A 57,238-nucleotide genomic window follows, 5' to 3' on the forward strand; every position below is an offset into this window, starting at 1 on the left:
CCCGCCAGCGCCCACATGAAGTCGACAATTTTGACATCCTCGAGCGGCAACATCAGATTATACCTCTTCGCGCCAGGTCCTCGATTCTCGCAGCCGACAATCCCAACTCGTTGGAATAGACTTCGTGATTGTGTTCTCCAACCAGCGGCGGGCGTCGGCGGTAAACGATCGGCGCCTCACTGAACTTTGCGAACGGCCCCGGATACGGGAATGAGCGTCCCAGCTCCGGATGTTCGAGCATCTGCCAGTATTGACGGGACTTGAGTTGAGGACTCGCAAGAACTTCACTGACCGTTGCGATCGGAGCGATCAGGAATCCCCGTTCGAGTGCAACGCTGAACAGCTCTGCCTTGGTTCGACTCGCGAGGAAATCCGCAATCAAGGCGAGAACCCGCTCGTACTCCTCCATCGGCTCTTCGCCGCTCGCGAGTAACGCGCCGTAACCGATCCAATCCTTGTCGCGGGTGGCAGCGTCACAGACTCCCAGTTCGTGGAGATAGTTCATCAGTCTTTGGCTGAATACGCCGAGCTGGCGTCCGAACAGGAAGCCGAGCGTGACATGCCCGTCTTTCGCCCGCCACACCAGCGGAACCCGTAGAGATCCCACTTTCACGCCGCCCGCCATTCGGCGCGCTTCGTCTGCGCCCAGGCGGTACGCGAGGTTGTTGGCTTGAGTCGCCAAGGTGACTGACTGCTGCGCCGCCACATCGACGTGCTGTCCCATCCCGGAGCGGTGGCACTCATGATTAGCCACCATCGCACCGGCGGCCGCGTCACCGCATGCATGAAGATAAGCCTGAGGCACGCTCAGCCGAACCGGCGGCCGATCCTCGTCGCCATAAAGCATTAGCGGCCCTCCCGCTGCGAGGATCACCAGGTCGCTGTCAGCGTAAGAAGCCTTGGGACCATGCTGGCCGAATGGCGTTATTGAAACACAAATCAGTTCGCGGTTGCGGCTCGCGAGATCCTTGTACCCAAGCCGGCGCTCGCTGAGATAACCGGGGTTGTGCGACTCAATCAGGAACCGCGCTCCCGCCGCGAGTCGATAGAACATTTCCCTGCCTTCGTCAGTCTCGAGGTTGAGGGTGACGCTTCGTTTATTGCGGTTGTAAGCCCACCAGTAAATCGAGCGATCAGGATCCGGCCTGTCTTCGAAAAAGGGGGCCAGCCGCCGTGCCGGCGAGCCACCAGGTGGCTCGATCTTGATAACGTCAGCGCCCAGATCGCCCAGAATCTGGCCACAGAGCAGTCCTCGCTCCGTGGTCAGATCGAGCACTCGGTATGGACTCAGCATTGAACCATCCTCCTGCCCTGATGCATCGCTCTGTTACACCATCAGTGCATTCAGAGTTAGGATTTCGACAAGCAGCGCGGCTTGCCGTTTGATCATCGTCCGAGTTAAGTTTCACACAATCGTTGCATGGTCAAACAATCGCCCGCTGCTGCGTGAGTGATTCTCTCAACCGTAGCTCCGGATGTGTTATGAAAAGCTGCTCGACATGCGGAAGGGAAACGCCCGCTAGCTGAATTGGGAGACGACAATGCACTCTTGACGGAAAGGTCGCGATCGTTACTGGAGCCGCCCGCGGCCAGGGAGAGGCTGAGGCTCGGCTCTTTGTTGCAGAAGGCGCCAAGGTCATGTTGACCGACGTCTCGCCGGAAGGAGGAGCCGTTGCCGAAGCGCTGGGCGACCTGGCGGCTTTTTCACAGCAAGATGTAGGCAGCACGGCGGACTGGGAACGGGTGGTCAAAGCCACCACGCAGCGGTTCGGCCGCCTGGACATACTGGTGAACAACGCCGCCATCTATAAAATGCGATCGCTGCTCGACACTACTGACGAGGAGTTCGACGAGATCACGCGGATCAACCAGCGCGGCCCCTTCTTAGGCATGCGGGCGGTAGCGCCCGCGATGCGTGCAGCGGGCGGCGGCTCCATCATTAATATCTCGTCGGGCGCGGGACTGAGGGGCGTCCGGAATGTGCTCGCCTATGCCACGACCAAATGGGCGGTGCGTGGGATGAGCAAGTGTGCGGCGCTGGAACTTGCGGGCGATCGCATCCGCGTCAACTCGATACATCCGGGAGTAATCGAGACGCCGATGCTGAATCACAATCCGGCGGCGTTTAACGAGGCGATGGTGCGAGCAACTCCGATCGGGCGCATCGGCCAGCCCGAAGATATCGCACGGATGGTGCTCTATCTTGCCTCCGATGCCGCAGGGCAATTTCATGCCGAGGCTAAAATCGGCGACGCGCATGTGCTGTTTGGCAACGGCTATTTTTGCGACCCATCGATGTCAGCCGCGATCTATATCTACGTTCCTGATGTCGATGCGACCTTCAAACGCGCGGTGAGTCTTGGTGCCAAGGCGATCAGAGAGCCAGCGGATTCCACTGTGCGTTCTGATGCCTCAATTTTTTCGCATCGGATTTTGCTCTACGGCTGCGCGTAAACGAGTGCGCGATTGTTGTTGCGGTCGGTGACGTACAGATTGCCCACCCCGTCGAGCGCGACGCCCGCGGGATAGCACAATATGGTCTCGCTAACGCCACCCTTATTGCATCGTGCCGAGGTGAAGATGCCGGCCTGACCGAACACCCGATCAGCTATGGTGTCGGTGCTAAGCGGCGCGTCGTATTCGAGTACACGGCTGTTCGTAAAATCGGCAACGAAGACCGTTCCGGCGTCGTCCACGCTGACTCCGAGCGGATAGCACAGCGAACTAGCGCTGACCCCGCCTTTGTTGCAGATGCCGGTGACGAAGCTACCGCTCTGGCCGAAGACCCGGGCTGCCACTTGGTTGGTACTGAGTGGATGGTTGAATTCGAGCACGCGGTTGGTATCGGCGTCGGCCACGTAGAGGTTGCCGTTGCTGTCGACCGCGATTCCCGCCGCCCCGCACACGCTCGCCGCGCTCGGCGTCGCCGGACAGGTGCTGGTGGTAAGCATCGGCTGCCCGATCACCCGATCCGCGACGGTATCGGTGGTAAGCGGGGTATCGTACTCCAGCACCCGATGGTTATGGTTGTCAGAAACGTAGAGGTTCCCGAACGTGTCCAGCGCGACGCCCAATGGCACGCATAGACTCGAGGCGCTCACGCCGCCCTTGTTGCAGAAGCGCGACGTGAAGCTTCCGCCCTGTCCGAAGACCAGGTTGGCGGACGCACCGATGCTGAACGGAGCGTTGTACTCCACGACCCGATTGTTGCCGTAGTCAGCGACGTACAGCCGGCCCTGCGCGTCCACCGCGACCCCCAACGGCCAGCACAGCGTCCGGGCGCTCGCGAGTGTACCGCCGGCGTTGCACTGCGCGGTGCCGAAACTGGTCTGGCCGACCACCACGTCGGCAGGCGCCCCGTTGACAAAGCTCGCCGCGTTGCCCCATCCCAACACCCGGCTGTTCAGATAGTCCGCCACGTAGATGCGGTTCGGCGTCACGCTAGTGTCCACCGCCACCGCGCGCGGATTGTAGAGCCCACGCGCATCGGCGAAATTCGGCTTCCCCTCGATAAAAGTGCTCTGACCCAGCACCCGATCCGCCGTGTTGATGACCAGCGGCGTAGCATAAGCGAGAACGCGATGGTTGGATTGGTCGGCGACGTAGAGCTTGCCCGCCGGGTCCAGCGCGACACCGCCCGGTGAGCACAAGGTCCCAGCCGCCGGCGTGTGTCCCATGTTGCAGGCGGTCGCCGTGAAGCTGCCGCCCTGGCCAAACACGCGGTCGGGCGTGGTGTCTGTATTGAGCGGGGCGTCGTACTCCAGCACCCGGCTGTTGGCCTCGTCCGCCACGTACAGATCGCCGGCCGAATCCACCCCCAGACCGCTGCCACTCTGCGCAATCATCAGGTCCGCCACCGTGCCGCTGACCAGCGGGGTATCGTATTCCAGTATTCGGCTGTTGCCGGAATCGGATGTATACAGGTTGTCGGAGGCGTCGAGCGCCAGCCCCAGCGGATTGCACAAGCTCGAAAGGTTGCCGCCCGCCCCGGCCTTGTTGCAGACTCTGCTGGTAAAGCTCCCGAGCTGACCGAATACCCGGTTAGCCGTAGTATCGGTTGTCAGCGGCACGTCGTATTCCAACAGCCGGTTATTGCCGGAATCGGCCACGTACAGATTGTTCGCGGAATCCAGCGCGATGCCCCATGGCGTGCAAAGACTGGCCGCGCTGATACCGCTCTTGTTGCAAAGATGAGTGGTGAAGGATCCGCCTTGCCCGAACACCCGATCCGCTTTCTTATCGCTGCTAAACGGAGTGTCGTATTCCAGCATCCGATTGTTGCTGGTATCTGCCACGTAGAGATTGCCAAACGAATCGACCCCGACACTGGCTGGCAGACACAGAGCGCCTTGAGCGCTTTGTGCCGGATTGTTGCAGCGGCTGGAGTTGAAGTTGGGCTGGCCAATCACCAGGTTTGCCGGGGCTCCGTTGGCGAATGCCGACGCGTTGTTCCATCCCAGTACCCGGTTGTTATAGGTGTCCGCCGCGTAAATCCGGTTGGGCGAGACGCTGCGATCGATCGCCAGTCCGCGCGGCCGAAATAGTCCGCGCGAGTCCACAAAATTTGGCCCGTTGTTGGTAAAAGTGATCTGCCCGAGCACTCGAAGCGCGGGCGCCACCGGCGTCGGCGTGGCCGATGGCGTCGCGGTACGCGTCACGGTTGGGGTCGGCGTAAGAGTGGCCGTGACGGTCGGAACCGGCGTCGGCGTCGCAGTTGTGGTCGGCGTCCGGGTCGCGCTCCGCGTCGGCGTCCGCGTCGGCGTTGCGGTCCGCGTCGGTGTCGGAGTCCTCGTGGCCGGCACGTTGTAGTGGATGGTGCCCGTCGCGGGACTGCCGGAGGTGGAAACCTGGTACAGGGTGTTGAGCAGCACCGAGACCGTGTTACCACGGTAATTCGCGACGATCAGGTCGGTCTTGCCGTCGCCGTTGAGGTCCGCCGCCGCCACCGAGTCAGAGTTGGCGCCGGTGGCGAAGGTCTGCTGGGCGGCGAAGCCGGGCGTAGCCGCCCCCGGCGCCGTGGTGTTGAGCAGCACCGAGACCGTGTTGTCACCGGAATTCGCCACGATCAGGTCGGGCTTGCCGTCGCCGTTGAGGTCCGCCGCCGTCACCGAATTACAGCTGGCGCCAGCATCGAAGGTATGCTGGGCGGCGAAGCTGGGCGTGGCCGCCCCGGGCGCTGTGGTGTTGAGCAGCACTGAAACCGTGCCAGCATTGAAATTAGGGACGACTAGATCGGGCCTGCCGTCGCCGTTGACGTCTGCCGCTGTCAGAACCTGCGGAAGGTCGCCGACCGCGAAGGCCTGCGGAGCGGTAAAGCTGGCAGTAATTGCGCCCGGTGCGGTGGTATTGAGCAGCGCGGAGATCGTACCGGCGGGTGTGTTCGTCACGATCAAGTCAGGCTTGCCGTCACCGTTGAGGTCGGCCGTGGTCACCGAGAACGCGCCGAGGCCGGTGGCAAAGGTCTGTTGGGTGGTGAAGCTGGGCATGGCTGCGCCCGGCGCGGTGGTGTTGAGCAGCACCGAGACCGTGTTGTCACCGGAATTCGCCACTATCAGGTCGGGCTTGCCGTCCCCGTTGACGTCCGCCGCCGTCACCGAATCACTTTGGCGGCCGATGGCGAAGGTCTGCTGGGCGGCGAAGCCGGGCGTAACCGCACCAGGCACCGTGGTGTTGAGCAGCACTGAGACCGAGTTGGCATGGTAATTCGCGACGATGATATCGGGCTTGCCATCGCCGTTGACTTCCGCCGTGGTCACGGAGTACGCGCCGGCGCCGGCGTCGAAGGTCTGCTGCGCGGCGAAGCTGGGGATCCGGGCACCCGGTAGGGTGCTGTTGAGCATTACCGAGACCGTCGCGTCATCGTCGTTCGCGACAATCAGGTCGGGCTTGCCGTCGCCGTTGAGGTCCGCCGCCGTCGCCGATCTCGGATTGACGCCGGTGGCGAAGACCTTCTGGGTGGCAAAGCTGTTGGCGTCAAACGTCGCCGTGGCAGGAATCGGCGCCGTAGTGTTGAGCATCACCGAGACCGTGGCAGCAAAGCGATTGGCGACGATCAGGTCGGGCTTGCCGTCGCCGTTGACGTCCGCCGCCGCCACCGACTGCGGGCCGACGCCGGAGGCGAAGGTCTTCTGAGTGGCGAAGCTGGGTGTGCTCGCGCCTGGCGCGGTGGTGTTGAGCAGCATCGACACCGTGTCATCGAGCAAATTCGCCACGATTAGGTCGGGCCTGCCGTCGTCGTTGAAGTCCGCCGTCATCACCCAAACCGGGGCATGGGTGCCGAAGTACTGCAGGCCGAAGGTGGGCGTGGCCGCGCCCGGCACCGTGGTGTTGAGCAGCACCGCGACCGAGTCACTTCCATAATTCGCGACGATCAGGTCGGGCTTGCCGTCGCCGTTGACATCCGCCGCCGCCACCGAGAATGGGTCGTTAAAGATGCTCGGGGCGAAGGCCACTTGGGCGGCAAAGCTGGGCGTGGCTGCGCCCGGCGCCGTGGTGTTGAGCAGCACCGAGACGTTGCCAGCAAAGCGATTCGCGACGATCAGGTCGGGCTTGCCGTCGCCGTTGATATCCGCCGCCGTCACCGAGTACGGCCCGGTGTCGGCGGCGAAGGCCACCTGGCTGGCGAAGCGGGGCGTGGTCGCGCCCGGCGCCGTGGTGTTGAGCAGCACCGAGACTGTGTCAGCGCCCGTGTTCGCGACGATCAGGTCGGGCTTGCCGTCGCCGTTTACATCCGCTGCCGTCACCGAATACGACGGGCTGCCGGTGGCGAAAGCCATCTGGGGGGCGAAGCTGGGCGTGGCGGCGCCCGGCGCCGTGGTGTTGAGCAGCACCGAGACCGTAGCATCACCGGAACTCGCGACAATCAGGTCGAGCTTGCCGTCGCCGTTGACGTCCGCCGTTGTCACCGAGTGCGGGTTGGCGCCGGTGGCGAATGTCTGCTGAGCGGCGAAACCGGCAGTGGCGGCGCCTGGCAAGGTGGTGTTGAGCATCACCGAGACCGTGTTGTCACCGGAATTCGCGACGATGAGGTCGGGCTTGCCGTCGCCGTTGACGTCCGCCGCCGACACCGGAAGCGGGCTAACACCGGTGGCGAAGGTTTGCTGGGCGGCGAAGCTGGGGGTAAAGGTTCCTCCTCCGCCGCCCAGCAACAGCATCTTAAAGGTTTTATTGGGCGGGTTGGTCGTACTGCCCCCGACTTGTACCGGAATTGTCGCGCTGGTTTGGCCGGCGGGGATTATGAGTGACCCCGTCGCGGCGGCGTAGTCGGTTCCAGCGACTGCGGTGCCGTCCTGGGTCTGGAATTGAAGAAAAGCGTCGTAGTCAAGATCGGCGCTGCGTGCGATCGGAAAGTTGAGCGTCTTCGACGCCGAACTCGTTACTGTCACGCTGCCACTCGAGATAGTCAGCGTCGATGAGTCACTCAACGCCAGGAGCGGCATCAGTAGAAGCAAACCGCCTAGACCAAGAGTTATCGCCAATGGCGGCAGACCGTGTTTGAACATTTGCCCCCCCCCGAGGTTGATTCCCTCCAGAGCCGCTCAAGCGCCCCGGATTTGGCGTTCACCGTTGAATCAAGTGGTGTTCGAATATTTCAAATCCGTCAGATGAGCCTCATTCTGCGCGCTGGCTCTGGCTTCTCCGAGCATATCGCAGACCATGAGTCGGCAGCCAGCGTTCGATTCGCGCGTCCGGCAGATTCGCCACTTTCATCTGAACCAGCACGAGAAGGTCGCCGCGATCTTACGCACGCCGCTCTCGGCCAAAATGCATCAGCTATCTGACGGATCGTGAGAATTCCCGATAAAACCTGTTGTTAGCACTCGATACAGTACGGGACTGGGTGGCGGATGACGCAGTCTGCTGCGAACCCCTCTCCGCGTCAAATTCCCTGATCATCAGGGAAAATACAGGGATATCTTCAATTTCGGACTTCGTTTGAGCCCTGCGACAGCCGAAAACACAGTGTGCATAGGCGCTTTTTCCCCTAATTCCCTAAAAATCAGAACAGGGAATTAATTCTAAGGAACAGGGAAGTTCCCAAAGGTAACAGGGAATCAAATCAAACTATCAGGGTATCGCCGGCAACTGGCTAGAACAAAGCAGGCGACTTTCAGATGTACGGAAGCAGCGGAGTATCGGCTTCGAGCAGCATCGCCCCCGCCATCGCAAGCGTTTTGCGTTGCACCACGATATGTTGGCAAACCGTCTCCGCGTCGCGCAGCGCGCGATCGAGCGGGCTCCGCTCGGAATAGATCGAAGCTGATCCCATCGCGTCGTAAAGCATTCTTACGATCTCGCGCGCAGCCTGCGCCGCATTCACCCGCGACAGCCACGCGTCTGCGCGCTCGCGAATCGTGGGCCGCTCATTGTTCTCGAGCCGTGCCCATTCCCGCTCCATGGCATGGAAGACGTAGGAGCGAGCGGCGCCTAACATCATCTCCGCTTCCGCGATCACGCTTTGAATGCGTCCGCTGTTCTTCAAAGGCCGGCCAGAAGGTAGCTCCACCCGGTTTTTTACTGAGTCGACCGCATAATCGATCGCGGCGCGGGCCGCACCGAGGGGTACCCCGGAAACCTTGGGCAGGAAGTTCGTGGAACGTCGCCACAGCACGCCGGGGCGGCGCGCGGGAGGACGGATATTGCAGAGGAATCTATCGGGAACGAACAAATCCTTCACGCTGTAGTCGCAACTGCCGGTCCCGCGCATCCCGGTGGTACGCCAGTTGTCCACCACCTCCACGTTTGAAGCCGCTGTCAGGAATCCGCAGGTCACGGGCGTACCCTGGCCCTTGGTGACCGCCGCGCCATTTTCATAGAGTGTGCAGGCAAGCTCGACAACCTCCGCATGCGTCACCCCGGAACCGAATGACCATTGGCCGGTGACTCGATATCCGCCTGCAACGCGCTCCGCGCGCCCAGATGGTGTAGCACTGCCGGCGGTCGCCATGTCGAGGCGAGGGTAAATCTCTCTGGCGGCCTCGTCTTCGAGGAAACCCGCGAAAAATCCGGAATCGCATCCGATCATCACGCACCACGCGGCGGAAGCATTGGCTTTCGCGACTTCCTCGATGACTTCGACCTGCTCGGCCGGACGCATTTCCGGACCGCCCCATTCTTTCGGCATCATCAGGCGAAACATTCCCGCTTCCCGCAGGCGCCTAACCACTTCGTCAGGAAGCTTGCGTGCTTCTTCGATCTCGGCGGATTTCTCGCGCAGGTAACCGCTCAAGGCGCGCGCGTTTGCATGGATGTCGGCCGCGCTCATCGGAGTGCTGAGCGGTTCGCTTCTCTCGTCAGTTGCTGGTGATGACATCGCGAAGTCCTCGAGCGCTGGAATTTGTCATTCCCGGATCAGGTACCAAAACCTGCGGCAATCGGCCATCGCGATTTGCTGTAGAACGGAGGAAAAGCCCAGATCAGACGATTTCCTTCTACGCGCGCTAATCTTTCGCGGGCACCCAATTTCAGTGGAAGCCCAAATTCGTACACAATGCGCAGCGTTTCTGAAACGCTCGGTCGTCGGCACGCGAAAGAGCAAAGGCGTCAACCTGCTGCCTTACCTGGTCTATATATTTTCGTGCTAAATCGCAGCTATGAGCAAATCGAACTTTGGCGGTGCTTTTCGCGCTGGCGGAATCTTGCAAGGTCTCAGGGTGGTGGAATGCGGCGAAGGAATTTCCGCCGCGTTCGCCTCCAAGCTGATGGCTGATCTCGGCGCCGATGTAATCAAAGTAGAAGAACCATCGGGCGACATCATTCGTCGGCGCGGTCCGTTTGCTCCTGGCGACGAGCCGGACCCGGAAAAAAGCGGTCTCTTTCTGTACCTCAATGCCAACAAGCGCGGAGTCAGCATTGATCTAACGGATCCAAACTCGAGAGCCGAATTCGATCGGCTGCTGTCGAGCGCTGAGATCCTGATCCATAACTTCCATCCAAGCGCTCGCCCGCTTCGAGGACTGGAAAGCGATGCTCTATCGAAGAAGTTCCCGTCGCTTATCACGGTCGGCATTGCGCCATTCGGCGACAGCGGCCCATACAAGGGCTGGAAGGGCTATGCGTTGAATATTGAAAATGCAGGGGGAATGGCTTTCCTTGCGCCCGGCGCGTCGGAATATCCGGAGCAGTCGCCGTTAAGGGCGTTCGGCGATCAGGCCGACTACCAGGGCGGACTCCACGCGTGCTTCGCCGCTCTGGCAATGTATCTATGCCGTCTCGGCGGGGGAGCGCCATCGAGCATCGAAATATCCGAACAGGAATGCATAGCAGCGATGCTCGAAATGAACCTGATGCATTACACTTACGCTGGTCGTGAGACTTCACGCCTTGGCAAGCGCGTCATCGGCCCCTGGCTGCTGAGCGAATGCCGCGACGGCCACGCTTTTGTGGCATGCGCCGAAGAGCCGCAATGGCAGCGGCTGGTCGAATTGATGGGCGATCCCGAATGGGCGCACGAAGAACTGTTCAAGGATCGTCTCGCGCGCGGCATCAACTCCGATGCGCTCAACTTGTTCATGCGAGAATGGTTCTCGTCAAAGAACAAGGACGAAGTCTTCCATGCCGGCCAGGCGAAGCGAATTCCGTTCGCCAAGGTCAACACGATGAAAGACATCCGCGACGATGCTCAGCTGAATTACCGCAACTATTTCGTTGAGCTCGATTATCCGGGGCGTGGAAGAATCCGTATGCCGGGCGCCCCTTCCCGTTACGGTGTCGACAACTCTTCAGCTCGTACGGCCGCACCCAAAATTGGTCAGCACAATGACGAAGTACTGGGGAAAGGGACGAAGGTCGCAACAGCGGTCCCAAGTTCTACAAAGCTGAGCTCCAAAAGCTTACCACTCGAGGGGGTTCGAATTCTCGATTTCACCTGGGCGTGGGCGGGGCCGTTCGCGACATTGCAGATGGCTCACATGGGTGCCGAAGTGCTTCGCATCGAGAGCGAAAAGCGCGTGTGCATCACGCGGGCAATACCTCCGTTCGCCGATGATGTGCCGGGGCCGAATCGTGCGGGTTATTTCAACCAATATAATCAGGGCAAGCGCAGCATCACACTCAATCTCGCGGATCCAGCGGGGCTGCAGGTCGCATACGATCTCGTGGCGCACTGCGATGTGGTGATCGAGAACTTTGCCGGCGGCATCGCGAGCAAGATGGGTCTCGGATACGAGAAACTACTTAAGCTTCGTCCTGACCTTATCATGCTGTCGATGTCGGGCTATGGCCAGGACGGACCGTATCGCGGGTATCTCGGCTACGGGCCCCCCGCCGCGGCACTCTCAGGGTTCTTCTTCACGACCGGTTACGAAGGAATGCCGCCGATGGAACTCGGCACATCATACATGGACCCCAACGCTGGGATCTTTGGCGCGATCGCAGTGATGAACGCGCTGATCTATCGGAAAAAGACCGGCCACGGTCAATACATCGATCAGTCACAGCTTGAAACCGCCGTTCAGCTGATCGCGGAAGGTTTGCTTCAGTATCAGATCACCGGAAAAGAGCCCGAACGCGTCGGTAATCACCATTCTACGATGTCGCCACATAACACCTACAAAACCGCCGGCGATGCCGACAAATGGGTGAGTATCGCGGTGGGAACCGAAGCTGAGTGGCTTGCCTTGTGTACGGTAATGGGTAGTCCGGGGTTGGCTCAGGATCCGCGATTCTCGACGCTGCTGGCGCGCAAGCAAAACGAGGATGAACTCGATCGTGTTATCAGCGAATGGTCCAGGATTCGCGATCGATGGGAGGTCACCGAAGCCTTGCAGCGCGCCGGTGTTGCCGCCTTTCCTTCGATGAGTAACAAGGATCTCGCGACCAACGAGCATCTGCGCGAACGCGGATACCTTGTGCGGCTCGAGCATCCCGAGGTCGGACTGCGAACGCATGTAGGAATCCCGTGGACGCTTGGCGGTAAGCCGTGCACGGTTGCGTCGCCAGCACCCGTCAGAGGCGCTGACACGGATGCCGTATTGTCGAAGCTGCTAGGTTATTCAGCTGAGAAGATCGATCAGCTGCGTAAAGCCGGCGCGCTCAGCTGAATATATGCGTGACGCTCCAACTCATTTCCGCGAAACGAGTCGTCGCTGAGAGATTGAGGGTGCGGATTACGTTTTTGAGAAGGCCCTCCGTTGCCTCGAACGTGCGCCCAAGCGTTTCGTTCATCAGTCTGCAAGTGTTCGGTGCTTGCGGAGCTGTTAGTAGGCTCAGCCAGACCGCGTCCGCCCGCGTGCCCACGGAAACGTTTAGAATTCATAGTCGCGTTCGCCTAGACTTGGTGCCGAGCAATGACATCGAACTACCTCAACGACGCTGACAGCCACATCATGGAGCTGCCGGATTTTCTCACCGCTTGCGCGGATCCCGATGTGCGCGATCGTCTGCCCGCGATTTTGCCGGGCGGCGACAACGCAACGATCGATGGATTGCCGCCCTTGGGAGTCACAGCGCATTCGCTCGAGCGCGTCGCGCAACTTAAAGCGCTCGGCAGTCGCATTCTCACCGGACCCAAATGGTACGCGGCGCTCGGCGCGTTCAACTGCGCTGAACGCGGAATCGTGCTCGACCTGCTCGGTATCCGACGCCAGATCGTGTTCTCGTCGTTCGCCGCGGCTTCGCTCACGCAGTGGAGAGATCGGGATCTGCGCTATGGCGGCGTGCGCGCGTTCAATCGTGCGATCAAGAATTTTGTCGTCGGCGACTCGCGGCTGGTCGGCGTAGGCCTGCTGGTCCTCGACGATCCTGCACGTACCGCACGCGAACTCGACCTCGCGCTGCGTGACGGCCTGCGCGTTTTCATGCTGCCTTCGGATTCGCCGGGGCGCTCGCCGGGTCATGTCGATCACGATCCCATTTGGGCGCGCTTGGAAGAAGCGCGCGGTGCTTTCGTCCTTCACGTCGGCAGCAGTAAGCTGTCAATCGATCCCGATTGGATGAACGACGGACATCCGGAGCGGAGCAGTGCGCGCGGCGGCGCCGAGGTGGTCGGCTCGAAGGACATGACCTCGATCTTTCACAGCGCCGAGCGCTTCCTCTCCGTGCTGATTCTCGACGGCGTGCTCGAGCGCTTTGCGAACCTGCGCGGTGGATGCATCGAGCTGGGGGCGGGATGGGTTCCTGCGATGCGCCGCCGGCTCGATCACATCGTAAAAATCTGGTCCAGGTCCGAGCCGCATCTGCGCGCGATGCACCGCCTGCCATCCGAGCAAATGGACGCGCAACTGCGCTTCACCCCGTATCCGTTCGAAGACGTGGGCGAGTTGATCAACTTCTCAAGTGACCGGCTCTACATGTTCTCGACGGACTATCCGCACGCCGAAGGCGGGCGCGATCCAATCGGGCGATTTGAAACCAGCCTTGCCAATCACTCGCAGCAAACCCGCGATCGTTTCTTCCGCACCAACTTCTGCGATCTGATTCTCGACTAGCTCCGCCTCGGAAGTTCCGTGCTCAACCGCCGCGATCGTTTCAGGTTGAGCACGACGGGAGGTGAGCACGACGGCAGGCGTGCAACTAACGTTTGGTCACAGGAGGCCTATGCTGTGCAGCTTAAAACCTTGCAGAGGATAGCCGTTTAATCTATGCAAGGAGTTGAAATGGGGAAGTTAAAAAGAAAATCCCGGTCGATCAAGAAACCGTCGGCTTCGGAGGCGAGCAAGATAATGGCTAGCAAAGACTTCGAGGTACAACAAATATTCAAGGCCTATCGCAACGGACTCATCTCGCAGGAGACGCTTACACAGCAGATGGACGCGCTGTGCGGAGCAGCTGGCAATGGCGACGGCCCACAGGCTGCGTCATCACCGCGACCCGCCCGAGTTCGCAAGCTGTTAGGGGACGCCGGCCTTGACGCGCCAGGCGCCATCGCCAGGTTGATGGAGACCGGCAAAACCTATGATCGCGCAGCTGAAGACCTCGGCAATATCGTTGCCCTCGAGCATGTTAACGTCACGGTTCCCGATCAAGAGAAGGCGGCGCTGTTTTATATCAATGGACTTGGTTTGACGCGTGACCCCTACATGATGACCGGTCCGGCCAATATGTGGGTTAATGCGGGCCGTCAGCAATTTCATCTACCTACCAGCAAACCCCAGGTGTTGCGCGGTCATATCGGGGTGGTTGTCTCGGACTATGACGCCCTGCCGCAGCGCCTGAGCCGCGTACGTGAGTCGCTCGCCGACACGCGATTCAAATGCCATGAACGGGAAGGATACATAGAAGCGCTTTGTCCGTGGGGCAACCGGATCCGTTGCTTTGCTCCAAATCAGCGCTTCGGCCCCATGGCGGTTGGTATCCCCTACGTCGAGTTTGACGTGCCGGTTGGAACAGCTGACGGAATCGCGCGTTTTTACTCGCAGATTCTAGGCGCGCAAGCAGCACCGCTGGAGGACGCGCAGGGCCGCTTTGCCTGCGTCACCGCCGGGACTGGGCAAAATCTTTTTTTCCGGGAAACTGACCGGCAAATTCAGCCCTACGATCAACATCATATTCAAATCTACATTAACGATTTCTCAGGTCCCCATCGCCGGCTGGCTGCGAAGGGTCTGATCAGCCAGGAGAGCGATCACCATCAGTATCGATTCCAGGATATTGTCGATCCTGACGACGGCAAATTGTTGTTCACGATCGAACACGAGGTTCGCAGCATGAAGCATCCGCTGTATTTGCGGCCGCTCGTGAATCGCAATCCTTCTCAAAGCATCATCGATTATTCACCGGGAGACGACGCCCGCAACTGGGCGAGGTCGTCGAACTAGTTGGCCTAAGGGCGACTGTCGACGCGATCGCGAGGGAGGGAGGCAACGCGATCACTTTGGAAGAGCGTGTCTACCTTGCTCGTCGAATTCTCTATGGTAGTCGACATCCTTGCCGCAGAGTCCATGAGATTGCGCGTAATCGACGCGTGCTCGGTAGGCATCGACACCTTTTGCAAATTCGCATTCGCCTCACTTGTCGTATTTTGACTCGCCGAATATCAGCATTCGATCGATAGGCCGAGACTCTCGCCAGTAGTGCGAACTCAGGTTGCGCAAGACGGGTTAGCTACCACAGGTTGCGCTCGCCGGGGTGCGGCGTCGATTTGGTCCAGATCAGTTCTTCTCGATCCAGTTTTCCGGGGACGTCACAACCCCGTGGCGGGCGAAAATCGCGTCTATTTCCTGCATATCCGCGTCGGCAATCGACCAGCCGATCGCGCCGACGTTGTCGTTCACTTCGCTTTCATTGCGGCACCCGACCGGCGCCGTGCTGATCACCGGATTGGACAGCGTCCAGCGCAATGCGAACTGCGGCAGCGATTTGCCGTACCGCATTGCCATCGGCTTCAAATCGACGTCGCCTTTCAACAGCCGCTGCACCACGGTCCGATTCAGAATCTCATTGGTGCCATCGGCCACATTCACGATTCGCAGCGAATGCCATGCATGGTAGAGCCCGAGCAAGTTGGTGAACCCGATCGCGCCCTGCGTCTGAATCGAGCGATCGACCGCGCGAAATCCGGCCTGCACCGAATAGGCCTTGGTCATCGAGAGTTCTTTCACCGCCTGCTGACCCTTGTCGAGCAAGGCGGCGGCATTGAGTCCCATCAGATGGGCCGCGTGCATCTCGGCCACCGATTCGGCCAGCGGAAAGGTCACGCCCTGGTAATCCGAAATCGGCCGGCCGAAGGTCTCGCGCACCTTCGAGTATTCGAGTGCGCGCTCCAGCGCCCATCTGCCGTAACCCACCGCGCGAGCGGAATTGTAGATACGCCCCAGAGATACACCGTACAGGGCCGCATCGAATCCGTGATCGAGCTCGCCGACCAGCTGCCACGGTTCGACCAAGACCTCGTCGAGCCGCAGTTCTGCTTCGTCGCCGCCGATATGGCCAAACAGCCGAACCACTCGTTGGACTTCAAAGCCGTGCGAGTTGGTCGGAACCAGGAACGCGGAGATTCCGCCCTTGCGCGCCGATGCGAGTGAGGGATTCGTGACTGCGAACACGATGCAGTAGTCGGCAATCGGAGCGTTGGTCGTCCAGATCTTCCGCCTGGAGATTTTCCATCCATCTCCGTCCGGAACGGCGCGCGTGGCGAGCGCCGCCGCGTCCGATCCAGCACCCGGTTCCGATAAGCCGAAGCACATGGACGTTTCGCCGGCATTCATGGGCTCGAGGATCCTTTTGCGTGCTTCGTCCGTGATTCGTTCGAGGAGTCGGCTGGGGCCGAATGCCCAATGGCTGATAACGTACAGCATCAGCCAATTTTGCGGACCGCACAGCCGGAACAAATGTTCCCATCCTGCGTAGTACGCCAGATGACCAAGGCCGCCGCCTCCCAATGCTTCGGGCACACACATCGTATAAAAGCCGGCGCGCGAGGCGGCGCACCGCACCTCGCGGATCAGGGCGACGGCTTCATCGGAGAAACGTCCGTCGTCGCGATAGAGCTTGCGTTGATCCTCGAGCAACGCGCGATGTTTCTCGTGACGCGGAAATATCTCGGCGCGCACAAAGGCGGTCAGTCCGTCGCAGGCCTGGCGAATCTCGGGCGGGAGCTCAAAAGCAATTGCACTCATGTGAAGCTCAGCGGGTCCCGTTTACAACGTGGTGATAGGCCAATTTGCGCCTCATTAGCGCCGGTCGATGACGACGCGCTCTTTCGCAATCCACATCGAGGAGTTTTTGAAATCGATGAAATTTGCTTCATCCTCGACCGCGAGCTGTCCAGCGCGTTTAGCCTCCGGCGTTCCTGCAGCCGCCCCTGATTCGGCGCGATCGATCCAGGCTTCCGCATGACCGGTGTACGGCGGAACCTTCGTTCCGCGGGCAGCGCGAAGTTGTTGCTCGATGGGATCCTCGAATCTGTGGACCTGGAAGTATTTCTTCAGATGGGAGCCTCCCGCAAGCCCGCGAATAATCGGCCCGTGATTGGTTCGCCAGTAGAGCTGCGCCTGCTCCAGCGTCTGGTTGAGCGGATGACGTAGCGGAAAGAAAACCTTCACCAGTCCGCTGCTCGGCCGCGCAACGATGTCCTCGGAGGGATTGATTTGCGGATACTCGTAAGCGAGCCAGAGCGGTGAATTCGGCAGGTCGATGAACTTCGCTTCGTCTTCGACCAGCTCTGTCTGACGCGAGGAATAGCGCCATGTCAGCAATGTCAAATGGGCTTCCCGCCCGTTTGATCGGCTGCAGATTGGCAAGCACCTGCTCCATGATTTTTTCACCGCCGGGCGTAGTGCCGTATAGAATCGGCGTGTTAATAGCGCCAGGACAAATGCAGTTTACGCGGATCTTGTCCCGACCCAGCTGGATTGCAGCCGAGCGGGTTATGTTGACTACGGCGGCTTTGGCACCCGAATATGCGTGAATACCGTCATAGCCTTGCAGACCGGCCAGCGATGCGGTCGAAATGATCGATCCGCCGCCGTGTTTGCGCATGATCGGAACCGAGTGTTTGATGCCGAGGAAAACGCCACGGACCAAAACCGCAAAGGTCTTATCCTCAACCGTAATGTTTTCTATAGGTCCAATCGCGCCGCCAAGACCCGCGTTGTTATAGGTGATGTCCAGGCGGCCGAACTCCTTGACCGCGCAATCGATCATCGCCTTGAACCTGCTCCTCAGCGCTGACGTCGGCCTTTTGAAAAACCGCGTTGCCTCCATTTTCCTTGCATTCGCGGAATGCGGCCGGCCGCGCCGGTTCGGGTCGTGAAGAATCGGGCATCTTCATAGCGACGATCGGAAGTGAATACTAGTGAACACGAGAATTGAAGGCCATCCTTGAGATGTTTTGCGTTCCCTACAAATGGTCACGAAGTGGCGCACGCGCGCCCGATACATCAGGGATCGGGTTGCCGGATGGACGGCAGTCTGATGCGAAACTGCGTCTGATCAAGGAAAATACAGGGAATATCTTCCATATCGGCTTTAATTCGAGTTCTGCGCGGGTAGAAACCACCGTCGCTAAAATTCGGAACAGGGAATTAATTCTAGCGAACAGGGAAGTTCCTGACGATATCAGGGAATTAAACGAAGCCATCAGGGTATTGGTCCAAAAGGTACCCCGTTTAGGTCTTCATCCGTGAGATGCACAGCTCTAATTCTCCAGACGGCATTGGCTGGAGGTGGCCTTGATAGTATGCCAGCTCTGCTCACGGCGGCGCGTGGATCACGAACTTCGTCTTCACGTTGCATTGACCCAGTTAGACGCGGGCGCAGTATCTGGTAACCGTGTAGGTCTTGGCCCAAAAACCGCCGAGGCCCGGCTGCTCGGAGTCGATCGGTAGAAGACCATTTCCAAGATTGTTCTCTCGATTAGGCAAAGTTGTGGTAAGGGGAATATACGCGCGCAGCGCATGATGGCTACTGTCTTTCTCTCATGACCATTAACGGTGAAAGGACTTTCAATGAGCAGCAACCGACCAAGTGTGCGCGCGATTCTCGACCGGACTAAGCAAGCCGGCCGGACTTCTCTCCACGCCGCCGAGTGCGCCGAACTCTGCCGCGCCTATGACATATCGATACCGTCCCAGGCGCTGGCATCGTCGGCGAGCCAGGCGGTGAAATTTGCCGGCGAAATTGGATACCCGCTGGCAATGAAGATCGCCTCGCCCGACATTTTGCACAAGACTGAAGCCAACGGAATCATCCTGAACGTGATCGACTCGGCCGAAGTCGAGACTGCATTTCGTCATCTGCTGGCGCGCGCGAAAGCTTACAATGCGGACGCCCGAATCGACGGCGTTCTAATTCAGAAGATGGCTGTTCCGGGTGTCGAATTGATCGTCGGCGCATCGACCGATCCGAGCTTCGGCAAGGTCGTGGCAGTCGGGGTCGGCGGAGTCATGGTCGAGGTGCTGAACGACATCACGTTTCATCTCGCGCCTGTCAGTGTGGACGAGGCGCGCGCGATGGTCGCTGCGATTCGCAGCCAGCAATTTCTGAATGGCGTGCGAGGCGGCCAGGCGGTCAATCGCGAGGCGCTCGCCTCGCTTATTTGCGCCGTGTCGCGGCTGGTCGATGACTTTCCGGAGATAGCAGAAATCGATCTGAATCCCGTATTCGCATCCCCCGATGGAGCAGTGGCCGCTGACGTGCGGATCGTGCTGGACTTCGAGCCTCCACCAGAACGCTTTCGTCCGTCGCGCGACCAAATTCTAATAGCGATGAATCGCATAATGCGGCCCGAGTCGGTAGCGATCATCGGCGCGTCAGCCGAGGACGGCAAAATCGGAAATTCGGTCCTGAAGAACCTGATCAACGGCGGCTACCGGGGTCGTATCGTGCCGATTCACCCGAGCCTCGACTCGGTGCTAGGCCTCAAAGCGTATCGCAGCCTGCTCGACGTTCCGGACCCGGTGGACGTCGCGGTATTCGCGATTCCGGCGCGGCTGGTCGCGCAGGTACTGCACGATTGTGGCGCCCGGAAGGTCGCAGGCGCGGTGTTGATTCCCTCAGGCTTCGCGGAGACCGGCAACGTTGACCTGCAGAACGAAGTGCTCGCGGTCGCGCGCCAGCATGACATTCGACTGATGGGGCCGAACATCTACGGCTTCTACTATACGCCGCAAAATCTGTGCGCCACCTTCTGCACTCCCTACGACGTCAAAGGAAAGGTTGCGCTATCGTCGCAGAGCGGAGGAGTCGGCATGGCAATCCTCGGCTTCAGCCGTTCGACGAAGATGGGTGTTTCCGCAATCGTCGGTCTCGGCAACAAGGCTGACATCGATGAAGACGATTTGCTGACTTTCTTTGAAGAAGACCCCGACACCCAAGTGATCGCCATGCACGTCGAAGACCTGAAGGATGGACGATCTTTTGCCGAAGTGGCGAAAAGAGTGTCGGCGCGCAAGCCGGTTATCATGCTCAAAGCTGGGCGAACTGCCGCCGGTGCGCGCGCGGCCCGCTCTCATACCGCGGCGCTGGCCGGCAATGATCGAATCTACGATGACGTGTTGCGCCATTGCGGAGTGGTGCGCGCATACAGTCTGAACGACATGCTCGAATTCGCACGATGCCTGCCGATGATACCCACGCCGCGCGGCGAGAACGTGCTCATTATTACGGGTGCCGGAGGTTCCGGCGTGCTGCTCGCGGATGCTTGTGTCGAATTTGGATTGAAGCTGATGACGATGCCGCCGGATCTCGATCAGGCGTTTCGCAAATTCATTCCGCCCTTCGGCGCGGCGGGCAATCCAGTCGACATCACCGGTGGAGAACCACCTACGACCTATCAAAATACGATCCAACTGGGCCTGCAGGATTCCCGCGTTCATTCGCTCGTGCTCGGCTACTGGCACACGATCATCACGCCGCCGTTGGTTTTTGCGAAGCTGACGGCTGAAGTCGTGGAGGCGGAGCGGCGCAAGGGCAATCACAAGCCGATCGTTGCTTCGCTGGTCGGCGACGTCGAGGTCGAAGAAGCGTGCGCGTATCTATTCGATCGGCAAATTCCGGCCTATCCCTACACGACCGAGAAACCGGTCGCCGTCCTAGGCGCCAAGTACCGATGGGCGCGTAACAATGGGCTGCTTGCCAACTGACCATCCGCACCACTTGTGGCGGCAGTGACGCGAAGTATCAGATCGATAGGTTGTAGACCCGCCGCACGTTGTCGCCGAGCACGTCGCGCCGCCGCTGCGGATCGCTAATCTTGTTCCCAAACTCCTCGAGCTCCTTGATATAATTTCCGGTGTGATCGGGATGTGGAAAATCGGTCGCCCAGAAGAAGCGATCGCTGCCGCAGAGATCGACCATCGCGGGCAATGATTTTTCGTCGGGATCGGCGGAGACCCAGACGTTGCGGCGAAAGTAGAAACTGGGCTTCTCCTTGAGCGGCACCCCGCGTCCCATCACGCTGTCGTAAACCGCATCCATCCGATCGAGCCAGTACTGCACCCAGCCGGCGCCGACTTCGAGAATCACGATCTTGAGCTTGGGGAACTTGTCGAAGGTACCATACGCCATGAAACTCGCGAGCGCATGGCGAATCGCGTCGGACGCGGTCACGTTGAGGAACCAGGTCTGCTTCCGTACGTATTCTTTGTCGTAGCGGCCCGGCCAGCACCACTGTGGTTCGAGCGAAACGTGGATGCCGAGCGGCACGTCCAGCTCTTGCGCCTTGGCGAAGAGGACATCGTGATCGTTGTGGCCGTGGGGCTTCCGGCTCGTGGTGAACTGCACCACCCATCCGCCTTTGTGGCCGGCCTTAACCGCGCGTTCGAGTTCGGCGGCAGCGGCAACAGGATCGCTCAGCGACAGATGCGCCACGGGAATCAGTCGGCCGCCGCTATCTGCGGACCAGTCGGTGACCCAGCGGTTATACGCCCGGCACATCGCCTGCGAGTATTCGACATCGTCGGTGTCGGTTTCCCAGGTTAGATCGAGGCTGGGATAGATGATTGCGGCGTCCAGTCCCTCTTTGTCGAGTCGGGTGATACGGTCCTTGGCGTCGCACGCCCCCAGCGGGACCTTCTCGCCGTATTTGATCCGGCGATCGAAATTTCCGGAATTGCGAGTGACCTGGCCCATCTGCGCGACGCCGCCGAAGTTTCCGCCCCGATTTACCCGCGACGGCACACCATTGACTTCCAGGTACTCGAGTCCTTCGTCGTCTTCTTTCATCCGGATCGCGTTGGCTCGGTATTTGGCCTCGCAGTATTGCTCCCAGCATTTGGCCGATTCCAGGATGTGGCCGTCGGCGTCCACTGCGCCCGGATATTTCAGCTTGTGGATCTTCTCTTCGGTCTGCGCCATTTTATGTTGCCTCGATTCAATTTGTGAATTTAGGTAATCGGGCCAGCACACGTCCTCTCTTATCAAAGAATTCTCGCGAAGTCGCACTTGACATTGAACCCGAGCAAAGGGATCAAGTAAATTCCGCAGAGGAGGGCAATCAATGGAATTCGGAATTTCGTATCCAGCTCGACCAGACGCGTGGAAAGATCTCGTGGTCGCCGAGGAAAACGGCTTCACGCACGCCTGGTTCTATGACTCGCAGATGCTCTATAGCGACGTCTACGTCTGTATGGCGATGGCGGCGGAACGTACCAAGCGGATCAAGCTCGCGACCGGCGTCGCGATTCCGTCAAATCGCATCGAGCCGGTGACGGCGCATTCAATCGCTACCATCAACCTGCTCGCGCCCGGGCGGACAATTCTTGGCGTCGGCACGGGCTTCACCGGGCGCAACACGATGGGATTGCCGCCGGTGCCGCTAGAACGGCTGCGGTCCTATGTCGAGACGGTGCGTAAACTCCTGCGCGGCGAGGAGGTGCTCTATCGCGAAGGCAAACGTGAGCGCTGGATTCGCTTCCTGCATCAGGACCACGGCTACATCAATTTGAAGGACCCGATTCCCATTCACATCGCTGCTGACGGCGAGAAGGCCTTGGAGCTGGCAGGAGAGATCGGCGACGGATGGATGACCGTGATGGCGGACGCAGCGCGTTTTCGGCACAAGTTCGACGCCGTGAAAAAGGGCGCCGCACGTGCTGGACGATCGGTCGCGAAGTTGCCGACGACGATGCTCACCACCGGATGTGTCTTGCGCGATGGCGAATCGATCACCTCGCCCCGCGTGATCGGACGCGTTGGCCCGGTCGCTATCGTGATGATGCACTCGCTGTGGGAGCAATCCGCGGTCAGTGCCGGTTTGCAGGGGCCGCTGCTCAAGTTGTGGGAACGCTATCGCGACGACTACGTGGCCAACATGAAGACGCCCGCCGATCGACGCTATCTCGAGATACACGAAGGGCACCTCATCTATATGCGGCCGGGCGAAGAAAAGTTCATCGACGAGAATCTCGTGGGGATGACCCTGACCGGGCGCGGCGAGGACATCATAGCGCGACTGAAATCGCTGGAAGCCGAAGGGCTAAAACAGATCGCAATTCAGGTGGTGAACGATGGGCGCGAGATGATCGAGGAATTCGGCCGCGAGGTAATCGCGAAGTACTAGCCATCGCCATGCGTGACTATTTCAGAAAGTCTGCCGTCTTTCCTCCCAATACCCTGGTCCTCAGTGCCGCAACTTCTCAAAAGCCCGATTAAGAAAGTCCGACGAACACACCGATTCGCAGCGAGTCGATTGATCTACGCAGACCTCTCTGTGGATTAAAGTCTGTCGTCTCAGCAGCGCTACAGCTTCGTATAGGAATTTGAGACGATTTCGTAACCGGAAGAGGGATGAACGACGATGAGCAACGATATCCAACCCTTTCGCATCGCGGCGACGGACGCCCAACTCGATGATCTGAAGCTCCGATTGCGTCACACGCGCTGGCCTGAGCGTGAGTGCGTCGATGACTGGTCGCAAGGAATGCCGCTCGCCTACGCGCAAGAGGTCGTCGCGTATTGGCTCGAGAGATACGACTGGCGGGCGCGAGAGGCAGGTCTCAACCGCTTCGCACAGTTCAAGACCACCATTGACGAGCTTGGAATACACTTTATCCACGTTCGTTCGCCACACGCTGACGCGCTCCCGCTGGTGATCACGCACGGATGGCCGGGATCGATAGTCGAGTTCCACAAGGTAATCGAGCCGCTCACCAATCCGACCGCTCATGGTGGCGATGCCGCCGACGCTTTTCACGTCGTCTGCCCTTCGCTTCCTGGTTTCGGATTCTCGGACAAGCCCACGCGCAACGGCTGGAGTGTGCAGCGTATAGCGCGAGCCTGGGCGGAACTGATGCCGCGGCTTGGCTACAAACGCTACGCGGCTCAGGGCGGCGATTGGGGCTCGATGGTTACGACCGCTATCGGAATCCAGGACCCTGGCAACTGCGTCGGCATTCACCTGAATATGCCGATCGCATTGCCCGATCCGGCGACCATGAATGATCTCACCGAAAATGAGAAGTCGGCCATCGCCGGGATGCAGCATTACAACGACTGGGATTCGGGCTACTCGAAACAGCAGAGTACACGGCCGCAAACGGTCGGATACGGGCTCACCGATTCGCCGGCCGGGCAACTTACCTGGATACTGGAAAAGTTCTGGTCGTGGACCGACTGCGACGGCCATCCGGAGAACGTGCTGACGCGCGACGAATTGCTCGACAACGCGATGCTGTACTGGCTGCCTGCAACGGCCGCGTCTTCCGCTCGCCTTTATTGGGAGAGTTTTCGCGTTCCGATGACGGATCCGGTGACAGTGCCGGTGGGATGCTCAATTTTTCCCAAAGAGATATTCCGCACGTCCAGGCGATGGGCCGAGAAGAGATTCGCTAACCTCGTATTCTTCAAGGAGCTCACCAAGGGTGGCCACTTCGCGGCATTCGAGCAGCCCGAGACATTCATCCAAGAGGTGCGCGATTGCTTCAGGCTGATGCGATGATAATCAGCCCGGATGCGCTCACTTCATGGTGGTGACGTCGAGGTTGCTGTTCCGTCCTTCGGTCAGGTACGGGAAGCGCGCGACCGTTGTGCGGACGTTCTTGATCTTGCCGCCGTGGTCGCCCCACTGAACGATTACTTCGGTTCCGATCTTCGAAGCGTCCACGTCGACGCAGCCCATCGATAGCACTTCACGGAAGTAGTAGCTGTAGTTCGTACCGGACGCTATGCCGACTGGCCGGCCCTCTTTCAGGATGTAATCGGCGTGCGCCTGCGGCCACACGTTCGGCGCGTAAGGAAGATCGAGAGTCTTGTATTCCTCGCCGGGACGGAGCAACGAGGCGTAAATGTCGATCACGTCTTCAGGATTCCAGCGCAGCGTGACCACGGTTCGCTTCGGATGGGCAACTTCGGCCTCGAGCGCGGCACGACCGACGAAGTCGTGATCGAACCGGCACATGCGGTGCCAGCCGACCTCGACGGGAGTGCGATAGCGCGCGCGCAAGTTGGCGGGATCGACGCTGCCCGAGATCTTGAAGAACTGGCCGATGAACGCCCTCGCCATTTCATCGGGCATGCCTGGGACGGGAATGAAGGTCCAGGTGATCTGGGGAAAACCGCCTTCGACGTGATTCACCAGATATGTTCCCCAGCCCAACCGCTCGATGCCGAACTCGCTGCCTGCGCGGTATACCGCGTCGTAGATCTTCGGGCCGTCTTCGATGGGACCGTGCAGCTCGTATGCGAGGTTGCCGCTCATGCCGATACGCGCGACCTCGACCTTCGTGCCGTCGATGCGGCTTTGCCGGAAGCGTAGAAAGCCGATGTCCCTGAGGCTCTCGCCCGTCACCTTCTCGAGCGTCTTCAGCGACGTTGGTCCGGCGATCTGGAACAGATAGTCGTTGCGCCTCTGCGCTTCGACCCTATAGGAGGTTCCGGCGAGTCTCTGGAGCGGCCAAGGCGGCGCTGCGAAGAGCTCGAACTCGTCTTCGGCTTTGCGTTCAGTGATGCCGTGGCAACCGATCAGGCCGTCCTCGTTGCACATAACGGCGTGCTTCATGCTGCCGACGGGGAACTTGGCGAAGCTGTTGATGCAGAGGCTCTCGAGAAATCTCTCAGCATCGGGTCCCTTCAGAGAGAGTGGTCCGGTGCCGGACAGACCTGCGTGGATATAGCATCCCGTCTTCCAGGACATGCTCTCGGCCTTCTAGCCGCTGAACTGCCATGCCCGAACCGATGGGACGCCGGCGGATTCGATCGCTTGATAGAGCACGGTCCTTGTAGAAGGGCATTGCCACGGGTGCGGTGAACGTCGAGTCCGTCATGGTTATTCCCCTGCTGAGCGGACCGCCTAGCCAGTGGTTCGCCTTCGCTTCAATGTCGTCGCCGTCGCGCCTCATGATGCCGATTATGCGCGTGGATTCGACGATCGTGCTTCTGGATTCAGCTGACCGATCGTCTAATACAGAGGTCCAACCAATTGCGTCAACAGACGGCGGCAACGTTAGAACGCGGCCTGTGAGTCAATTGGGTGGATTGCCGACGTATTATTCCTCGAGGATGTCGGCGCTACCTAGCGCGAGGAGAAGAGGCTTCTTCTGGAAATGTTACGCGACACCGCTCCGGTCACAAGGGCCGGTCTGCGTGTCCATTTGCTAAAACCGGCTGACATCCGGGCGCAATGACGACTATCTCGGGAAGCGCGACGGGCGTGAACTGCTCCACGTATACCCTCTCCGGTGCGGGAATCGAGTCGCGGTCTGTTATGGTCAATGACTACGGCAAACGCACAAGGAGCAAGGAAATGGCAGGTCGAGTTTCAGGCAAAGTGGCGCTAATCACGGGCGGCGGTTCCGGCATTGGCCGGGCTACCGCGATCGTGTTCGGACGTGAAGGGGCGAAAGTCGCGATCGCCGACTACAATCGCGATGGCGGCGAGCAGACGGTCAAAATGATCAAGGATGCGGGCGGCGAGGCGCTATTCATCGAAGCCAATGTCGCGGTCGCCAGGCAGGTCGAAGCGATGGTCGCCAAGACCGTCGAGACTTACGGGCGGCTCGACTGCGCCTTCAACAACGCCGGCATCGAGGGCGAGATGGGACGCGGCGGATCGAACAACATCGCTGATTGCAGCGAGGAAAATTGGGCGCGGATCATGGCGGTAAACCTGACCGGGGTATTTCTGTGCATGAAGTATGAGATACCGCAGATGCTCAAACACGGCGCCGGCAGTATCGTCAATACTGCATCCGCGGCGGGCCTGATCGGCCTGCCTGGCGGGACAGCATATGTAGCCAGCAAGCATGGCGTGGCAGGGCTCACGAAATCGGCGGCGCTCGAATACGCCAAGTCCGGCATCCGAATCAACGCCGTATGCCCAGGGTTCATCCGCACCGCGATGGTGGAGCGCACGATCGACGGCGGCGCGATTAGCGAAGAGGCGATGATCGCCGCCGAACCCATCGGGCGAATCGGGAAGCCAGAAGAGATCGCCAGCGTCGTGTTGTTTCTGTGCTCCGATGACGCCTCGTTCGTGACAGGACTACCGATGCCGGTGGACGGCGGCTACGTCGCTCAATAGGGACACAGGAAGTCGAGCGAATCTGATTTCCGCCAATCGGATCTGTTGATTGAACGATGCTCGAGATTTTGGTCATTTCGGGAAGCTTGAGCCGGAGTTCATCCAACACCGCATTGCTACGCGCAGCATCCCGCATCGGACGCGAGCTGACCGCAATCGAAGTGTACGAAAGCATGGCCGAGCTTCCTCTGTTCAACGTCGATCTGGACATTGACCCGGCACCTGATGCAGTGACGTATTTCCGCGCTCGCCTATCCAGCAGCGATGGCGTTTTGATTTCGAGTCCCGAGTATGCGCACGGAATTTCGGGCGTGCTGAAGAACGCCCTGGATTGGACGGTTTCGAGCGGAGATTTCTACGAAAAGCCTGTGGCCGTATTCTACGCTTCGCCGCGGGCATCGCTTGCGCAAGCGTCTCTGATCGAAATCCTGAAGACCATGGGGGCAAGGATTGTGGAAGGTCGGGCTCGGGTATGGAGTTGCTCGAAGGGGTTTTAGGCCCGCCGCGAGAGCCTTCGGGCAATTAAAGTTTTTGAAATTTGACGTCTTCCGTGGACAACGGTTGACGGTGAGAAGCCGGTCGAGGATGCAATACGGCGCTATCCCGGACGCGTCCACGGCGTGATCTTCACTCCGCAGTCGAAGCTGACGGTCGCGAGTCTCGGCAAAGCGCGGTTCGAGGATCGCCGAGTTCGCATTCCGGCCGGCGACTTGGCTCTCCGCGGAGATCTGCACAAGCCCAAGAAGGTGGTTGGACCGACCGGAATCCCGCGACTCATCGCGGAGAGCGACGGCGCCGGCCACGCAGACCGCTTCTGGGCGGCGATGCTCGGTATCGCCGCCGCCGATCCGGGCAAGTATCCCGAACCCGAAATTTTCATACCCAACGACGATAACGACTACGGGTAGTAGACGACGCCCCAAGGCAAACGCGTCGATGCGGATCCTGCCGTTAATGGCCGTTCCGGTCGAACGAATGGATTGGATCGGAGATGAGGAGGGAGGAGACGATGAGGAACAGCCGATCACGGATACATCGAAACCAGAGTGTCGCCGACATTGAGCGCGACCAAATCAAGGTAAGTTACCTGCCGATTGCTCAACTCGAACTCAACCCTCGAAACCCACGCTTTCATAGTCCGCGTCAGATTCGTCAGATCGCGCGCAGTATCGAAGCTTTCGGCTTCAACGTGCCTGTGCTCATCGATTCGAAGCGCGAGGTAATCGCGGGCCATGGTCGCGTCCTGGCTTGCAAGCTCCTGGGCCGGACTGAAGTACCGACTATCAGTCTGCAGCACCTGAGCGAGGCTCAGGCCAAAGCCTTCATGATCGCCGACAATCGGCTGACAGAGAATTCCGTTTGGGATGATCGATTGCTCGCCGAACAGCTAAAGGAGTTGTCGGTTCTCGATTTGGACTTCAGCCTGGAAGCGACCGGCTTTGAGATGGGCGAGATCGATCTGCGGATCGAAGGACTCGATTCCCCGAATGAAGCTGACGAAGCCGATGACTTGTCGGAGCTACCCGCCGGGCCGCCGGTAACCCGCGTCGGGGACCTGTGGTTGCTCGGCGAGCACCGGGTCTTTTGCGGGAGTGCGCTCGATGCCCAAGCCTATGCTGCGCTCATGGGTGCCGAACGCGCCGACCTCGTATTCACCGACCCGCCATATAACGTCCTGATCGCTGGAAACGTGAGCGGACTCGGTGCCGTCCGCCACCGCGAGTTTGAGATGGCGTCGGGCGAGATGAGCGAGGCCGAGTTCACCAATTTCCTGACGCATGCGCTTTCGCTTCTCGCCAGGTATTCGGCGCGCGGTTCGCTGCACTTCGTCTGCATGGACTGGCGGCACATTACTCCACTATATCCGATCGAGTTGAAAACTCCGCATTTTCCCGCAACCTGCTAGGAGTCGATTGACAGCTGCGATCGGGGCGATTGGAAGGCGAAGAGTAACGGCTAAATCACGGCAAGAGAAGGCGAGACCTAGACGGTCCGGCAAGTGGCAATCGCCCACGAACCCGGCAATCACGCGGACATAGCTAGTTCCGTGGAGAACCCACTGATCTACTGCTCATGGCCAAGAGCACAGTCAATTCGAATTCTTCGGCGACTTTGGCACTGCGCCGCGAATTTAGCCGAATCTGGGTGGGTACCGTCGTTCGAAATCCGCCGCGCAAGGACTGGCTGCGCGCCGCGAAACGAGCGATGTGTGTCTCTATCCGCTAAGGAGGGGACAGATATGAACCAGGGAATTTTCGGCGGCGAAACCGCACAGGTCTCAAACCAAATCGCGGCCCTGTTCGATCTGAGGGTAAGCGAACTAAAAGACCGATGGCGATCCGTTTACGGCACGGAACCTCCTCCGCGCAGCAGTCGGAAATTGCTCATTTCTGCAATTGCATACCGTATGCAGGAGCGAGCGTTTGGTGGTCTCAAGCCGTCCGTCCGCCGCCTGCTCGAACGTGTGTCTAACGAGGCGAGCGACCACCGAATTTCGCGCACCCCGACAGTTACAAGAGCCTCTACCGGCACGGTTCTGATCCGCGATTGGCAGGGCAAGAGTCACCACGTCACGGTGCTCGACCGAGGAGTTCTGTATCGCAAAAAGAACTACCGTTCGCTTTCACAAGTTGCCCGCGTCATCACCGGCTGCAGGTGGTCGGGACCTCTCTTTTTCGGTTTGAGAGGTCGCTCGAAGGAGGGGACTCATGGAACGCGCTAAATCTCCTGTTCAACAATGCGCGGTGTATACCCGGAAATCTTCCGAGGAGGGTCTCGAGCAGGATTTCAATTCGCTGCAGGCTCAGCGCGAAGCCTGTGAAGCTTTCATCAAGAGTCAGGCGGGCGAGGGATGGCGTCTGGTCAAGACCGCATACGATGACGGCGGAATTTCTGGCGGCACTATGGAGCGCCCGGCTTTGCAGCACCTGTTGTCCGATATCGACGAAGGCAGAATCGACGTAGTAGTTGTGTACAAGGTAGATCGGCTAACCCGCTCGCTGACGGACTTCGCCAAAATGGTCGAGATCTTCGATGCTCACCACGTTTCGTTCGTCTCGATCACCCAGCAGTTCAATACGACCACGTCGATGGGGCGTCTCACACTGAATGTCCTGCTCTCGTTTGCGCAATTTGAGCGAGAGGTAACTGGCGAGCGGATCCGCGACAAGATTGCGGCCTCGAAGAAGAAGGGGATGTGGATGGGAGGCTTCTGCTCTCTCGGCTACGACGTCCGCGACCGGCGGCTGGTGGTCAATCAAGTAGAATCGAAGCTCGTCGGGAACATCTATAAACGGTACCTCGAACTGGGCAGTGTCCGTCTTCTGAAACACGATCTGGATCGGCGCGGTATCGTTTCGAAGATTCGCGTATCGAAGAGCGGCTCAAGTTCGGGAGGCAGATCTTTCTCGCGCGGTGCGCTCTACGAGCTGCTTGCGAACCCGATCTACATCGGCGAGATTCGCCACAAAAAGGTTCGTCACCCTGGGCAACACGAGGCCATCGTGGATCGACAGACCTGGGAGAAGGTGCAGAGGCGCCTCCGCGACCAAACTGCGCGAGACGGCACGCCGCAGATCAAGGCTGCTGGTAACGTCTTAACCGGCAGGTTGTTCGATGAGAAAGGCAAACCGCTGTATTCGACAGGAGCGAAGGGCCGGCACGGTGGCCGTTACCGGTATTATGTTTCTCGCGAGCTGGTCAGAGGCGGACGGTCCTCGGTAGGAAAAGAGAAGAGTTGGCGATTGGCTGCACCGGAGCTGGAACAAAGCGTTGTAGTTTCGGTTTGCCGCATCCTCAACGACCATGCAGCCATCGCGACCACGCTGCAGGAGGCCGGCGTATCTTCAACCGAGATTGATTCTGTCCTCAAAGCAACCGAAGCCAAGAGCGTGTGGCTGGAGTCAGGCCCTCAGGCGGCTTCCACCGTCGCTGAACTCGTTAAGCGAGTGGATCTTAGAAAAAACGGCATTGAAATATCGATGAATCTCGAACCGTTGCTCCCACCCGAATCAATGGTCAGACGAGCGCCACTGTTGACGTTCAGCCGATTCGTGCCGCTCCAGATGAAGCGGCGCGGAGTCGCGATGCGGCTGGTGATTGGCGGCGGTGTCTCGACCCGGAAGACCGATCCGACCCTCCTCAAAGCGGTCGCACGCGCACACAAGTGGTTCAACGAGCTGGCATCGGGTCGGGCCGCGTTCACTCGCGAGATAGCAGCGCGAGAAGGGGTGAACGAACGCTTCGTACGGCGTCTCATCCCCCTGGCGTTTCTTTCGCCGACGATTGTTCAGGCCATCGCTTATGGTCGCCATCCGGCAGATTTAACTGGTGAGGCGCTCAGTCGCGGCATTAATATCCCGGTCGAGTGGGACAAGCAGCGCGTGGCGCTGGCTTTCGAGTGAGCGGCATCGCGGTTACTTTGTCAGGCGTTCAAGAGAGAACGCGCGCGAGGCTGCGATCGGCAAAAAAAGGCTACGGCTGGCAAGCCTCAAATTCGGCTCTGGCACACCTCATCCGCCGGGAGGATGGGCTTTAGTTAGTATTGGTGCACGGATTCGAGATCTGCACAATTCGACTATGCTGGTTGCCTGGCAGACAGCAGGGAGGCACTGAATATGTCGTCCCGCCTGAAACGGCCGGTACGAACTCATCTGGATAAAGCCCGTGCTGCGGCGATCAGCGCGGTCGAAGTTTACAATAGGCCGGGCTCAGCCTTTCGGACGCCTCACTACCTTGTCCTTATGACGATAGCGTGGACAGCTCTTTTTCATGCGATCTTTTACAAAAACGGACAGAGACCTTGGCACCGCAAGAAGGCTGGCAAATCTTTCAGATACGTTCAGATCGACGGCGAATTCAAGCACTGGGAACTCGAGGAGTGCAGCAATCAATTCTGGCAAGATAAGAATCCACCCGAACGATCGCGGACTGGTTCTATGGCGATCGCACGGGAAGACTGGCCGATCCGTTCGGGCACTTGTGGATCGTATCGACCCATGTCGAGGACGTGTCGCCCGAAGAGATGAAGCGCCGCATGGAAGCGTTCGCACAGGAGCAGGCATCGTCGGCGTCTGCGCCGCAACCGGTGCGCGAACTCGAAACGCGGCCCGAGGGCTTCCACAGCATCACGCCTTATCTCCAGGTCGAAGGCGCCGGAGGGCTGATCGGGTTTCTCAAGAACGCGTTTGGCGCCGAGGAGATCTTCCGTGTGCCGCGTGGCGATCAGATCGCGCACGCGCAGCTTCAGATTGAAGGTTCGATGATCGAAGTGGCGGACGCGATCGACAAGTACAAGCCGAATCCAACGGCGATTTGGCTGTTCGTGCCCGACGCGGACGCGATGTATGCGCGCGCGCTCAAGGCGGGCGCCACATCGCTGCACGAACCGACCGACCAGGATTACGGCGATCGCGAGGCGAGCGTCAAAGACCCGTTCGGGAATCATTGGTACATCGCGACCCATCGCAAGGACGCCGAGCCGCTGCCCGAGGGCATGCATAACATCACGCCGTATCTGCATCCTATTGGCGCGCCAAAGGTGATCGATTTTCTGAAGAGCGCGTTCGGCGCCGAGGAAGTCTTCCGCGCGCAAGACGACGCCGGCACGGTGCATCATGCGAAGATTCGGATTGGCGATTCGATTGTTGCGATGGGCGAGGCGCACGGACCGTATCAGCCGATGCCGCCCGCGCTTCATCTGTATGTCCCCGACACCGACCTGACCTACCAGCGCGCACTGGACGCCGGCGCTATCTCGATCGATGAGCCGGTCGACCAGGGATACGGCGATCGCTACGCGGGCGTGAAGGATCCGTTCGGCAACGTATGGTACATCGCAACCCACAAGCAGACCGCCGCAGCGAACGTCAAGATGGAACAAGCCGAGGTCGCGCCTCATCAGCGCCACGGATCGATCATGCCGTTCATGTATTTCGAAGATGCGGCTGGCGCGGCGGAATTATATAAGAGGATTTTCGGCGCGACGGAGACAGAGCGCATCACACAGCCCGACGGCAAGGTCAGTCACGTCCATATCGAGATCGGCGACACGCACCTTATGTTGCGCGACGCGAACACGCCCGACCTCGCGGAGTATCGAGCAAAAGGTTATGCGACCACTCCGCGCGCGCTCGGCGGGACACCGCTGCATCTCTACGTTTACGTCGCCGATGCGGACGCCGCGTTTAGCCGCGCACTCGCCGAAGGATCGAAGATTGTCGATACCATGGAGGATAAGGACTGGGGCGATCGATGCGGCGGGGTGCAGGATCGGTTCGGCCACATCTGGTACATCGCAACTCCGCTCAAGGCCGACGGATAACGAATGAGTCTGAACGGACAACGAAGGAGATAACTATGGCAACCAACGTCAGCCCGATCCCGCCAAACGAAAGCCGCGTGGCGCCGTATCTCAGCGTCAGTAACGCGGTCGAGATGATCGGCTTCTACAAGCAGGTCTTCGGCGCGACCGAGACTCTTCGACTTGACATGCCCGACGGTCGAATCGGTCACGCGCAAATGACGATCGGCACCGGCACCATCATGCTCGCCGACGAATTCCCCGAGATGGGATTCCTCTCGCCGAAATCGATCGGCGACGCGCGCTCTCCGGTCTCGATTCACGTTTACGTCGAGGACGTCGATGCGGTCTACAAAACTGCGCTCGCGGCAGGCGCGACTTCGCTGCGTGAGCCGGCCAACCAGTTCTATGGCGACCGCAACGCGCAAGTGAAGGATCCATCGGGACATGTGTGGGACATCTCGACGCACATCGAGGACGTAACGCCCGACGAGATGAAAAAGCGGATGGCTGCGCTTGGCGACCATTGAGGTCCAGGATGGAAACCCAACAGAATTCCAATCAACTTCAGCACCGTCGCCGCTCGCCCTGTATCAGATGGCGATCGGCCACTTTATCTCCCGCGCTATTGCGCTGATTGTGAAGTTGAATATCGCCGACCTGCTCGCCGACGGTACGCGCCATTTCAGCGACCTTGCGAAGGCGTCCGAATCGCACGCACCATTCCTCAATCGCGCGATGCACTTGCTGGCCAGTGTGGGCGTTTTCGAGGAACGCGACGACGGTATGTTCCGACTGACCGCGTTCGGAGAATATCTGCGCAGAGGGTGCCAGGCTCGATGCGCGCGTCGATCCTGCTGGTCGACGGCGTCGGCATTCAGGATTCGTGGAAGGATCTTGAATACTGCGCTCGGACTGGCGAGCCGGCGTTTCGTCGCACCTATCCGGAGGCGAATCCCTTCACGCTTATCGAGAGCGACCCCGAACAGGCCAAGGTCTTTGACGACGCGATGGCGACTTTTGCGCCGGTCACTGCCGCAGCGATCGCCGCCTCGTATGACTTCTCGGCGTTCGGCAAAATCGTCGACGTCGACGGTGGCAGCGGTTCGCTGCTTCGAGTTTCGGCATATCGTTGATGACGATGTAGGGCTGATATGGGTGCAGAGCCAGATAGTTTTGATGGTAGTTTTCGGCTGGATAGAAGGCGATGAGCGGAACTACTTTGGTTACGATTGGTTTGGAAAATGAATGTTTCCGATCGAACTGCGCAATATAGTCATTTGCCATCTTCTTTTGATCGTCGTTCTCATAGAAGATCGAGGACTGATATTGAGTTCCTGAATCCGGCCCCTGTCGATTCAGCTCGGTCGGATCGTGAGCGACGAAAAAGAACACCTTCAACAGTTCGTCGTATGAGACCTTGGACGGATCATAGGTAACCTGCACCGACTCGGCATGTCCGGTCGTTTCGGTGCTATGCGCCGGAGGTGCCAATGATGTACAGACTGTTTCTGCTGGGCTCGCTTATCCATGCAGATAGGCATTCTGTGAACCGAAGGCGTTAATGCACGTCGATAAGACGTTAGATGTCAGCAACTGTCCGAATTTCATGCTTCGAGGAGGAAAACCGTGACGCTGCTCAGGATGTATGCGATTACTGCGATCGTACTGGCTCTCAAGATGTCGGCAATTTCGGTTGCGCAGGGGCGCGCCCGCGTCGCCGCTGGCATATTCGTTAACCCCGAAGACGCGAGGTTGTTCCAGGCCAATCAGGCGCCCGAAGAGGCTCCGGCGGTTCAGCGTGCGGCAAGAGCGTGGCTCAACGATCTCGAGAATATCCCGATATTCCTGATTCTCTGCTGGATTTACGTGGCAGCCGGTCTCTCCCCAACCGCATTTGTCGTTTACTGCGTCGTCTTCATGGTAGCGCGAATCGCTCACACTATTTGCTATCTCAACTCAATTCAGCCATTGCGTACAATCGTTTTTACCGTGGGCGCGCTCGACACTTTGGCGCTCATGGTCCATCTCGTCATCGAGATCGTGCTCGCTTAGGATTTCTCGGGCGTCGCACGGCCGGCGGAGTACGTATCGCGGCGGTTCAGATCGCGCGTGCCGCCGGTGATTGGGACGGTTTCCAGCGACGATAAGGCGGAAATCGTGCGAAGTTTCGGCGCGAACGAGATCATCAACAATGCGTCGCACGATTTCTCCGCCGAGGCGACGTGCATCACTAAGAACCGTGGCTCTCTTTCCTCGATTCTGCTTGGTTCGCGAGCTCCGGCACCACAAGCAAATTGGGCCGTGACCGGATCTTGTCCGTATCGATCTCGACCCGGCCGCTGGCGGCAAGTGCTAAGCGGTAGTCGCTTCCTCATTTCAGCAGCCGAACGTTATCTTGCCCCAACATGCCGGATGATAGTAGTTGCCGCCGTTCCTCCGCCCACTCCCTATTGAAAAGGAGTGGAGCCCCGCAGACGGCGCAACGAGTATCGCCGAAGCGCTTTGCTTCCCGTTTCAGCTCCCGCTGATTGTACTCCTCGAGCCAGGGCTTGACCTCGTCAGGCGTTGCCTCCACGGACTCCGCGATCGCCTCGACCGAAAGCCCTTCCTTGTTCATCGTCCAGGCCTTCTCGTGTCGATAGATCGTTAAGACAGTCAACGCCCGTTGAATATTGACCCACCTCGGCGGAGGGTCTGGAATGAACCCCATGGGTTGGACAGTTGACAACCAGGACGATGGAGGCAGTTTCCGGCGTATGGTACGAGCAGCTACCTGCTACGCTGGCGACTGCTGCAGATTTGCCGGTCTGGTCTGGACTCCGGCTCAGATGCCAGGCACGCGTCGAAGTTGGCCATAGCTAACTATGCTTTCGAATTGCTCGCGCAGCGCTTTTGCGAAACTCGGAACCCTTATCAGCACCCCGACCTCAATATTTCGTTCTTGGGCGGCCTCTGTGAAATTTGCCGAGGTGATGAAGGCTTCTTCATCATCCACGACCACGCACTTCGCATGCAGAGCAGACTTGCCTCCGGCCTCGGCTGAAAGACCGCGCGGATCGTAGAACACTTCCGGCTTTCGACTTCCCGGCCAATCGTTCTCAAGAAACGTCTTCGCGAAGCCGGCGAGTAGCTCGGCTTCGGATCTTTGATCTTGATAAGTACGTTGAATATTCAGGAACATTCGGGCGCGGAGTCCCGATATCTGATCCATTCGGTCCGCGAGCTCCTTGAAGATCACGTGACCCTGGTAGACCGCGTAGCTGGCGACTAGCACGGCCCTTTGCGCCTTCGCGAACATCCCACGCACGACTACGCCGGTTTCTCTGGTTTCGGAGCGCATGGTTTCTGGACCGCTCCAGACCAGCTCGATGTGCCTTTCCGGCGAATCGGTCCTTTCCCGTTCTGCAGTGATTGCGTCAAGCACGTACGCAATATGCGCTGCTCCCATTCCTGATCGAAACAGGTTCCCAAACTCGGCGCTGATTTCCGTGTCGTTCGGTCCGGCCAGATAGTCGCGCAATGCGATAGGGCTGTATGGTGCTGTCAAACGTCCGCTTCGAAGCGCCTCCGACAGCGCCACTATCGCCGCCGTCGAAAGCTTAGTCAGGGATGACTTCACGCAGTTTCCTCGCGAAAGAACTCGGCTCCCAATCCTTCGACAGTTGGGACAACTAGCGCTCGATCGAGATATTCGTTGCGTCGTTCGCAGGAGGTTTCGGCGATTAGCAGACATCCGTGACACGCCGCACCGTGCAGGAAGCGTTCTTCTTGCCTATTATCCGGACCGTGCTGAGCGCACACGGGATCGTTCGAGCAGAGTCGGCCGAGCTCAAGTGCGGTTCGAAGATGCTCTTCGATTCTCCGCCCCACGGCTGCGAGTCCGCCAAGCGTTCCTTCGGCATCGGGGCTCCCTGTATAGAGTAATATTCCGCTGCCAGCGTCGCTCACGTATATGCGTTCGCGAATCGAGCTGGCAGCGTATCCACACTCGAGAGACACGGCGGTGATCAGTAGATGTGCGAGCGAGTGAAGTAGAACATAAGTGGCACCCAAGAAGACGGCCTGACTCAGTGGATTCTTCCGTTGCCATGCCGTGAATCCCTGATTCAATTGCGTTTCGCGCTTTTGAACGGGAGCTAACTTTCTCCATTTCGCGATTGCATCTTGCTTCAGAACAATGAAGACACCCTCCCCGCGGTTCTCCACTGCTGGTAACCACGAAATGTCAGTGGCGAGTTCGGCGCGCCGGACACCGAGATCGAGTTCGCCGTCGATGTCCGTGATGGCGGCTTCAAAGCGTGTGAATCCCACTTGAGCGACAACTTCGCGCATACGATGGACGAGCACGACGCGCTCCACCTTCGCCATCGGTCCCTTTCGCCGTTCGTCGAGTGACACCCTCCGTGCGTAGAAGTCTCCTTCCGGCACATCACTGCCGATTTCCTGTTCTGCCGAGAGGAGCGTTTCCAATTCGACCTGTTTGATGCTCTTGGAAGGTTCGTAAACACCGCCCTTGTGTCGTTTTATTTCCTTCAGCACCGCTTCCTCAGACAGTCCCTCCAAAGCCGCCGCAACTTTCGCCTTCTTGCGTTCGCGCAAGAGATCGGCAGCATTTTCGACGTAAAGTAGAAAGTCCTCCCAGATCGGGGCGACGGCCTTCCGCACGCGTTCGTCCTGATCCGGAATCGAAATCACGCTCAGCAGCTGAGGGAAATATGAATTGCTCGCTGATCGAATCAGTAAACGGTTGGCGAGATTTGGACCATCATCGCCACCGCATTTTTCCTGAGAGGCGGGGCCAAGCCACGGCCTTTGACCCCTGCAGAAGCCAAGTGGCGTCGGACGCTCAGCCGTGCGTTGCGTATGAACAAGCGATCGCTTCTGACCGCATTCGCAGCGAATTGAGATATCTCCCAGATCGCCACTCGTCCCGATTTCATCCATCCAAAGTTGCCGTCGGCAGTCGCCTTTCGCTTCGTGGGTGAAGTCATGCCAGTTGATGTCGCCGATATGGCCGTTTGAACACGCTTGTACGAATCGAATGGGGATCACTCGATATGTTTTACGATCATTTCCGAGATATTTGCCTGATCTCAGCGCCTGGCGATGCACCATGGGTCGAGAGCGAAAGCCGTCGCGTCGTATCTCGTCTCCTTGCGCGATGAACCATTCCGGAAACTGCCATGCAGTGACTCCGGTACGCGGCGCGCTTGCGTCGCCGGAATCTATCGGCGGCGCAAACAACTTGATCGCGGGAATATTCAGGAGCGTCTGGATCTTGTTCTCAAGCCGTTCCTCATGAACCTGATGCCCGGCACCGCGCCAGTGCTCGAGGCCGCCGATGATTACCGCGTGGTCGGGCAAATCGACCATCGCTCCCGGTCCGAAGGTAGTGACGATTTGGCTCTGCCTAATCTGGCCGTGAGGTCGAGCTTGAGTCCTCATACTTCCTCACCCTCGACATCGATTCCGTCGAGTCTGCGCACCCAGAGATTCACATTGGGCTCGACATCACGCATCGATCGCTGCGCCTTGAATTTTCGCGCGCCCGGAGGTTGCCGATCAAGTTCGGGATCGAGGGGATCGAAGAGAAGAGGTGGGGCGCCTCCAACTTCCTTTTGATATTGCAGTCCGGAGCCGACGCTCTGCTTGGCGTGTGCGATCTTTTCCCACTCATCCAACAAATCGTTTACGCGCCCAGCGAGCTTGCTACGCAACTCGGTCGTATCGTCTTTGCTGTGTTTTTCGGCGCGCTCAATGATTGTCTTTGAAACCAAGTCCAATCGCGCTCTTTCCTTCAAGATTGCGATACTATTCTTCGGCGCAGTTAGCGCACCGAGTCCATGGCGCGCAAGGGACACGATCACTGCGGCCAGGCCGCGATCAATAGCGCGCGGTGAGAACGGCGTTACGCTGGTAGCCTCGACGTTACGATAAAACGACGCGTGATAGGCCTCGAATCGCTCATAGTGTGATCGATCGCGCGGCCGGTGAATATTCAAGAGCGTAACGATTAGGCCGGGATGGTTGTCGTTGCGCCCAACGCGGCTGGTCGCCTGTATATACTCCGCGGTGGTCTTCGGTTGACCGAGCACTACCATCAGACCCAGCCGTGATATATCGAGTCCGACCGAGATCATATTGGTGGCAATCGCAACGTCGACGCGTTCTTTGTCGCGGAAGGCGAGTGCAAGCCTGCGTTTGGCGTTTGCAACCTTGTCTGTGCTCTCCCGAGAGGTGAGTTCAACTACGTCTTCAGCGATCTTGCGGTCCGCGAATAGTCCTTCCTCTTCTCCTACCCGCTTACGTGACCCGTAGCTCTGAAGTCGCGAATTGACTTCGTCTTCAATAATTCTGCGGCTACCACCGAGTTCGCGCAGACTTCCGAAATACCCGAGCAACGTCATGTACGGATCGGCGGGATTCTCCAAATTGCGATCAGCGCCCTCGGCTGCGTACATTCGCTGAGCCGCGGCCAACAGCGCCAGATATGATCTGAGCAGGACAACCTTGAGACTTCGGCCCTGTGCTGCAATGCCAGCATAAAGTCGAGGGTTTCGCTCCGAAGCGGGAACTGTGAGCGCAAAGAACGAGTCGCGCCGGTCGATTCCAGGTGCTGGAAATACCTCGACGCCGGAGCGCGCAAACAACGCTCGCACCTGCGCATCTGCGCGTCGGACAGTCGCAGTCGACGCTACAATCTTGGGCCCAATTCTCCTCCCAGAGATCTCGCGCGTGCAGAGTGCGTCCACCGCGGTCTCGTACAAACCCGCCATCGTACCCAACGGACCCGAAATCAAATGAAGCTCGTCCTGGATAATCAGATCGGGAGGAAGTAAAGGTTTTTCGAGGGCCGCGCCAACGTTCGGATCGCACGGGCCATAAAACCCTTCCTTGTCGTAGCGATCCACTTTCCCGAAGAGCGCGCCGGTTTGGCCAACCCAAGGCAGCGCCGCAAATTTATCAACCGTGGCAACGATAAAGCATGGAATCCTTCGATAGATCGGCTCATCGACGGCAACGATCGGGAGCGCGCGATCTCCTTTGAATTCGCAGTCGCGATTCACACAGACGATCTTAAGATCGCGCGGCTGATCTTGGTTGGGCTTTAGGAAAAACGATCTGCGGGTGAACTTCTGTCCACACCAGGGACAATTCTCCAAAGGAATCGGCGATGGCTTGTGATCGTCGTTTTGGAAAGCGATTGTTCGGGCGCGCGCTGTATTCTGATCAGTGTCGCCCTTACGTCCCATTCGGTTCGGCGTAGCCGCCATCCCGACCCAAAGTCCAATCTCGAACGGAACAGTTCCTAGCTTGCTGACGTCTTTTTCCCGTTCCAGCTCCAGGGCGCAGATCATTGTTGCCGCTCTTCCAAGTTGCTCGAGCGTGAGCAGGCGGAGCGTGTAGCGCATCAGAACACTCACGCCTGCGGATGAAATGCCGGGATTTCGGAGCCGTCTGAGCGCGAGCGTGAATGCTGCCAGCCCCAGGCAAGCCTCGGTCTTGCCACCACCGGTGGGAAAGAACAGCAGGTCGACGAGCTGGCGATCGCTATGGAGCGGATCTGCGATCCCGGGAAGATTCATCAGGATGAAAGCGAGCTGGAATGGGCGCCATGCCGCGGTTGGCGCGCTGCGATCCCCAGCTTGAATCGCGCGTTGGTGAATCGCCTGCGCGATCGCTCGATTGGCGATTCGGAATGCGTCGAGGATCATCGGGTCCTCCAGCGCAGCAATTCCAGCTTCGATCCTGCCTTTGGCGAATTGGGCGCGACCGACTAGGTATTCGGCGACGGTCTTTCGGCGCCGGTCGGATTGAACCGCAGCGCGCTGCTTCTCGATCCACTGTCCGTATTCAGTTGGTAGTGCCGCCAGTTTCGAACGCATTGTCGAAGCATCAGACACGGTACCTAGCGCCTGCATAGAGAGTTCGACGCCCTTTGCCTCCCCTGGTTCGATTTTTTCGACCGCAGCGCAGGGTATCCATTCGGTCCTGACCTCTCGACAGTCACCGCCGGAATCGGCGGTCGCCGAGGTGGCAACGCCGTGACCGACGGCAAACTCGAAGCAATCGCGGTACTGCAAATCGGCAATCTGTTCGTCGGTGTCATCAGTCGACGCGACCAAGCCGCGCAGGTTCGGGCGCGGGACGAATGACGACTCGATCGTGAGAATAAGCCGCGCCTGGAAGATGTACGCCTCGTCCCGAGCGGCGTCAGGCTTCGGCCGGCGATAGTTGACCAGGAACACCGATACCGAACGCGTGCCTGGAGGAACCAGCTCGGGCGGCAACCCTCTGTTATCCACTGGAGGAACGTTTCGTACCGAGGTTACGAGTTTCAGGCCTTCGCTTTCAGGAACGTCTTTGCTCTGGGGTTTCTCGGAAGCTATCGGAACAGGGAATCTAAAAAGCGGAGCAGGGAATTAAATTTCCCTGATCCGCCAATGATCAGGGATCAATTTTTGCCGACAAATTGCGAAATTGCTCATCGCGCGTCAATCGACTAGGTTGGACAAGAAAACGGATTCAGCCAATCTGCACGTTGCATGTGGACCGCAGCCTGAGGGGGTAAAAGGACAATCGACGTCTTTGATCTGGATCGCGCATTGGTTCAGGATTACGAACGCTTTGCGCGGTCATTCACCCAAATACGTGCGGCTGACATTCGGGCCCAAGTTGAGGCCATTTACGCTAGTAGACGCTTTTGGCCAGAGCCTCTAGTCAGTATCAATCCTAATTTCGAGCGCGACATTGCAATCGACACACTGGTCGCGGACGGCTCTCTGCATCCGAGTACAGGCCAAGTATTTCGGATTGCTGACCAACCAATCACTCTTTATCGCCACCAGTCGCAGGCGCTCGCGAAGGCATCCGCGCGGCAGAGTTTTGTCGTCACGACTGGAACTGGATCCGGTAAATCGCTCTGCTTCTTCGTTCCCATTATCGACCTTGCGATACGAGCTAGGCTAGCCGGTGAGGCTCCACGGACGCGGGCGATCGTGATTTATCCGATGAACGCTCTCGCCAACAGCCAAATAGAAGAGCTGAGGAAGTTCGTCAATCAGTCCGATTTGCCGGAACGGCTTCGGCCAACATTCGAACGATATACCGGCCAAGAAGGGGCCGACGAGAGAGAGCGAATTCGAGAACTCTGCCCCGACATTCTATTGACCAACTTCATGATGCTGGAACTGCTGATGACGCGGCAGAACAGCCTCGATCAGGCGGTCATCAGCAACGCGAAGGACCTCGACTTTATCGTCCTCGATGAGTTGCATACCTATCGCGGCCGTCAAGGCGCCGACGTGGCAATGCTGGTTCGGCGGCTTCGGGACCGTCTGTGCCGAGATAGAGTACCGATCTGCATCGGCACATCCGCCACGATGGCAAGCGATGACGCGACCAACGATCCTGCGGCAGCGGTCGCGATCGTTGCCTCACGCCTGTTCGGAACTCAGATCACCAGCGACGCTGTAATTGGTGAGAGCCTCGAACGAGCGACCGATCCCGCGATGAACGTGAAATCGCTCGGGGGTAAGCTCGGCGCCGCGATCGACGACGAGATCCCCGTTTCTCTCTCCGACGCTGAGCTCCGGTCGCATCCGCTCGCAGTCTGGATCGAGCTCGAAATTGGGCTCGAAGATGGCCAACGCCTCCGTCGACATCCGCCCATCACCCTAAAAGGCGCAGCGCAGAAACTGGCCGCCCAGACCGGCCGCGATCCGGAGCGCTGTCAGTCGCAGATTCAGGCGATGCTGATCCTCATGAACAAGCCCGCGAGCGAGCGAGGTGGGACGAGTGATCGCGCGTTCATGGCCTTCAAACTGCATCAATTCTTTTGCGGTGCCGGTCGCCTCTACTCGACTCTTCGAGAACCCACCCGCCGCCGCGTCACACTCGATGGTCAACTTTTTGATCCGGAAGAGAAAGAAACTCGACTCTATCCGACTTTCTTCTGCCGGAACTGCGGGCAAGAGCATCATCCAATCGTTCTGAGCGACCAAGACGGGAGACGCCGAGCTCTTCCCAGGCCGATCGACGAACCGCCACTCGATAACGAAGATCGGGCCGAGCAGGCCGGCTATTTGATGCCCGAGCCGTTGGCAGACACGGAATTCACTTTCGACGGTACTCCTGAGCAATACCCCGATGATTGGATAGACCCGGCTGGCCGTATCAAGAGCAACCTGCGTCCTTTTGCCCCGCAGCCCGTAGTTATTGATGAGAGTGGTGTAATCGGCATGCGGGGGCGCAAAGCATGGTTCTTACCAGGAAAGTTCCGTTTCTGCCCCGCCTGTAAGGATCAACCCGCGGGGCAAGCGCGAGAAATCAACAAGTTGGCGGGTCTTTCGGCCGAAGGCCGAAGTTCTGCCACGACGCTCCTGGTTTCAAGTACGCTCCGCTGGATGAACGCGCCCAGCAGCGGGTTCCGCATCGACAAGCGCAAGGTGCTTGGCTTCACAGACAATCGACAGGATGCCGCACTTCAGGCGGGTCACTTCAATGATTTTCTATTCGTAGCGCAGTTGCGCGCGGCGATTCTCGCGGCCGTCATCGCTGCAGGGCCTGATGGGCTCGCAGATGACGAATTCGGTCGGAAGATCCAGGCAGCGCTAGGCTTCACGGCAGCCAATCGATCCCGCCGCAGCGAATGGATGCTTGATCCCGAGATAAAAGGGGCCGGACAAGTCGCCGCAGAACGGACACTGTCACGAGTCTTTGCCTATAGGGTCTGGGCCGATCAGCGCCGAGGCTGGCGCTTCACCAATCCCAATCTCGAAGAGTTGGGGTTAGTCCACGCTGAGTATCTTTCGCTCGACGATTTGGCAGCAGACGACAATGCATTCGTCGAGGCACCGCCGGAGCTTAAGCATGCCGACCCTGCCACGCGCAGACAGGCTCTCTTCATTCTCCTGGAGACGATGCGCCGTGGACTGGCCGTCACGGCTGATGCTCTTGACCCGACTACGGTCGAGGCCACCGCGAATGCTGCGCGCCAAAGCTTGCGTGAGCCTTGGTCAATCTCGCATCAGGAAAATCAGCGCAGTGCTTCAGCTCTCATAGTCGACGCCCCGAAAAAAGCTGATGCGGGGCTGCGAGGTGAGCCTCTGATCCTTCGGGCTGGCCCGCGCAGTAGCCTTGCGCGTCGACTGGGCCACCCAACGCTCTGGAAGAAAAGACTTGATGGTAAGACATACCTAACTGTCTTGAAGTCTCTACTCGCGGCAGCGGCTGACTACCAGTTAGTCCGCTCAGTCACAACCAGTTTTGATGTCGATGGATGGCGCCTTGCAGCCAATGCCATCCGATTGGTGAGTGGCGAGGGACGAAATGATTCGAAAGCGCCCAATCCCTATTTCGTCGATCTATATCGCGCACTAGCTAAGACCCTGTCCGAGGGCGGGGCGGGCCTGTTCGGACTAGAAAGCCGAGCCCACACAGCCCAGGTCGAGCAGACGCAACGCCAATGGCGCGAATGGCGGTTCCGCTGGGGCGATGACGACAAGCTGAAAATAGCTGAGGCTAAGGATGACATGCGCCAGGCTGGCGAGCCCGATGTCTTCCTGCCCGCTCTGTTCTGTTCACCAACGATGGAGTTAGGCGTTGATATCTCGGCACTGAACGCGGTTTATCTGCGCAACGTGCCGCCGACCCCCGCCAATTACGCGCAGCGTTCGGGCCGTGCCGGTCGGTCCGGACAGGCTGCGCTCGTCATCACATACTGTGCAGCGCAAAGCCCGCATGATCAGTACTACTTTGAGAAACCGGAGCGGATGGTCAATGGATATGTTCGGCTGCCCGCAATTGAACTTGCCAACCGCGATCTCATTGAAGCTCATCTTCACGCCGTATGGCTGGCCGAGACTGGCAAGGAATTGTCGGCTGACATCCCACATGTCCTTGATCTCGCAGATGAAGCTTTACCTGTGCAGAAAGATATCACGATGGCACTTGGCAATTCGGAAGTGTCGACGCGCGCCGTTAAGCGAATGGAGCGAATCCTCACAAGCATCAGCACCGAGCTGACACCGCAAGCCGCGCCGTGGGCATTAGATCGGGAGGTTCATCAAAACCTGCCCGAAATTCCGCTGCTGCTAGAAGTCATGCGCAAGAGAGCGAACGAACGTGTGGCAGCCGCGGCCGACCTTCCTGCCGAAGAGAATGCCGAACTGACCACCGGACGCGAGGAATTCAAAACTGCCCAGTCGGAATGGATGCGTCTCGACGGTGAGCGCATCCGCGTCGAAACGGCGATCCCGATCGAGGAACGCGTTTTGAGCGAGATCCAAGGGGAGCTGCCCGCTCTCTCATTCTCGAAAACAGAGGCGGAAAGTCCCATTTGCCCAGTATGCGAAGTACCCATCGATCGAGTGTTAGCGGAAGGATGCAAACTATCACATAAAATACCGGATATTGCCGCTTGCCAGCGGCGCTGGGCTCAGCGCCAAGCTGATTTTCAACAACAGAGTAAGCGATTGCAGAACCTCGGCCGAGAACGAACGCAGCTTATTCAGCAAACGGCGCACGCTAAGCAAAAGTTGGATCCGTTAGCGAACAGTGTCTTGGCCATAGAAAAGGCGCGCGATTTCCGAGGAGCTGCGTGGTACTCGGCGCGTAGACTCCAGGACGATATCGAACAACTCTCTGATCGGATCAGCGCCCAAGATTCGGCTACCAAAACCCCGCGCGAACTGGCTACAAAGATCGAAGCGGAACGAGTCAGGCTTACTGCCTTTCGAGACGAGCAGGCGCGAGCGTTCGGCCGATTGAGTCAGAAATTCGACTCAATTGTTCGACGCCTGCTCGGTCAAGATGCCAAAGGTAGTATCGTACTCTCCGGCGCTGGCATTGAGCTTTCGATAGACCTTGGAGGAGATCGAGCTACAGCAGCAATTGACTCGCTGAAGGTTCTGGCCTTCGACCTCGCTGCACTATGCCTCAGCATCGAAGGGGCAACGCGAGTTCCGGCTTTCTTGCTGCACGATAGCCCAAGAGAGGCCGACCTCGGTCTTAGTATCTATTATGAGTTGTTTCGAATGGTTCGAGAGCTTGAAGGGTCGGCAGAGCACCCGCTGTTTCAATACATCGTGACCACCACGACGGAGCCGCCGGATACATTCAAAACTGACCCCCGGCTTCGTCTCGTCATCCGCGGTGCGCCGGCAGAAGAGCGCTTGCTGAGGATGAATCTTTGACATGATCCAACCTGAAGACCCGCCCGGCTTCATTGTGCGCACGGAGGCGCAGAAGGCCGCATCGAACAATGGCTATCGGTTGATTCGTGGAATCGAAGGCGGCTGGTTATGCTTTGCTTCAACGACAGCAAAGGGCCAGGTCTGGATCGCCAGCGTTTCTAAGAGCGGGCCCTGGCTATTGTCCATCGGTCGTCCTGAAGTCGGTGCCGAAATCGAGCTTCCATCGACATCAGCAACTATAGGACCCGGTGCGGTCACCTTCGTTTTCGACAATCTCGAAGGGCTCTACGGTGCTCTGGACCGAGTATATCGCCTCGGCCTAAGCCTTCCCGACGTACCCTTCGCGAACTTTCGTGCTGCTGTGCAGAACCTCTCGCGCGCCACCGAAATCGAGCGGCTCGTCATACAGCGCATAGGACAGGACGTGTTTCGCCAAGCACTAATGAACTACTGGGGCGGGCGATGTCCCCTCTCAGGAATCACCGACACGGCATTGCTCCGCGCGTCACACATCGTCCCGTGGGCTGAGTGTGCAACAGACGAACAACGACTGGATGTTCATAACGGACTTCTGCTCTCCGCACTTTGGGATTCCGCATTCGATGCCGGATTAATCACATTCGAGGACGACGGCTTAGTGCTTTTTTCTCCTGAGCTGAGCGCAGAAGCATGCTCCGGGCTAGGCTTGGCCAAGGAGCCCAAGCTTAGTGGTCTCACGTCCGCTCACAGGTTAAACTTGAAATGGCATCGCGCCCGTTATGCGCCGAGAGACGGCTGGATGACGCCAACGGGCGCGACAGGTATGTAGCGATTCCGGGCCTGATTCGACTTCCGTCGCGCGCCCAGCTGGGCTTCCAAAAGGCAACGACAATGTTTGAGATCGACCGGGTCCGAATTGGTCTACCACTGCCTTAAACAAAAGGGGCCGAACCCTTTCGAGCCCCGGCCCCTCATCTCAGCTAGGGTCAAATTATTCCTTTACCTTCGCCTTCCTCGTCTGTCCGGCCGAGCCATAGCGTTTACTGAAACATTTGCGGCATCGGCGATCCCGCCGCTTGATGAAGCTCGGAGCTAGGTCGTCGCTCCCGCAATAGCGGCAAACTAACTTGTCTGATTTCGACTTGCTACTTGTCTTCTTTCGGAGAAGCTGCGCGGGCTTGGCCTTTCTCGGGGTAGCCTTCTTCCTCACCAGTTTCTTAGCGTCTCTTCGCACCGCTTCCTTCTCATCATTCCCTGCCTTGGATCGCGACCGTTCGATCAGTTGTTGATGCCCGCTTCCGTTCGCCAATTTCGCGTCTTCCATGTTCTCTAAGTCTCCTAAGCCTTAACGGCTGGCGGGATGTTTGCTCTGTTGCGAGCGTGAAGCGAGTGATTCTTGGCACTCTCTAACGTCATTCGTTCAGAAAGTAAGAAGCCGGCTATTGGCGCGGATCGAGGGCCACGATCGGGGCGATTGGAAGGCGAATGGGGGTGCAGACCAAGACCTAGTCCGTCCGCCAAGTTAAAATCGCGCACGAACCGCCAATTGTGCGGACAATAGCTAACTCCATGGAGAACCCACCGATTGGCTGCCCATGGCCAAAAGCGCAGTCAATTTGAATTCTTCGGCGACTTTCGGCACTGCGCCGCAAATTTGCCGAACCTGCGTGGGTGTTTGTCGCTCGAATCCTCCGCGCAAGGACTGGCTCCCTGCCGCGAAACGAGCAATGTGTGTCTCTGTCCGCTCGGGAGGTGGACAGAGCATGAACCACGGATTTTATGGCGGCGAAACCGCAAAGATCTCAAGCGAGATCGACGCCCTGTTCGATCTGAGGGTAAGCGAACTGAAAGTAAGATGGCGATCCGTATACGGCACGGAACCGCCGCCGCGCAGCAGCAAGAAACTGCTCATCTCGGCAATTGCTTATCGTATGCAGGAGCGAGCGTTCGGTGGGCTCAAGCCGTCGGTACGCCGCTTGCTCGAGCGCGTGTCCGAGGAAGAAGCCGGCCGCCGGATTTTACGTACCCGGCCTGTTACAAGCACCTCAGCCGGCATGGTTCTGATCCGCGATTGGCAGGGCAAAAGCCACCACGTCACCGTGCTCGAACGAGGTGTTCTATACCGCAAAAAGAATTACCGTTCGCTCTCACAAGTTGCTCGGGTCATTACCGGCTGCCGATGGTCAGGACCTCTCTTCTTTGGTTTGAAAGGTCGGGCGAAGGAGGGGGCTAGTGGAACCCGCTAAATCTTCGGTTCAACGTTGCGCGGTGTATACCCGAAAATCTTCAGAGGAAGGCCTCGAGCAGGATTTCAATTCGCTGCAGGCTCAGCGTGAAGCCTGCGAAGCGTTCATCAAGAGCCAGGCAGGTGAGGGTTGGCGTCTGGTCAAGACCGCGTACGATGACGGTGGCATTTCCGGCGGCACTATGGAGCGCCCCGCTTTGCAGCGCCTTCTGTCCGATATCGACGAAGGCCGGATCGATGTCGTGGTGGTTTACAAGGTCGACCGGCTAACCCGTTCGCTGGCGGACTTCGCCAAAATCGTGGAGATCTTTGATGCTCACCACGTTTCGTTCGTCTCGATCACTCAGCAATTCAATACCACCACTTCGATGGGCCGTCTCACACTGAATGTCCTGCTCTCGTTTGCGCAATTTGAGCGAGAGGTAACCGGGGAGCGGATCCGCGACAAGATTGCTGCCTCCAAGAAGAAGGGCATGTGGATGGGGGGCCTCTGCTGCCTCGGTTACGACATCCGCGATCGCCGGCTGGTGGTCAATCAGGAAGAATCGAAGCTCGTTAAGCAGATCTATAAACGATACCTCGAACTCGGCAGCGTCCGTCTTCTGAAACAAGATCTGGATCGGCGCGGGATCGTTTCGAAGATTCGCGTATCGAAGAACGGCACACGCTCGGGAGGCCGATCTTTTTCTCGCGGCGCCCTTTACGAGTTGCTCGCGAACCCGATCTACGTCGGTGAGATCCGTCACAAGGAGATTCGTCATCCAGGGCAGCACGAAGCCATCGTGGATCGACAAGTCTGGGAAGAGGTTCAGAGACAGCTTCGCGACCAAGCTGCTCGAGACGGTACTCCAAAAATCAAAGCCGCTACTAACGTTTTGGCCGGCAAGTTGTTCGATGAGAACGGCGATCCGCTGTACTCGACGGCGGCGAAGGGCCGCCATGGTGGTCGTTACCGGTATTATGTTTCCAGGGAGCTGATAAGAAGCGGCGGCTCCTCGGTAGGAAAGGAGAAGGGTTGGCGATTGGCTGCACCGGAGCTGGAGCAAAGTGTTGTTGTGTCGGTTCAGAAGATCCTTAGCGACCACGCAGGCATTGCGACCACGTTGCAGGAAGCCGGCGTATCGTCAGCCGAGATTAATTCAGTTCTCAAAGCGGACGAAGCCAAGAGCGCGTTGCTGGAATCAGAGCCTCAAGCGGCGCCCACCATCGTTGAACTCGTTAGACGAGTCGATCTCAGAAAGGATGGCATGGAAATATCGATGAATCTCGAATCGCTACTCCCGCGCGATTCGGGCATCCGGCAATCGTCTTCGTTGACGTTAACTCGATTCGTACCTCTGGAAATGAAACGACGCGGAGTCGCGATGCGGCTGGTGATCGGCGGCGGTGTTTCGACCCGCAAGACCGATCCGACTCTTCTGAAAGCGGTCGCGCGAGGACGCAAGTGGTTCAACGAACTCGTCTCGGGTCGCGCAGTATTCACGCGGGAGATCGCAGAGCGAGAAGGGGTAAACGAACGTTTTGTAAGGCGTTTAATGCACCTTGCGTTCCTTTCACCTGCGATTGTTCAGGCGATCGCCGAGGGTCGTCATCCGGCAGATCTCACTTGTGAGGCACTTAGCCGCGGCATCGACATTCCCGTCGAGTGGACCAAGCAACTTGCGGCGCTCGGCTTCGATTGAGCCTTCAGGAGGCTTACTGGGTCACAAATTTTGATAGGCTACTGGCCTAGGATTCCTCTTCCTCCATTTTTCGCGCCATAGGATCTTGTCGCAATTGGCATGCGAATATTGAGCACCACTCAATTGAGTGGTATTACTACTCGACCACTGATGGAGGCGCTCACGACGATTCAGAGAAGGGTGTTGGAAGCCCTCCGCCGACACGCGGACCAAGGCGACCCCGCGCCAACCTATCGCGAGCTTTGCGCTGAGTTTAAGTGGGCGTCGACCGGCACGGTCCGCGACCATCTGCGTGCCCTGGTACGCAAGGGATACCTGGAACTTACTGGCAGACATCGTGAACTTCGGTTGCGGGAAGAGCGTCCGCCGATTGCTCGCGTGCCACTCGTGGGTCGCGTGGTCCCGGGTGTACCAGTGATCTCTGACGAGCACACTGGCCAACGCATTCCGGTTCCCTTGGCTTGGACGAGAAAAGGGACGTTTTTCGCCCTCCGTGTTGCCGGTGATAGCATGCGGGATGCGGGAATATTCGAGGGCGATCAAGTCGTCGTGCGCCAGCAATCAGTCGCGGTCGATGGTGACGTGGTCATCGCCACTCTTGAGAGCGAGACGACCATCAAACGATTGCGGATTAATAAGAGCCGCGTGATGCTCGTCGCTGAGAATCCTCAATATCGATCCATCGAAGTGAGAACCCCAGAGGCGACTATCCAAGGTGTGGTCGTCGGACTGATGCGTGCGTACCACGAGAGCGGCGCAACCGCCCATCCATCGACGCGTCGAACTGCGCGAAGAATCGCCCCTGGGAGGTGCCTAAGCGTGAGCCAGAAAAAACGCAGGGAGCATCTCGGCAAAAGCCATCTGTTTGGCGGGAGCAGGACGACCGCGAAACTTGATGTGGTCGCAGAATACCTAGCTGCTTATACGACAGCGCTGAAGAATACGCCCTTTCTGAAGGGTTACATCGATGCATTCGCGGGCACAGGCTACCGCGAGGCTAGGCCTGAGAGCGAGACCGGGTTGTCGTCACAATCGTTGCTGTTTCCCGATCTCGCGGAGCCGGAACCGCAGGATTTGCTGGAAGGCTCAGCCGTCCGAGCGCTGAAAACAGATCCCCGATTCGATAGCTACGTTTTTATCGAGCGGAGTCCGGCACGGTGCAAGCAGCTTGAAGACCTCAGGTCGCAGTTCCCACACCTTGCAAGTGCAATCCAGATCCGCGAGGGCGAAGCTAACCTGGAAATCCAGGCGCTATGCAGCAAGAACTGGAGCTCGCATCGCGCCGTTCTTTTCCTCGATCCGTACGGGATGCAGGTGGAGTGGAAGACGATTGATGCGATCGCCAAAACGAAAGCTATCGACCTCTGGGTGCTGTTCCCGCTTGGCATCGGCGTGAACCGCCTGCTGACGAAGTCGGGCGGCATACCGGAATCATGGAAAAGACGCCTCGATCTGTTGCTTGGGACTGAGGACTGGTACGAGGAGTTCTACCGGGTTGAGAGCACGCCCACGCTTTTTGGGAAACCCGAGGAGCAAGTTGTAAAGGCGACGATAGACACGGTCGGGCAATACTTCATTAGGCGCCTCAAGACGGTATTCGCCGGCGTTGCAGACGAGCCAAAGGTCTTGCTGAATTCAGCGAACTGCCCTCTCTACCTCCTATGTTTCGCAGCAAGTAATTCAAATGGCGCAAACATTGCTCTGAAGATCGCAAATCATTTGTTGAAGAAGGTGGTGCTGTAATGGCTCGTGGCTCTGGAATCGAGTGGACGGAGTCCACTTGGAACCCGGTTACAGGATGCACAAAGCTCAGTCCAGGCTGCAAATTTTGTTACGCTGAGCGCATGGCGGAGCGCCTACAGGCTATGGGACAAGAGAACTACCGCAATGGATTCCGGCTGACGCTCCAACCGCACATGCTCGACGTGCCACTCCGATGGAAGAAGCCCCAAATTATATTTGTAAACTCGATGAGCGATCTTTTTCACAAAGACGTCCCGCTCGACTACATCCGACGCATCTTCGAGATCATGCGCAGAGCGCACTGGCACCGGTTCCAAGTCTTGACGAAAAGATCGGAACGTCTCGCCGAACTCGATTCCAAGCTTGAGTGGGCGCCGAACATTTGGATGGGAGTGAGCGTAGAGAGCGAGAACTATCGTTCACGAATCCATGACCTTCGCCAGACGCGGGCGCTGCTGAAATTCCTATCACTGGAACCACTTCTAGGTCCACTACATAACCTCGATCTCCGCGGCATCGATTGGGTCATCGTAGGTGGCGAGTCTGGCTTCAGTGCTCGTGCTTTGGATCCTGCCTGGGCAACCGACCTGCGCGATCAATGCCGGAACGCCAATGTACCATTCTTCTTCAAGCAATGGGGCGGGAAGAACAAGAAGCAGGCTGGCAGAGTTCTCGACGGACAGATCTGGGATCAGATGCCTGTCAATCGATTTGCCAACCAAAGGACCAACGCGCGCGGCTAATTTAGAAGCAAATAAGAATCAAACGCTGTTGCGTCTGTTTGGCGACAGAGACGAAAACGCCTGCGGCCGAATGACGTTGCCGATCAAAGACATAAGGCTGCGTATACCGCGCCATATCCAGCAAGTAGGCGCGAATTTCTGTAGCCAATGCGGATCGCCGCTTGGCGAGCGACCAGATTGAGGCGCGATCGCGTTCGAGATAGCATTTCTGCGAGTCAAAAGATGCCGCTTTGCATTTACACTCGACCATCCGGATTCTGCGATGGTAGCGCACCCTTCGATCGCCGCGGCGAACACTGGTTCTCGCGAGGCTTGGGCAAATTCCGCGGCTTTCGTGAACTCAAAGAGAAAGTCTGCAAAGCTTGCAACAACCGCTTCGGGACCGAACTAGAGGATGTATTTCTTCATTGTGGTCCAGAAGCGCTCTTTCGCGAGATCGCAGGCGGCAATCTAGGGCGCGAAACGCATGAAAAGCACAACATCTTCGCGCGAGGAGCCAAGAAGCATCCGCCCGTTCAAGTGCTCGGCGAGGACCCCGATGCAAAACGCGCCATTATGTTGGAAGTCGGGTCCAACAGCGAGGCCAAGCCGCAGCGTCAGGTTGTGATCATCGGACAGCAAGGCGAAGTCGAGCTCATCCGGCTTGGCGCGGAAGCGTGCAGGTTTCCCCCGCACGTGCCAGGACTGCTTAGAGAGAGGCACGAGACGGGATACAGAGTGGAGCAGTTCTTTGGCGATTCCGACGAAGATCTTCGCCTGAGCGACGCTATGTGTTCGGAGATATTCGGCAGGAGGCCCGTTGTCTTTCGGAGTGGTGAACCCGGGCAAATCATACGTGCGCGTTCAGCGTTCCAGCTCACGTCGACCTACTTCAGGGCTATAGCCAAAATAGGCTTTCATGCTTTTCTGCACTTCTATCCAAACTTTACGGGGTTTGAGCCGGAATTCAATGCGATCAAGCAGTTCATCTACAATGGCGAAGAGCCGAACTCCCATGTATTGGCGAGCCCCGACTTGATAATCCGCTCGGGGGAGTTCAAAGCTCCGGCGCATGCCGTCGCGTGCGATTGGAACCAGCATTCCCTTGAAGCGCGGATACAGCTTTTTGCGGGTCTTGAGAGCGGAATGCAAGTGGTAGCGGGGACAGAGGGTGGCCATGAGATTGCGACTCGCCAGGGCGACCTCGTTTGGGCGGTACGACTTGGAGCGAACCCATCTCGGCTCGTGTTCGAGGATCGTCGTGGTGTTGTGTTGAGCTACTTCAAGCAACAGGAGCGCGGGTTTCACGGCGAAACGATAGAGCTGCGGTCCGGAAAAGCACTTCCGATCGCGCGGCTACTTGGTGCCATGTGAATCGAACCGTGCGTTGGTACCAGCTTGATCGGAAGCGCGACAATCGCGACCCTCGGATCCTTGGCGCTGGCTGCCACAGCTTTCGCGCAATCGCCGAAGCTGCGTTGGTGGCCAATCAAAGGCCCGCAAATGCAACGATTGCCACAAGTGCGAGCAGTTTCCACCAGCGATGTACGCGGCGGCGGCCAAGTATCACTATCAACTGCCCCCTGTGGCGCTTGGCCGCAGTGCAACTCATCGTGCGCGCTGTGGAAGTTTCACATCAATGGTTACCACCAGCCGTATGAGTCGGACGAGGCGACGCCGGCTATGGGGCCGAATCGCTGGCTTTCGGAATAAGGGGCCATGCCGGCCGAACTCGACAAAATTAAGGAAAGACTGCGTTTGGCGACCCGTGAGCACAAAGCTCTCCTAGTAGGTCAGGAAGATGAAATAAAAAGGATTCTAGAATCGGATTCCCACTATGTGTCGAGGGAAAGGGAATCGAACCGCCAAGCCGTGGAGACTCGGATCGCCGAACTACAAGGCCTTCTAGAGACCTGCAAGCCCTTTGTCATTCGAATCAAGTCGCTAGTTCCGAACATATCGGACGAGACGATCGAAGCCGCCTGTTACCTATTGTTCTGCCAAGTGGTCCAGCATTTTGAGGCCTTATTCGTTCTGGCTGCCAGAGGATTGAGCATCCCAGCGGGAGAAATGCTCCGAGCAATTGATGAGGCGCTCGGCTTGATACTGCTCTTCCTTGTAGAGGGCCAAGACCACCCAAATCTCAAGAAATGGTTCGAAGGTGAGACGATCCCGAATAGTAGGGCTCGAAAGGCTGCACACCGCTTCTTCAATGAAGGTCGAAGCGAGGTGTGGCCCGTGGAGGAAACTCAAGCTGGGATCTACGCTGCGCTCTCGAAGTACAGTCACGTATCGTATGCTGCCGTGCTGGAATCGATAGACGTGTACGCAAGGGACTTTGATTGGTATCGAGTCGCAGGATTCAATTACGCAAATTTTGGGAGCCTTCTCTTCGCGCAAGAAATGCTTCGTGCGACTATCACACACTTGAAGCAGTTTTACCGGTTTCACCTTGGCGATGAGGAGTCGTTCCGGGAGCTGGAGCGAATTCGCACCAACGCTGCCTGAATTCGCCGAAGCAGCGCCCTGGCGGCGCTCGGGGCCGCGTCGGGTGCCGGCGCGTACACCATCACGGCCACGTCGTCGGGATCGCGGACGGCGGCACGCTCACCGTGCTCGACGCAAGCAAGACGCGTGAACGCTCCTGTGGATGAAACTGCGGAACCGGCAGGCAAGTCCCGAGCCCGCATTCCGTGATAAAATTGCTGGCATCCCACCAAAGGAAAAAACGAAAAGTATGAAGACGTGTCCTGTATGCCTTGGTCAGGCTCAGATACCGGTGAATTCCAACATTTCGAGCGTCAAATTGGTTGAGTGCTCTGGTTGCGGCCAATTCGCGCTTAACGCCGAAGCCGAAGCTGACCTGAACGCCAAGCCTGAGGCACGAGCCCTTGTGAGCCATCGAATCAGGCTCGCAAACGAACGAAAAGAAGAAATCGATATCGACGCCCCGATGCTGCGGGCGATGATCGACTCCTACCAGCTTCCATCTATTTCGAAAACAGAAAGACAGTTTCATTCGCTGGCTCGGAGGCGAACTTCTGCGGATGGGACAACCTCACGAGAAAATGAACGTGAAAGAACCTCGCAAGGTCTCTGCGCTCATCGGAGCTGCTCCGCCGATAGCGAAGGGCGGATTGATGTACGTTATGAATGCTGTTGCCGACGAAGGGTACATTAGGCCGGCGTTTGTCGAACCAGGGCACGTTGCCCCCAGGCTGACCCAATACTCAGATCATTTCGAAATGACGTCCAAAGGCTGGGAACGTTACGAAGTACTCACCAAACCCAAGCCGTCCGCTGTACCGTATTCTCCCCGTGAAGTGCCTATGGCGATCGATTTCTTGAACTCAGTTTGGAAAGAAAAAAATGGCGAGCCGCTCATGGAGATCCGATCTGTCGAGATAATCGCGTCTTTGGGGTTCCCGTGCGCCGACTATGACGAGTTTAGTTCGCGGCTCGGTGACCTTGGTGATCTGCTGAGATGGATTGACGTTCGCGATGACCAGCTACCAAGCGATACCAAGATCAAACGGGCGGAGAAACTGAATAGGCTCCAAGCCTTTCTCCGATCGATTGCTTTTGAGAAGGATAGCGATGACGTAGTCCGGGCGATTGGCGCGCTGAAAGACCTCGTCATAGTTCGAAACCGTCTGACGCACAAAGGCAGCCCTGAACTGATCAGTGCCTTAGCTCGGCTTGGAATTGATTTTCCGATTGAGGACTACGCCTTGGCATGGGACACCATTCGGGGAAAGGCTGCCGAGTCTCTCAACCTCATACGCAAGATCGTGCAGGCTATCGATTGACGAAAGAGCATTGCGTCAACCATTCGGGCGGGTAAAAAAACTAGGGCTCGGCCCTCACAATCGTCTCGACAGGTATCTCGAGCACGTTGATCAGCGGGCCAGTGCGGCGGACCGCCCTGGGACCGGTCTGCTCGTGATAGCCGACCTGCCCGTTGCATCGGGCGGTAGCAAGAAACTCGTCAGGTATGCCCGTCGCCGGCACCTTCCGAACGTTGCCGTCACGGCCGCAGGGTCAATCACAGCAAGCGCCGCATAAGTAACGATCAACCACCACCAGAACCCGGATAAGACTGCTCGCTGCTCGACGACGTTAGATGTTCGCTGCAATGGCGAGGGGGAGATCCCCGTTGCACTCCCCCTGTCAGAAGCCACCCCACGATTCCCTCCGCCCCTCCAACTGATGCATTTCTGCTCCGGCCGAGTGATGCAGTTTTACTCCGGCGTTGACAGCCCAATTGAGGCGTTCGAAGATACGAGGCAGAGACGCCTTTCGAGCAATCCTGTGCGGGTATTTTCTCGCGGTGATGGAGTACATACGAGGCCTAGACCGAAGCATAGCCGCAGAACAACGTACAGCCGAGCAGGAACATGAGCTCCGCAAGCGCAGTTTTGAGTGACAAGCCAGCGTAAAGATCAGTTGGACGGCGGCAATCCGAACTAGC

General features: G+C 58.3%; 42 protein-coding genes and 4 pseudogenes. 29 read left to right on the forward strand and 17 right to left on the reverse strand.

The features are described from left to right. Window positions 1-52: 52 nt before the first annotated feature. Complete coding sequence (locus Q7S58_RS01510; protein ID WP_304820083.1) at window positions 53-1,294, reverse strand: CaiB/BaiF CoA-transferase family protein; 1,242 nt, start codon at window positions 1,292-1,294, stop codon at window positions 53-55. Between the two features lie 233 nt (window positions 1,295-1,527). On the opposite strand from Q7S58_RS01510, the gene Q7S58_RS01515 reads away from it, so the two are divergent. Next, on the forward strand, window positions 1,528-2,454 hold the full coding sequence (locus Q7S58_RS01515; RefSeq protein WP_304820160.1) for a glucose 1-dehydrogenase: 927 nt from the start codon (window positions 1,528-1,530) through the stop codon (window positions 2,452-2,454). Here Q7S58_RS01515 and Q7S58_RS01520 read toward each other — a convergent pair. After that, window positions 2,439-7,502: an FG-GAP-like repeat-containing protein gene (locus Q7S58_RS01520; RefSeq protein ID WP_304820085.1), complete on the reverse strand. Its 5,064-nt coding sequence runs from the start codon at window positions 7,500-7,502 to the stop codon at window positions 2,439-2,441. The two genes, Q7S58_RS01515 and Q7S58_RS01520, sit on opposite strands and share 16 nt — an antisense overlap. Window positions 7,503-7,656: 154 nt before the next feature. Here Q7S58_RS01520 and Q7S58_RS01525 point away from each other — a divergent pair, with 154 nt between their 5' ends. Then, window positions 7,657-7,791 (forward strand): hypothetical protein, encoded by a 135-nt coding sequence (locus Q7S58_RS01525; RefSeq protein WP_304820087.1) that lies wholly within the window; start codon window positions 7,657-7,659, stop codon window positions 7,789-7,791. Window positions 7,792-8,110: 319 nt separating this feature from the next. Here the strand turns inward: Q7S58_RS01525 and Q7S58_RS01530 are convergent, their stop codons facing one another. Then, entirely contained in the window at window positions 8,111-9,313 is a 1,203-nt protein-coding gene (locus Q7S58_RS01530) for an acyl-CoA dehydrogenase family protein (RefSeq protein ID WP_304820089.1), read from the reverse strand. Between the two features lie 280 nt (window positions 9,314-9,593). On the opposite strand from Q7S58_RS01530, the gene Q7S58_RS01535 reads away from it, so the two are divergent. The 3 genes from Q7S58_RS01535 to Q7S58_RS01545 all read left to right on the forward strand — a co-directional run bounded on the left by Q7S58_RS01535 (window position 9,594) and on the right by Q7S58_RS01545 (window position 14,756). Further along, window positions 9,594-12,041, forward strand: a complete 2,448-nt coding sequence (locus tag Q7S58_RS01535) for a CaiB/BaiF CoA-transferase family protein (RefSeq protein ID WP_304820091.1) — start codon at window positions 9,594-9,596, stop codon at window positions 12,039-12,041. 246 nt (window positions 12,042-12,287) lie between these two features. Continuing rightward, window positions 12,288-13,427, forward strand: coding sequence for an amidohydrolase family protein (locus Q7S58_RS01540; protein ID WP_304820093.1), 1,140 nt, complete (start codon window positions 12,288-12,290; stop codon window positions 13,425-13,427). A 168-nt stretch (window positions 13,428-13,595) separates the two neighbouring features. Next, window positions 13,596-14,756, forward strand: a complete 1,161-nt coding sequence (locus tag Q7S58_RS01545; protein ID WP_304820094.1) for a hypothetical protein — start codon at window positions 13,596-13,598, stop codon at window positions 14,754-14,756. A gap of 333 nt (window positions 14,757-15,089) precedes the next feature. Here Q7S58_RS01545 and Q7S58_RS01550 read toward each other — a convergent pair whose 3' ends face one another. The 3 genes and pseudogenes from Q7S58_RS01550 to Q7S58_RS21940 all read right to left on the reverse strand — a co-directional run. After that, window positions 15,090-16,556, reverse strand: a complete 1,467-nt coding sequence (locus tag Q7S58_RS01550) for an acyl-CoA dehydrogenase family protein (protein ID WP_304820095.1) — start codon at window positions 16,554-16,556, stop codon at window positions 15,090-15,092. A gap of 54 nt (window positions 16,557-16,610) precedes the next feature. Beyond that, a complete protein-coding gene (locus Q7S58_RS01555) occupies window positions 16,611-17,141 on the reverse strand; it encodes an EthD domain-containing protein (RefSeq protein WP_304820096.1) in 531 nt (176 codons plus the stop codon). 16 nt (window positions 17,142-17,157) lie between these two features. Continuing rightward, window positions 17,158-17,643 (reverse strand): annotated as a pseudogene (locus Q7S58_RS21940) (SDR family NAD(P)-dependent oxidoreductase); the annotation flags it as partial. Between the two features lie 104 nt (window positions 17,644-17,747). Between Q7S58_RS21940 and Q7S58_RS01560 the strand changes: the two are divergent. Next, complete coding sequence (locus Q7S58_RS01560) at window positions 17,748-18,065, forward strand: hypothetical protein (protein WP_304820097.1); 318 nt, start codon at window positions 17,748-17,750, stop codon at window positions 18,063-18,065. Between the two features lie 321 nt (window positions 18,066-18,386). Beyond that, window positions 18,387-20,522 (forward strand): acetate--CoA ligase family protein, encoded by a 2,136-nt coding sequence (locus Q7S58_RS01565; protein ID WP_304820099.1) that lies wholly within the window; start codon window positions 18,387-18,389, stop codon window positions 20,520-20,522. Window positions 20,523-20,559: 37 nt separating this feature from the next. Here Q7S58_RS01565 and Q7S58_RS01570 read toward each other — a convergent pair whose 3' ends face one another. After that, complete coding sequence (locus Q7S58_RS01570) at window positions 20,560-21,735, reverse strand: amidohydrolase family protein (RefSeq protein WP_304820101.1); 1,176 nt, start codon at window positions 21,733-21,735, stop codon at window positions 20,560-20,562. 142 nt (window positions 21,736-21,877) lie between these two features. Between Q7S58_RS01570 and Q7S58_RS01575 the strand changes: the two genes are divergently transcribed. Then, window positions 21,878-22,939, forward strand: a complete 1,062-nt coding sequence (locus Q7S58_RS01575) for an LLM class flavin-dependent oxidoreductase (protein ID WP_304820103.1) — start codon at window positions 21,878-21,880, stop codon at window positions 22,937-22,939. A gap of 237 nt (window positions 22,940-23,176) precedes the next feature. After that, window positions 23,177-24,316 (forward strand): epoxide hydrolase family protein, encoded by a 1,140-nt coding sequence (locus Q7S58_RS01580; RefSeq protein WP_304820104.1) that lies wholly within the window; start codon window positions 23,177-23,179, stop codon window positions 24,314-24,316. Window positions 24,317-24,334: 18 nt separating this feature from the next. Here the strand turns inward: Q7S58_RS01580 and Q7S58_RS01585 are convergent, their stop codons facing one another. Beyond that, the gene (locus tag Q7S58_RS01585) at window positions 24,335-25,510 is read right to left on the reverse strand and encodes a hypothetical protein (RefSeq protein ID WP_304820106.1); all 1,176 of its coding nucleotides are present in this window, start codon (window positions 25,508-25,510) and stop codon (window positions 24,335-24,337) included. A 609-nt stretch (window positions 25,511-26,119) separates the two neighbouring features. Between Q7S58_RS01585 and Q7S58_RS01590 the strand changes: the two genes are divergently transcribed. From Q7S58_RS01590 to Q7S58_RS01630, 10 genes and pseudogenes are all read left to right on the forward strand, one after another. Beyond that, window positions 26,120-26,896 carry an SDR family oxidoreductase gene (locus Q7S58_RS01590; RefSeq protein WP_304820108.1) on the forward strand — a complete coding sequence of 259 codons (777 nt, stop codon included), beginning with the start codon at window positions 26,120-26,122 and terminating at the stop codon, window positions 26,894-26,896. Between the two features lie 56 nt (window positions 26,897-26,952). Continuing rightward, window positions 26,953-27,393 (forward strand): NADPH-dependent FMN reductase, encoded by a 441-nt coding sequence (locus Q7S58_RS01595; protein ID WP_304820110.1) that lies wholly within the window; start codon window positions 26,953-26,955, stop codon window positions 27,391-27,393. An 81-nt stretch (window positions 27,394-27,474) separates the two neighbouring features. Next, window positions 27,475-27,804 (forward strand): annotated as a pseudogene (locus Q7S58_RS01600) (hypothetical protein); the annotation flags it as partial. Window positions 27,805-27,905: 101 nt separating this feature from the next. Next, on the forward strand, window positions 27,906-28,802 hold the full coding sequence (locus tag Q7S58_RS01605) for a ParB N-terminal domain-containing protein (protein ID WP_304820112.1): 897 nt from the start codon (window positions 27,906-27,908) through the stop codon (window positions 28,800-28,802). A 333-nt stretch (window positions 28,803-29,135) separates the two neighbouring features. Further along, window positions 29,136-29,618: a DUF2924 domain-containing protein gene (locus Q7S58_RS01610; RefSeq protein ID WP_304820114.1), complete on the forward strand. Its 483-nt coding sequence runs from the start codon at window positions 29,136-29,138 to the stop codon at window positions 29,616-29,618. Continuing rightward, window positions 29,605-31,299, forward strand: coding sequence for a recombinase family protein (locus tag Q7S58_RS01615; protein WP_304820116.1), 1,695 nt, complete (start codon window positions 29,605-29,607; stop codon window positions 31,297-31,299). The genes Q7S58_RS01610 and Q7S58_RS01615 overlap by 14 nt, the downstream gene beginning before the upstream one ends. A gap of 213 nt (window positions 31,300-31,512) precedes the next feature. Then, a complete protein-coding gene (locus tag Q7S58_RS21945; RefSeq protein ID WP_370655433.1) occupies window positions 31,513-31,923 on the forward strand; it encodes a DUF3644 domain-containing protein in 411 nt (136 codons plus the stop codon). Between the two features lie 8 nt (window positions 31,924-31,931). Then, entirely contained in the window at window positions 31,932-33,218 is a 1,287-nt protein-coding gene (locus Q7S58_RS01620) for a VOC family protein (protein WP_304820118.1), read from the forward strand. Between the two features lie 35 nt (window positions 33,219-33,253). Then, window positions 33,254-33,727, forward strand: a complete 474-nt coding sequence (locus Q7S58_RS01625) for a glyoxalase/bleomycin resistance/extradiol dioxygenase family protein (RefSeq protein WP_304820120.1) — start codon at window positions 33,254-33,256, stop codon at window positions 33,725-33,727. 309 nt (window positions 33,728-34,036) lie between these two features. Beyond that, window positions 34,037-34,333, forward strand: coding sequence for a methyltransferase (locus Q7S58_RS01630; RefSeq protein WP_304820122.1), 297 nt, complete (start codon window positions 34,037-34,039; stop codon window positions 34,331-34,333). Here the strand turns inward: Q7S58_RS01630 and msrA are convergent. Beyond that, window positions 34,227-34,673: pseudogene (msrA, locus tag Q7S58_RS21950) on the reverse strand (peptide-methionine (S)-S-oxide reductase MsrA); the annotation flags it as partial. The gene Q7S58_RS01630 and the pseudogene msrA overlap by 107 nt on opposite strands. Before the next feature lie 153 nt (window positions 34,674-34,826). Between msrA and Q7S58_RS01635 the strand changes: the two are divergent. Beyond that, window positions 34,827-35,252: an MAPEG family protein gene (locus Q7S58_RS01635; protein WP_304820124.1), complete on the forward strand. Its 426-nt coding sequence runs from the start codon at window positions 34,827-34,829 to the stop codon at window positions 35,250-35,252. Here the strand turns inward: Q7S58_RS01635 and Q7S58_RS01640 are convergent. The 5 genes and pseudogenes from Q7S58_RS01640 to drmA all read right to left on the reverse strand — a co-directional run. Beyond that, window positions 35,249-35,428, reverse strand: coding sequence for a hypothetical protein (locus Q7S58_RS01640; RefSeq protein ID WP_304820125.1), 180 nt, complete (start codon window positions 35,426-35,428; stop codon window positions 35,249-35,251). The two genes, Q7S58_RS01635 and Q7S58_RS01640, sit on opposite strands and share 4 nt — an antisense overlap. 143 nt (window positions 35,429-35,571) lie before the next feature. After that, on the reverse strand, window positions 35,572-35,817 hold the full coding sequence (locus tag Q7S58_RS01645; RefSeq protein ID WP_304820127.1) for a hypothetical protein: 246 nt from the start codon (window positions 35,815-35,817) through the stop codon (window positions 35,572-35,574). A gap of 207 nt (window positions 35,818-36,024) precedes the next feature. Further along, window positions 36,025-36,819 (reverse strand): DISARM system phospholipase D-like protein DrmC, encoded by a 795-nt coding sequence (gene drmC / locus Q7S58_RS01650; RefSeq protein WP_304820129.1) that lies wholly within the window; start codon window positions 36,817-36,819, stop codon window positions 36,025-36,027. After that, window positions 36,816-38,645, reverse strand: coding sequence for a DUF1998 domain-containing protein (gene drmB / locus Q7S58_RS01655; RefSeq protein ID WP_304820131.1), 1,830 nt, complete (start codon window positions 38,643-38,645; stop codon window positions 36,816-36,818). Before drmB ends, drmC begins: the two co-directional genes overlap by 4 nt. Beyond that, window positions 38,642-41,584 (reverse strand): annotated as a pseudogene (drmA, locus tag Q7S58_RS01660) (DISARM system helicase DrmA); the annotation flags it as partial. The pseudogene drmA and the gene drmB, both read right to left, overlap by 4 nt. Window positions 41,585-41,806: 222 nt before the next feature. Here drmA and Q7S58_RS01665 point away from each other — a divergent pair. Next, window positions 41,807-46,396, forward strand: a complete 4,590-nt coding sequence (locus tag Q7S58_RS01665; protein WP_304820135.1) for a DEAD/DEAH box helicase — start codon at window positions 41,807-41,809, stop codon at window positions 46,394-46,396. 1 nt (window position 46,397) lies between these two features. After that, window positions 46,398-47,204 (forward strand): HNH endonuclease, encoded by an 807-nt coding sequence (locus tag Q7S58_RS01670; RefSeq protein WP_304820138.1) that lies wholly within the window; start codon window positions 46,398-46,400, stop codon window positions 47,202-47,204. Window positions 47,205-47,366: 162 nt separating this feature from the next. On the opposite strand, the gene Q7S58_RS01675 is transcribed toward Q7S58_RS01670, so the two are convergent. Then, on the reverse strand, window positions 47,367-47,699 hold the full coding sequence (locus Q7S58_RS01675) for a hypothetical protein (protein ID WP_304820141.1): 333 nt from the start codon (window positions 47,697-47,699) through the stop codon (window positions 47,367-47,369). A 439-nt stretch (window positions 47,700-48,138) separates the two neighbouring features. On the opposite strand from Q7S58_RS01675, the gene Q7S58_RS01680 reads away from it, so the two are divergent. The 6 genes from Q7S58_RS01680 (at window position 48,139) to Q7S58_RS01705 (ending at window position 55,275) form a co-directional block, all read left to right on the forward strand. Further along, complete coding sequence (locus tag Q7S58_RS01680; RefSeq protein WP_304820143.1) at window positions 48,139-48,621, forward strand: DUF2924 domain-containing protein; 483 nt, start codon at window positions 48,139-48,141, stop codon at window positions 48,619-48,621. After that, window positions 48,608-50,302: a recombinase family protein gene (locus tag Q7S58_RS01685; RefSeq protein ID WP_304820145.1), complete on the forward strand. Its 1,695-nt coding sequence runs from the start codon at window positions 48,608-48,610 to the stop codon at window positions 50,300-50,302. The genes Q7S58_RS01680 and Q7S58_RS01685 overlap by 14 nt, the downstream gene beginning before the upstream one ends. Window positions 50,303-50,452: 150 nt before the next feature. Further along, the gene (gene lexA, locus Q7S58_RS01690; protein WP_304820147.1) at window positions 50,453-52,045 is read left to right on the forward strand and encodes a transcriptional repressor LexA; all 1,593 of its coding nucleotides are present in this window, start codon (window positions 50,453-50,455) and stop codon (window positions 52,043-52,045) included. Further along, window positions 52,045-52,788: a DUF5131 family protein gene (locus tag Q7S58_RS01695; RefSeq protein WP_304820149.1), complete on the forward strand. Its 744-nt coding sequence runs from the start codon at window positions 52,045-52,047 to the stop codon at window positions 52,786-52,788. The genes lexA and Q7S58_RS01695 overlap by 1 nt, the downstream gene beginning before the upstream one ends. A gap of 312 nt (window positions 52,789-53,100) precedes the next feature. Beyond that, window positions 53,101-54,141: a hypothetical protein gene (locus Q7S58_RS01700; RefSeq protein WP_304820151.1), complete on the forward strand. Its 1,041-nt coding sequence runs from the start codon at window positions 53,101-53,103 to the stop codon at window positions 54,139-54,141. A 345-nt stretch (window positions 54,142-54,486) separates the two neighbouring features. Beyond that, a complete protein-coding gene (locus tag Q7S58_RS01705; protein WP_304820153.1) occupies window positions 54,487-55,275 on the forward strand; it encodes a hypothetical protein in 789 nt (262 codons plus the stop codon). Between the two features lie 61 nt (window positions 55,276-55,336). Here the strand turns inward: Q7S58_RS01705 and Q7S58_RS01710 are convergent, their stop codons facing one another. Beyond that, entirely contained in the window at window positions 55,337-55,669 is a 333-nt protein-coding gene (locus tag Q7S58_RS01710; protein ID WP_304820155.1) for a hypothetical protein, read from the reverse strand. 166 nt (window positions 55,670-55,835) lie between these two features. Between Q7S58_RS01710 and Q7S58_RS01715 the strand changes: the two genes are divergently transcribed. Then, window positions 55,836-56,576, forward strand: a complete 741-nt coding sequence (locus tag Q7S58_RS01715) for a hypothetical protein (RefSeq protein ID WP_304820156.1) — start codon at window positions 55,836-55,838, stop codon at window positions 56,574-56,576. 40 nt (window positions 56,577-56,616) lie between these two features. On the opposite strand, the gene Q7S58_RS01720 is transcribed toward Q7S58_RS01715, so the two are convergent. Further along, on the reverse strand, window positions 56,617-56,778 hold the full coding sequence (locus Q7S58_RS01720; protein ID WP_304820158.1) for a hypothetical protein: 162 nt from the start codon (window positions 56,776-56,778) through the stop codon (window positions 56,617-56,619). Window positions 56,779-57,238: the final 460 nt, after the last annotated feature.

This window comes from Candidatus Binatus sp. (assembly GCF_030646925.1).
Taxonomy (GTDB): domain Bacteria; phylum Desulfobacterota; class Binatia; order Binatales; family Binataceae; genus Binatus.

Bases quoted from the DNA above. Each gene is read 5' to 3' on its own strand.
- Q7S58_RS01645 (WP_304820127.1), bottom strand. From the start codon at position 35,817: ATGAACAAGGAAGGGCTTTCGGTCGAGGCGATCGCGGAGTCCGTGGAG.
- Q7S58_RS01630 (WP_304820122.1), top strand. From the start codon at position 34,037: ATGCGCGCGTCGATCCTGCTGGTCGACGGCGTCGGCATTCAGGATTCG.
- Q7S58_RS01715 (WP_304820156.1), top strand. From the start codon at position 55,836: ATGAACGTGAAAGAACCTCGCAAGGTCTCTGCGCTCATCGGAGCTGCT.
- Q7S58_RS01525 (WP_304820087.1), top strand. From the start codon at position 7,657: ATGAGTCGGCAGCCAGCGTTCGATTCGCGCGTCCGGCAGATTCGCCAC.
- Q7S58_RS01670 (WP_304820138.1), top strand. From the start codon at position 46,398: ATGATCCAACCTGAAGACCCGCCCGGCTTCATTGTGCGCACGGAGGCG.
- Q7S58_RS01545 (WP_304820094.1), top strand. From the start codon at position 13,596: ATGGGGAAGTTAAAAAGAAAATCCCGGTCGATCAAGAAACCGTCGGCT.
- Q7S58_RS01570 (WP_304820101.1), bottom strand. From the start codon at position 21,735: ATGGCGCAGACCGAAGAGAAGATCCACAAGCTGAAATATCCGGGCGCA.
- Q7S58_RS01580 (WP_304820104.1), top strand. From the start codon at position 23,177: ATGAGCAACGATATCCAACCCTTTCGCATCGCGGCGACGGACGCCCAA.
- lexA (WP_304820147.1), top strand. From the start codon at position 50,453: ATGGAGGCGCTCACGACGATTCAGAGAAGGGTGTTGGAAGCCCTCCGC.
- Q7S58_RS01705 (WP_304820153.1), top strand. From the start codon at position 54,487: ATGCCGGCCGAACTCGACAAAATTAAGGAAAGACTGCGTTTGGCGACC.
- Q7S58_RS01625 (WP_304820120.1), top strand. From the start codon at position 33,254: ATGGCAACCAACGTCAGCCCGATCCCGCCAAACGAAAGCCGCGTGGCG.
- Q7S58_RS01550 (WP_304820095.1), bottom strand. From the start codon at position 16,556: ATGAGTGCAATTGCTTTTGAGCTCCCGCCCGAGATTCGCCAGGCCTGC.
- Q7S58_RS01530 (WP_304820089.1), bottom strand. From the start codon at position 9,313: ATGTCATCACCAGCAACTGACGAGAGAAGCGAACCGCTCAGCACTCCG.
- Q7S58_RS01610 (WP_304820114.1), top strand. From the start codon at position 29,136: ATGAACCAGGGAATTTTCGGCGGCGAAACCGCACAGGTCTCAAACCAA.
- Q7S58_RS01675 (WP_304820141.1), bottom strand. From the start codon at position 47,699: ATGGAAGACGCGAAATTGGCGAACGGAAGCGGGCATCAACAACTGATC.
- Q7S58_RS01620 (WP_304820118.1), top strand. From the start codon at position 31,932: ATGGAAGCGTTCGCACAGGAGCAGGCATCGTCGGCGTCTGCGCCGCAA.
- Q7S58_RS01510 (WP_304820083.1), bottom strand. From the start codon at position 1,294: ATGCTGAGTCCATACCGAGTGCTCGATCTGACCACGGAGCGAGGACTG.
- Q7S58_RS01575 (WP_304820103.1), top strand. From the start codon at position 21,878: ATGGAATTCGGAATTTCGTATCCAGCTCGACCAGACGCGTGGAAAGAT.
- Q7S58_RS01540 (WP_304820093.1), top strand. From the start codon at position 12,288: ATGACATCGAACTACCTCAACGACGCTGACAGCCACATCATGGAGCTG.
- Q7S58_RS01615 (WP_304820116.1), top strand. From the start codon at position 29,605: ATGGAACGCGCTAAATCTCCTGTTCAACAATGCGCGGTGTATACCCGG.
- Q7S58_RS01680 (WP_304820143.1), top strand. From the start codon at position 48,139: ATGAACCACGGATTTTATGGCGGCGAAACCGCAAAGATCTCAAGCGAG.
- Q7S58_RS01695 (WP_304820149.1), top strand. From the start codon at position 52,045: ATGGCTCGTGGCTCTGGAATCGAGTGGACGGAGTCCACTTGGAACCCG.
- Q7S58_RS21945 (WP_370655433.1), top strand. From the start codon at position 31,513: ATGTCGTCCCGCCTGAAACGGCCGGTACGAACTCATCTGGATAAAGCC.
- Q7S58_RS01605 (WP_304820112.1), top strand. From the start codon at position 27,906: ATGAGGAACAGCCGATCACGGATACATCGAAACCAGAGTGTCGCCGAC.
- Q7S58_RS01585 (WP_304820106.1), bottom strand. From the start codon at position 25,510: ATGTCCTGGAAGACGGGATGCTATATCCACGCAGGTCTGTCCGGCACC.
- Q7S58_RS01710 (WP_304820155.1), bottom strand. From the start codon at position 55,669: ATGGCTCACAAGGGCTCGTGCCTCAGGCTTGGCGTTCAGGTCAGCTTC.
- drmB (WP_304820131.1), bottom strand. From the start codon at position 38,645: ATGAGGACTCAAGCTCGACCTCACGGCCAGATTAGGCAGAGCCAAATC.
- Q7S58_RS01595 (WP_304820110.1), top strand. From the start codon at position 26,953: ATGCTCGAGATTTTGGTCATTTCGGGAAGCTTGAGCCGGAGTTCATCC.
- Q7S58_RS01535 (WP_304820091.1), top strand. From the start codon at position 9,594: ATGAGCAAATCGAACTTTGGCGGTGCTTTTCGCGCTGGCGGAATCTTG.
- Q7S58_RS01565 (WP_304820099.1), top strand. From the start codon at position 18,387: ATGAGCAGCAACCGACCAAGTGTGCGCGCGATTCTCGACCGGACTAAG.
- Q7S58_RS01590 (WP_304820108.1), top strand. From the start codon at position 26,120: ATGGCAGGTCGAGTTTCAGGCAAAGTGGCGCTAATCACGGGCGGCGGT.
- Q7S58_RS01520 (WP_304820085.1), bottom strand. From the start codon at position 7,502: ATGTTCAAACACGGTCTGCCGCCATTGGCGATAACTCTTGGTCTAGGC.
- Q7S58_RS01640 (WP_304820125.1), bottom strand. From the start codon at position 35,428: ATGCACGTCGCCTCGGCGGAGAAATCGTGCGACGCATTGTTGATGATC.